This window comes from Blautia sp. SF-50, from assembly GCF_900101315.1.
Lineage (GTDB): Bacteria > Bacillota > Clostridia > Lachnospirales > Lachnospiraceae > Blautia_A > Blautia_A fusiformis.
This window is the reverse complement of sequence record NZ_FMUW01000013.1, coordinates 1-57671: the sequence shown is the minus strand read 5'-3', so window position 1 is coordinate 57671 and position 57671 is coordinate 1. Positions and strand designations below refer to the sequence as shown.

Below are 57671 nucleotides of genomic sequence, written 5' to 3'. Positions count from 1 at the left end.
AGATGACGTACTGCAAAGGAAAGCTCCGGTGTCGGACGAAGTGTCTCAAAGATATAAGCCTTGATCCCGTTTGCTGCCAGGCAAAGTGCTGCTTCCTGGGCAAACTCCGGTGACATATGACGGGAATCATATGCGATAGCAACTCCCTGGGATTTCTTGTCAACCTTGGCAATATAGTTTGCAAGACCCTGGGTTGCTCTTCTTACCACATAAATATTCATACGGTTGGTACCTGCGCCGATGATACCACGCAGGCCTGCCGTACCAAACTCTAGATCCATATAAAAACGCTCTTTGATCTCATTCTCGTCGTCTTTGATCGCTTTCAGTTCTTCTTTTGTCGCCTCATCGAAGTATGGGTTTTCAAGCCACTGATTATAGATTTCTTTATAATCCATGTTCCAAAATACCTCCCTGTTTCTTTATATAAGATACTTAATATTATATAACAATTTTCAGAAAAAGGGAAGTTTTGTTTTTGTCACATTCAGAATCATTACTGCCTGAAGCACTGTTTTGAAAATTCCTCCCACTGTTTTTTCTGATGGATCAGGGTTCTCAGCTTTTCCACATTTTTTCCGGAGATCACAGCCTTGTTATGTGTATAATAATGGTTTGCCAGTTTCCAGTATTTTTCCGGATAACAGAACCGGACTCTCAGGTTCTGCCACTCAGACTCCGAGAGCGGCCGTACGGAATCATATGCAGAAAGCATCTTCTGCGCGAGGTGCAGATCCCAACTGTATTTCTCCAGAATTTTCCGCATAAAGCGGTACAGATCTGCCATCTGCACATCAAAGCTCCAGTGACTGAAATTCGTCACCGCTGTGTTTTTCCCAAGTATCAGCACATTATGCTGATTATATTCGCCATGACAGATACTGCCGCTTTGAAGAGACTGCTGCCGCAGATTTTTATAATCCGTGGTTTCCAGCATAGCTGCCGCTTCTTCTCCTTTTTGCAGAAACCATTCCACGCTTTTCAGATAATCTTTCTCAAAAGAATTGACCGCTCCTTTTTTTCGGATAAAACGGCGTATTTTTTTTATTTCCTGATTATGCCGGATATATTCTTCCTGCAGATTTCTTCCCGCATAATCCATTTCCACAGGAAGCTGCATGATCTTGTGGATCTGTGCCAGAGTCCGGATGCTTTTTAAAATATCGTTTTCGGATCTCGTGTCACATTCCCGTCCCTCAAACCAGATCTGTGCAGTATATGGAACAGAATCTTTGTCCCTGCTTACCAGTACGCCTTCCCTGTTTCTGAGATAGGCGTCCACAAGACAGTTCTGTTCTTTCATTTTTTCAAGAAGCTGCTGCTGCATGGAAAGCTTTTTTTCCGAGCCATGAAATTCTCGGAGTATCACCGGACCTTTTTCTGTCCGGCACAGAAGTGCCCCCCGCACCCTGCCGGAGAATGAAGCCGTAAGCCCATACTGCTCCAGCACGCTCAACCCATAATCATACAAAAAAGTTCCCCCCTGCCTTATTTTACGTTCTATTTTATGCAGGGGGGATTTTTGTTATTCTATTCGGTTTTTATGCTGTCTTTTTCTGCTGTTTCAAGAAGTTTTTCTTTTGTATTAAGGGTTGGATCTTTCAGCACACAGTCAAGAAGTCTTTCGAGCAGTGCTCCCAGTGCCGGTCCGGCCGGATGTCCTGCCTTTATAAGATCCTTTCCGGAAACTGCCAGGGTTTTCAGAGATGTACATTCTCCTCTTTCAAGGATTCCCTGGTAAGCTTCCGTCACACCGCCTAACCGCGCCAGCTTCTCCTCCCTCCTGTAAGTGCTCTGGGATAAAAGATCTGCCTTCTGCACTTTCAGATACAGCGGAAAAAGCTCTTCTCCGATAAGATTCACAGCTCTCCGCACATCCTCGGCGTCCGGAGTGGGACGAAGATCATGATACCGGATCAGACGACAGGTATTTCGGATCGTTACATTATCAAATTTCAGACGGCGCAGGATCTTTCCTGCCAGCTTTTCGCCTACCGGTCCGTGAGTCTTAAAGTGGTCTCTTCCATTCTCATCTGTCTTTTTTACAACCGGCTTGGCAATGTCATGAAGAAGCATGGTGATACGAAGAAGCCTGTCATTCTCGATCTCCGTAAGGCTTTTCAGGATGTGCTCGCCTACGCTGCAGCAGTGATGGGGGGTATTCTGCGCTGTTTCCATACAGGCATCAAATTCCGGAAGAAATTCCCGGGTAAGGCCTGTCTCCCAGGCTGTCCGGAGGTAATCCGGATGATCGGATACCAGAAGCTTTACAAGCTCTGTCTGGATACGTTCTGCACTTACATGTTCCAGATTTCCGGACATTTTTGTAAGGGCAGCCTTCGTATTTTCCTCCACGGTAAATCCAAGCTGTGCGGAAAAACGCACTGCACGGAGCATCCGAAGGGCATCCTCTGTAAAACGTTCTACCGGATCACCAACACAACGGATGATCTTCCTATTGATATCCTCCATTCCGCCAAACAGATCCACCAGTCCATGCTCCGGATGATAAGCCATGGCGTTGATGGTAAAATCTCTTCGCTTCAGATCTTCCTCAAGACTTCTGGTAAAAGTCACGGCATCCGGGTGGCGACCGTCATGATATTCTCCGTCTACACGGTAGGTTGTCACCTCAAAGCCCTCTTTGCCCATCATTACAGTTACTGTTCCATGCTGGATCCCCGTATCTACAGTTCTGTGAAAAAGCTCCTTCACCTGCTCCGGAAGTGCGGAGGTAGTGATATCCCAGTCCCCAGGCACCCGGTCCAGGATGGAATCCCGGACGCAGCCGCCGACTACATAAGCCTCATAGCCGGCTTCATTGAGAATATGCAGGATCTGTTCTGCTTTTTGTGGTATGTTAATCGTCATAATAACTCCTCTTGATGATCGCTGCTGTCCGTTCAAAACACGTTTACATTTCGCTGTATTATCTCCATGTCAGCAGCCGAATAATATTCTGATATGTTTTCCTTAACGCTATTATAACATAGATTCATAAAAACAGCGGAGCATATTTTGCCCCGCCGTTGTTTCTGCAATATGGTTCCTGTTCACTCCGTTCTCAGTAACACGCTTCGCGATGCACAGAATTTATGCTGATCGCATAAATTCGCGCGGTATGTCTCGGGTTTTCTGTGACCTTCGCTCACACAAAACACCTCGCGGGACATTACCAGTGAACAGTAACGCAATATGATCATCCCACTTTTTTGAAGTGGCCTGCTGTGTTTTTTTAGTATGCACGTCCCCAGTAAACCATTTTCTTAGCCGGTTTTCCGCAGCATACGCAAACGTCGCTTAACTGCTCCTGCTCAAACGGCATACATCTGGATGTTGCCTGGAAATCTTCCTTGATCTTGTCTTCACATGCACGATCACCGCACCACATAGCTTTGATGAATCCCGGTTTGCTGTTGATGATCTCACCGAACTCCTCATAATTCTTTGCTACGTAAGTATGTGCCTCTCTGTGTGCACGTGCGCGCTCCAGCATATCATGCTGAATGGTATCCAGAAGCTCTTTTACCTTATCTGCAAGCTCCTCGAAGGATACTGTATATTTCTCACGGGTATCTCTTCTGCAGAGAACTGCCTGACCGTTCTCGATATCCTTCGGTCCACATTCCACACGAAGCGGGATACCACGCATCTCCTGCTCAGCAAACTTGAATCCCGGGCTCTTGTCTGTCGCGTCAACCTTTGCACGGATACCTGCTGCCTTCAGTGCTGCAAGAAGCTCGTCAGCCTTCTCCATAACACCTTCTTTACGCTGCTGGATCGGGATGATCACAGTCTGTACCGGAGCGATCCTCGGAGGAAGAACAAGTCCGCTGTTATCACCGTGAACCATGATGATCGCACCGATCATACGGGTTGTCATTCCCCAGGATGTCTGGTGAACATATTTCAGTGTGTTATCTTTATCTGTGTACTGGATTCCGAATGCTTTGGCAAAGCCATCTCCAAAGTTATGGCTTGTACCGGACTGGAGAGCCTTACCGTCGTGCATCAGAGATTCGATGGTATAAGTAGCCTCAGCACCTGCAAATTTCTCCTTGTCTGTCTTCTGGCCTTTGATGACCGGAATCGCAAGAACTTCCTCGCAGAAGTCTGCATAGATGTTCAGCATCTGGATGGTACGCTGCTCCGCTTCCTCAGCTGTTGCATGAGCAGTATGTCCCTCCTGCCACAGGAACTCTCTGGAACGAAGGAAGGGACGTGTTGTCTTCTCCCAACGGACAACGGAACACCACTGATTATATACCTTTGGAAGATCTCTGTGGGACTGGATCTCTTTCTGGTAGAAATCGCAGAACAGAGTCTCAGAAGTCGGACGCACGCAAAGTCTCTCCTGCAGCGGATCAAGGCCGCCATGAGTCACCCATGCAACCTCCGGAGCAAAACCTTCTACATGATCTTTCTCTTTATCAAGAAGAGACTCCGGGATAAAGATCGGCATGTAAACGTTCTCTACACCGGTTTCTTTAAATCTGCGGTCAAGCTCATGCTGGATATTCTCCCAGATCGCATAACCTGCAGGTTTGATCGCCATACAGCCCTTAACACTTGTATAGCCACAGAGCTCAGCCTTCTTAACAACGTCTGTATACCACTGAGCAAAATCCTCATCCATAGATGTGATGGCCTGTACTAATTTCTTTTCTTTTGCCATGATAAATCTCCTTTTTCTTGTGATCTGTTACATATTGCCGGCTGTCAGACAGCCACAGCAATCCGGAATCCTTCCAGCTCACTCTTCTGTCCCATAAACCGTACACTGTATTTACAATCCCGTTTTACGGACAAAAAAATAAGCCATCCAAATCCCTCACAAGGGACCGAATGACTTCGGCGGTACCACCCCAGTTAACAGCCTGAAAAGCTGTTCTCTCAACACCCGTTAACGCCGGAAACACACGCCACGCTTCAATCACGCAGAGCTCCGAGGCCGGTTCCACAGTTCACGCACAGGATCCTTCCACCAAAGCAGATCCCTCTCTGAGATAATTCCCTGTGTACTATTCTCATCATCGCCGTATCTTTGATATATTTTAGGCGAAAGCCGCCTCAAAGTCAACCCCAAACAAAAAAAATATAACAAGTCTCTCTGCTATAAGTTACTGTTCACTCCGTTCTCAGTAACACGCTTCGCGATGCACAGAATTTATGCTAATCGCATAAATTCGCGCGGTATGTCTCGGGTTTTCTGTGACCTTCGCTCACAAAAAACACCTCGCGGGACATTGACCAGTGAACAGTAACTGCTATGCTCCTATTCCTTCACAGACACAGCCGGCATCTCCAGATACCTGTTCAGATCTTCTGTGAGAATATGGAGCTTAGTTCTGGTATCCTGTTCCTGGTACGTCAGCCGGCCTGCGATCCTGGTGATATAATCCTCTTCTTCGATGATCTCACAGGTCTCAGGAAAATTGATATCATAATACTGTGCAAGATAAGATACCCAGTAATCCACCGGCACATGTCTGTCTGCGGATAACACGGATTCTCTTCTGAGACAGGACTCCCACACTGCCGGTGAGATCAGCCCTTCTCCTGCAGCTTTCTCAGAGACTCCCAGCATGGCTTCAACAGACGCCTCCAGCTTTACTCTGCAATTATCCAGCTTATCGGCATCCCGGATCAGTTTTGCATGGAAAAGTGTTCTTGCATCGTGGATTCCTTCCAGTTTGAAATCACTGTGCTTCCGAATTGCTGCATCGATCAGCTCATCAAATTTATCATCCTCCACGAAACGCCGGATCAGCTTCTCCTCCCCGAAGAGAAGTTCTGCACCGAACACGGCATGATCCATGGTTCCCGGCTCAAAGCTGTGAAATCTACGGATCTGCTCAAAACGGCCAATATCATGAAGCAGACCGATCAGCTCCGCAAGTTCCACATCTTCACCGGAACATTCCATTTTTCTGGCGATCTCTCCTGCGTATTTCATCACTCCATAGGTATGTACGATCTTCAGACAGATCTGTTCATCCTCCCGGTCGTATTCATCCAGATATTTTTCGAATTCCTGTTTTGCATGTGCAATGTCGATCATTCTGCCACACCCCTTCTTCTTTTGTTCATTCTGTAGCTCTGTAAACAGAATGATCACATAGCTTTCCATCACCTCTTCCATGCCGATATCCCGGGCATAATACTCAGATATGATCTGCTCCATGATCTCGCCCACCCGGTTGTTCCCATGGGTTTTAAAATACAGATAATGCTTTTTCTTCCTGCTTTTGGTCACCGATTCCGCAAGGAACTCCGAAACTATTCCCTGGCGCGGCATCCGGCTCAGAAAGGCAGTATCAAAGAATTCCCGGCTCATAAGGATATTTACCAGAATATCGTTTTCACCGCCCGCCTCAATCGCATGCACTGCCTGGGTATCAAAAATACAGATATCGCCCTCGCTGGTAACGATCTTCTTCCCTTCTATGGTCTGACTGCAGCTTCCAGACCAGAGATAACAAAGCTCTATTCTCAGATAACGGTCAAGCTCTTCTCTGTCCATCGTATTTCTTCAAGCTCCTCGTTTACCGGAAAATGACTGTTTCCGCTCTTTTTTTCAATATAACACGTTGTCCCTGTCCGGTAAACCGTTTTTTCCGGTTTCTTCTATTCATACTTTACGATTTCTTTCCGCAGCCGCTTCATGATCCGCTTTTCCAGGCGGGAAATGTAGGATTGCGAAATTCCTAAAAGATCCGCTACCTCCTTCTGTGTTTTCTCGCTTCCTTCCCGGTTTCCGATGCCGAATCGCAGACGGATGATCATCTGTTCCCGCTTTGTCAGTTTGCTGATGGCTTTTCCAAGAAGTGCGATCTCCACCTCATCTTCCAGACGTCTGGAAATCACATCGTCATCCGTTCCCAGGATATCCGAAAGCAGCAGCTCATTTCCATCCCAGTCCACATTCAGCGGCTCATCAATGGAAACCTCCATCTTTGTTTTGCTGTTTCTCCTCAGATACATCAGGATCTCATTTTCGATACATCGTGATGCATAGGTAGCAAGCTTGATATTTTTTACCGGATCAAAGGTATTGATAGCCTTTATGAGCCCTATGGTTCCGATGGAGATCAGATCCTCCACACCTACCCCTGTATTATCAAATTTCTTTGCAATATAAACCACCAGCCGTAGATTATGCTCGATCAGAACCGACTTTCCCTCTTTTTCCTTTTCTGTTCCCAACATTTCGATCACTTCAGCCTCCCGTTCCGCTGACAACGGCGCCGGAAGGATATCATTTCCACCAATATAAAAAACCTCTCCCGGACGATTGAACATAAATTTCCGGATCACCTGAAACGGATAGGATCTTGCAGCTGCTCTGTTCATAACATAAGCCCCCTTCTCAATTTAATAGTCTGGAATTCAAAAGTATCTCGTACTCTTCTCCCAAAGCTGAGGGCTCGGATGTTATAGCAAGCACCGGTTTTCCTACATGTACCACCCTTTCGGGAGTCTGGATCAGAAGTTCATCAAGGATCACTGCCAGCAGCAGTCCTTTTTTTCCATCTGCGGTATGACAGCTCAGAAAATGCGGCTGCAGACTGACAAATCCTGTATTTTCCAGTGCCTCTGGTTTATCTTTAATATCCATCAGTTTTTTCACCTGCTCTTTCGATATCAGGCTTCCCAAAAGTTCCTGTTTGATGATCGATACCGGCTGTTTTTTCACAGGATCCATAAGGAGATTTCCGGTATCATAAAAGCCGTATGTCTGCTGCAGCTTCCCCTGATATTTCAAAGTGACCGGAAAAATATTTCTTCTTCCAAACCGGAAGGTCTCGGTCACACATCCCAGAGTATAAAGTGTGCCATAAATCCCTGCCAGAAAAAGCAGAAATATTTTCACCGTCATGGTTCTTTCCGTTTCCAGTGCCTGATAGATCCCGCCAACCACAAAAGCTGTGAAATACAGAGCCAGAATGGTTTTTACAAGAAGGCCGCCTTTTTTCAGTCGAAAAGCAAACGACGCCATAAAAAAAGCGCAGCCGCCATGGATCAGTACAGCGGCAGGAAAAATGATCTTAAAAGGTACACATACAAGCAGGCAGGATACAAAAGATCCAAAGGCAGCGGATATCACACATCTTCTGCGTTTCCCGTCAAGATACAGAAATTTTCCCACAAGTCTTAAAAGCATGTAATCCATAAGGAAATTCGTCATAAAAACGATATCTATGTATATCCTCTGATACATAAGCTTCCCCCACTGCTGTTTCGTCTGCCATCGATTCTCAACTTTGGTAAGTGTATTTATTATAGGGCAGGCTCTTTGCATATTTTGTCAAATCCGGATGTCGATTCTTCTAACTTATCGGGTCGTTTCTGTCTGTCTCGACATTTATAGATTTTTTCTATGAATCGGCGACAAAAATGTATAAATTTCCGTACAATATTTGTATTTGTTGATTTTCGCACTTTATAGTGCTAAAATATTTTTTATTATATTTCGTAAAGAAATTCTATTATATGAGATACAGGAGGGAATCGAACAATGATCAATATTACCGGACATACCGGGCTTACCGGCCTTCTGGGAAGCCCCGTGGCACACAGCGTATCACCTTTAATGCACAATGAGGCATTCCGTTATCTTGGACTTGATTATGTGTATCTCTGTTTTGATGTAACAGAGGAGACCCTTCCCCAGGCTGTGGAAGGACTGAAAGCCTGTGGGATCAAGGGCTTTAACCTGACCATGCCAAACAAGAATAAGATCGTGGAGCTTCTGGACGAGCTTTCTCCCACTGCCCAGCTGATTGGAGCGGTAAATACCGTACGCAACGACAATGGAAAATTAAAGGGGTTTAATACTGATGGTTATGGATTTACCCAGTCTGCCAGAGATGCCGGCTGTGATGTAAAGGGGCGCACTATCACCGTTATGGGTGTCGGCGGTGCCGGAATGGCGATCTGCGGCCAGTCCGCCCTGGAGGGTGCAAAAAAGATCCATGTTTTTGCACGTCCTACCAGCCGTTACTGGGAACGTGCTGCTGCCATGGCAGAAAAAATGTCTCATATGACAGAATGTGAGATGATCCTTCATGAGATGGATGATCACACTGCGCTGAAGGACGCACTGGAGGAAAGCAATCTCCTCATCAATGCAACTTCTGTGGGAATGGTTCCGGATGTGACAGGCACCGTGATCCCGGACAAGGCTCTGTTCCATCCGGAGCTTACCGTAGCCGATGTTGTATATGAGCCAAGAGAAACAAGACTTCTCAGGGAAGCCCGGGAAGCCGGATGTCCGACCTTTAACGGAATGTACATGCTGCTCCACCAGGGTGTAAAGGCTTTCCACATCTGGACCGGACTGGACATGCCGGTTGAACTCGTCAGAGAGAAATATTTTAAATAAAAAATATCCGGCAATACTGACCGCCTCCGCATCACAGCGTGGTCTCAATATTGCCGGATCAAAAATAAAGGCGGCCCGCCTATCACACGGGTCGCCTTTTATTTATCCGTCAATCATCTGTTTTGTTTATTTCTTCTCTTCCTGAACCTCGATCTTACGGATCGTCTTGTTCTTGATCTCTTCTTTGATGAAGTCAATGAACTCACCAAGCTCTTTCATTCCCTCATCGCCAAGATAGCGGCTTCTTACGGAAACCTTACCCTCTTCTTCCTCTTTTGCACCAACGATAAGCATGTAAGGTACTCTCTCAAGACGTGCCTCACGGATCTTGTATCCCATCTTCTCGGAACGTCCGTCTACAGAGCAGCGGATTCCTGCTTCTCTCATCTGAGCTTCAACCTTCTGTGCATAATCGTTATACTTCTCGGAGATCGGGATCACACGAACCTGCTCAGGGCAGAGCCATGTCGGGAACATTCCTGCGTATTTCTCAATGAGCCATGCCAGTGTTCTCTCATAGCATCCCATGGATGTACGGTGGATGATGTACGGACGCTGTTTGTCGCCATTCTCATCGATATAGTACATATCAAACTGCTCTGCGAGAAGTGCATCCCACTGGATCGTGATCATTGTGTCTTCTTTTCCGTATACGTTCTTTGCGTTGATATCAACCTTCGGTCCGTAGAAAGCAGCCTCGCCCACATCCTCTGTGAATGGAATGTTCAGCTCCTCAAGCATCTGGCGGATATGGCCTTCTGTCTCTTCCCATACCTCCGGCTCACCGATGTACTTCTCTTTGTTTGTCGGATCCCATTTGGAAAGATGATAGGTTACATCTTCCTCAACACCAAGTACCTGCAGACAGTACTGGGCAAGTGCGATACAGTCTTTGAACTCTTTTACCATCTGGTCCGGTCTTACGATCAGATGTCCCTCGGAAATAGTAAACTGACGAACTCGTGTCAGGCCATGCATCTCTCCGGAATCCTCATTACGGAACAGTGTGGAGGTCTCGCCGAGACGGATCGGCAGATCACGGTAGCTGTGCTGCTCTGCTTTGTATACATAGTACTGGAACGGACATGTCATCGGACGAAGTGCATAAACCTCTTTGTCCTTCTCCTCATCACCAAGTACGAACATACCATCTTTGTAATGATCCCAGTGTCCGGAGATCTTGTAAAGATCGCTCTTTGCCATAAGAGGAGTTTTTGTTCTTACGTATCCACGCTTTGTCTCCTCATCCTCGATCCAGCGCTGAAGCTCCTGCATCATGATCACACCGTTTGGCATGATAAGCGGAAGTCCCTGTCCGATCACATCTACAGTTGTGAAGATCTTCATCTCACGGCCAAGCTTGTTATGATCACGTCTCTTTGCTTCTTCCATCTGCTCCAGATGCTCTTTCAGCTCATCCTTTGTAGCATAGGCTGTTCCGTAGATACGTGTAAGCATTGCGTTCTTCTCACTGCCTCTCCAGTATGCGCTGGAAGAAGAAAGAAGTTTGAATGCCTTGATGCCTTTTACACTCATCAGGTGTGGGCCTGCACAGAGGTCTGTCCAGTCTCCCTGTGAATAGAAGGAAATCTCTTCTCCCTCCGGAAGATCCTCGATCAGCTCAACCTTGTATGGCTCATTTTTCTCTTTAAAGTATGCGATGGCATCCTCACGGGATTTTGTAAAACGCTCGATCTTTGCGCCTTTTTTGATGATCTTTTTCATCTCTTTCTCAATGGCGTCAAGATCCTCACGTGAAAATGGATCGTGGTCGAAATCATAGTAGAAGCCTGTATCAATGGATGGTCCGATGGCAACCTTTGCCTCCGGGTATAAGTTCTGTACAGCCTGTGCCATTACGTGAGATGCTGTATGACGGAGAACTGCAAGGCCCTTCTCGTCTTTCGCTGTAAGGATATTCAGCTCACAGTCGCTGTCAAGAACTGTACGAAGATCTACGACCTCTCCGTTTACTTCTCCTGCACATGCAGCACGTGCAAGGCCTTCGCTGATGTCATATGCGATATCGATCACAGCTTTTGCTTCTGCATATTCTTTTTTTGAGCCGTCTTTTAATGTAATGATCATTGTTGTTTCTCCTTTCATTTGAAATGAAGTTTCTATGGTACACAGTATGTGTCTGCTTTTGCAAGAGATTCTGCAATAAAAAAATCCCTCACAGTACATCACATACTGTAAGGGACGAGTTCATTCATTCTCGCGGTTCCACCCTGCTTGCTCTGCTGCCCGGTCATGCCAGGATGCAAAGCCTCTCAATTATGATGATAACGGAATCACCGGACCGGATTGGGGCCACTCGGAGGTAGTCTTCGGCTGTTTCCCGATAAGATGTTTCCAGCACTTCACATCTCTCTCTGTAACGTTTCACAGCTTACTCGTCTCGTCAACGTGTTTTTTATTTCTTTTTCTGTGGTTCATTATAAGCGCAGTATTTTTATTTGTCAACGCATGTTGACAAAATTTTTGAGATTTCTCTTCTCGCACAGATCTACAGATTTCCCATGAGTTTGTCTTTGATAATAGCCAAAATCTCACGGGGAATGTAGATAAAAAGACGCCAGCTTCGATACCTGGAAGGTACCATGGCCACTTCCCGGAATCCACATTTTCTTGCAATGGCTGCTCCTCTCCATACATGAAAATTGTTCGTCACCACGCCTACGGAACAGTCTGTAGTTCCGATCTTTCTGCAGCTGAATTCCAAATTCTCTTTCGTACTGGTAGATTCCTCTTCCCGTATCAATCTGTCCCCGTCTATTCCGTGACCGGTAAGATAACGATACATAGCCTCTGCCTCGGAAATGTTTTCTCCATCGCCTTTTCCTCCAGAGAGCACTGCCTTCGTACCCGGATTTTCTTCAAGATAAAGAAGGGCCCTTCTGGCTCGTTCCAGAAGGGCAAGTGTCATCCGTGTTCCGTCCACATGGGCACCTAACACGATAATGTAATCCAAATTCTTCTTTACGCTCATTATCTTCCGCAGCAGTGTTTGTATTTCTTGCCGCTTCCGCATGGGCACGGATCGTTTCTTCCGACCTTGTGCGGTTTCACAACTGTGCCGGATTTCTTCTGCTCCATGTAGAGGGTTTTCTTTTTCTCTTCTGTGAAGATCTTGTCCCACTGAGGAAGGTTGTAAAGCCAGTCAGCCTTGGCATCTACCATGTTCTTATAGAGTGCCTCTTTATCAAATGCAAGGTTTACCTTGGTATCCTCATCCATAGTCTCGATCGGGTTCGGAACCTTCAGACTGTCATTGATTCCGTCAAGGAAACCAACCATAGTCATAACGTCCTGACCGTATTTCTCAGCAAGCTCTTTTACAGTTCCGGAAACGATCTCATCCGGGTTCTCAAGAAGCTGCTCATAAATATTCTTCTCAATGTTAAAATAATTTGCCCAGAAGCGCTGAAGCTTATTCTTATCTGCATTCTGATTATAAGCAATGGAACGCCACTGCTCAAGAATTGTCATATCGCTCATTGTCTGATCCTCTTTTCCAAAATTTTAGATAAATAAGACGGAGATTTATATTCCGCTTCGCAATTTCTATTTATTATATCATCTTTTGGCGAAGAAATCAAATACATCTGTTTCATATCAGTTTTGAAAGGTAAATTTATTTTATAGCCTACCCATTTTGTGATTTCACATATTTACACATTTCTTATAAATTTAGGAAAGTTATCCACATTGAATGATTACACGGATTCCCTCTCTAAAAAAATGTGCATAAATTTGTGTTTTCCTCTTGGCAGGCATCACCTTCTTTGCTAAAATTAAATCAGTTTAGAACTGCTCTATGTAGCTCCACTTTTATATCTTCCCTGAATCCGTGAAGTTGATTTCTTCACAGGCTCCTTAAATCCTATAATTTCAAGATTTTGCGATACTCTGTTGTTCAATATCATTATTCACCCAACCGGTCTCAGCATCAGATTAAGAACGGTGATATTGTACTCACTTACCTTGGAATGCTTTGCATGGGCAGAATGTTGAGATGCTCCTTACAAACAAAATACAACCGACAGCTCTTGCAAATGGTCTTGTTCCGGTAGATATCGATGTGACACCTATGGATAATTCGAAATCCAAAAAGGAAGGTGTTTCACGAACCTACAAAGAGGTGACGGCTATGCGCCTATGATGGCATATATAGGTACAGAGGGGTACGCCATCAATTTCGAACTCCGTGAAGGAAAACAGCATTGTCAGAAGGGGACGGTTAAATTTCCGCAGGAAACAATAACGCTTTGCCACAAACTGACAGATAAGCCGCTGTTGATTCGCCTTGATTCCGGCAATGACTCCATCGACAATGTTGCTGTTCTGATGGATGCAGGCTGCTTTTTTATTATCAAGCGGAACCTTCGCCGGGAAAACACGGATGATTGGTTTGAAATAGCAAAGCAGTACTGCCAGAATATAAACAGTCCCAGAGATGGAAAAACTGTTTATATAGGCAGTAACTGGAGAACCGTTACCAATAAGCAGTTCAATAAAGAGTTTACACTCCGTACCGGCTACGAGATTACGGAACGAACCATTGATAAATATGGTCAGTTCAATCTGGTTCCCGATGTTGAAGTTGAAACCTGGTGGACAAACCTTGGTGACCCGGATGAGGAAATCATCCGTCTGTATCATGCCCATGGAGAATGTGAGCAGTTTCATAGTGAGGTAAAAACTGACATGGATCTGGAGCGACTTCCATCTGGAAAGTTCACGACCAATGCACTGATACTCGAATTGGGGATGATCGCATATAACATTCTCCGTATGATCGGTCAGGGCACAATTGGAGGACGAACACCTTGTCAGAAGAGGGATGTTAAACGCCGTCGTTTACGCACAGTTATCAGCAGCCTGATCATGATGGCAGGCCATGTAACCATGCATGCACGCCAGTTGATAATCGGCCTTGGAAAAAGCAACGTCTGGCGGCATATATTTTCTGATATCTGTCAGAAATATGCTGTCACAAACGCATAAGTAACAAAGCAATTTTATAGTAGGCTTATTTCGTGTACCTTTTTTTGCCCAATGAGCGCTTGGAGTCACGACATTGGTATTGAAAATAGACAGGGAAGTATATTTTTATCATGGAACCAACTTGCCCTTGGCAGGTTGGTTCACTTAAAGGATGAATTTCACGGATTCAGGAAATTATTTATTCTTATATATGTACATATAGCACGGAGGTGGTTTTATGAAGTATATTCAGGATAATGGGAAAATTAAATTATGTGAAACTGATAATATGGATCATCTTGTGCGGTTAACACAAACGTTGAATGAAAATAATATTCCTTATGAAACCAGATTGAAAAAAGCAACATTTATCAATAATCTTTTTTTCTTGATTTTTTATCATACTTTTGCATCGGGAATTGATCATAAGAATGAAACAACATGTATTTATGTACTAGAAAAGGATTTTGATGCTGCCAAAAAAGCAATAGTAAACTACAGAGAGACTGCGAGAAAAAGTCTGTAAATAAGATTCTTCTATGATAATGAAGGGTGAAAAGTTCTTTCACAGAGCTTTTTACCCTTGCTTTATATATAACAGGTGCAAATCTGCAATGTCAGGAGCAGGCGGATTTTCCGCCTGTCTTAACTGTTTCAGAGTTACTGTTCACTCCCAATGTCATTTACTTAAGGAATTTCCTTGTAAAAAAAGGATTTTGATATGGATCACTTAAAAGAACTCTACCATCTCAGATGGTCACAGGAAACAGCATACCGGGATCTAAAATACCCACTATGTTTAAAAGCATTTCATAGCCAAAAGTATGCTTATATTGTACAGGAAGTATTTGCCAGGGTACCCATAAGCTTTTGTTACCGTTAGCAGTAACTGCCCATGTGCTGTACCGCAAGACCGTGGGAAATTATCCGATCTTTCACAGTGGAAATGATGCACAGATCCATGACATGCTGGAAAATCTCTATATCGAATATCTCGGCCACGCAAAATACAGCTGCACCTTTCTCAACTCCATTCTGGGCCATGCTGCTGCGTTTTCACGAAAATGATATTGAATCCATCCTTACAAAGGACAGCACCGGAAATTCTGTAACGGAAATCCTCAACTACCTGAACCGTCACTACCAGAGCGTTACCTTACGTGAAGCTGCGAAGCATTTTGGCTATAGTACTTCCCACTTCAGTACCCTGATCAAGGAAAGTACCGGACGGACATTTTTACAGATCATCCGAGATATCAAGCTGAACCAGGCATGTCATGCTCTGCGTGAAACCTCTCTCAGCAATCTTGCGATCTGTGAACTTGTAGGGTATGAAAGTCCGGAGCATTTCATGCGTACTTTTAAAAAAACATATGGAATGACTCCCGGTGAATACCGGAAGAAGAACAGGGAATAAAAGATTACAAGATCTTATATATTTTCTGTATAACAGATGCCGTTCCGGGAGATACTTATCATATCCTCCCCTTTAGAATGCAGAGGGCTTCGCGATGGTGCAGGCCCTCTGCGTTTCTCTTTTCACACTGAAGGTCATTTCACACCAAGCTTCTCAAGCGCCTTCGCCGCCTGCTTCAGATTCTCAAACTGGATGGTATGGATACCGGCTTTTCCGGCTCCCTCACAGTTCACGGCACGATCATCCAGAAATACCGATTTCTCCGGTTTCAGGCTGTAACGCTTCAGAAGTGTTTTGTAAATATCCACCTCCGGCTTGATCTGCTGCACATCACAGGAAAATACCACTCCGTCCATATATTTCAGAAAAGACATATCCTGCTTTGTACGATCCAGCATATAAGTTCCGTAGTTGGAAAGGACATAGAGATGATATCCCTGATTTTTGAGATATTTCACCCAGGTTTCCGCATAATCATACAGATGCATACACTCCGGATCACGTCGTACCACCTCACGGATATCTGCTTCATATTCCGGTGCACTTTCCACAAATTTATCTACATACCAGGAATCCTCATGCTGTCCACGGTCCTGTTCCTCCCAGATCGGGTTTCGAAATACTGCATCTGCGATTTTCTGATACTTTTCTTCCGGGAAGTCATAGCTCCGAAGATACTCTTCCCAGTCATAGCCCATCAGCACATTTCCCACATCAAAAATAATATTCTCGATCATACGGTTTTCATCCTCTCTCGGCTTCTTATTTCCCCAGATCCGGTACGCCATCCAGAAAACATACGCTACGATTGGTACCAGAACTGCTGCCGCAAAAGCCCCCCGGAATAAAGCCTGGGCGTTTTCACTGCTTCCCCAGGCAAATGCCATTGGAAGGCAGAATATAAGAAGTAATATGACAACACCTGCAAGTGCCGCGATTCTTTTAAAATTTTTCATTGAACTTCCTTTCACATGATACATCCGCTATTCTATCTGTTATTTTAACTGAATATCTCTTTGAACCAAAAGGGCGCCGGAGAAATTCTTCCCCGGCGCTTCCTGTTGTCATAATCCTGATACTGTAAAAATAATTATCTATAAATGATGTCGTTTCTTCCTGGTCCATTAGAGATCATTGTGATCGGGAATCCAATATGTTTTTCTACGAACTCTACATATTTTCTGCAGTTCTCCGGAAGATCCTCATATTTTTTGATTCCACGGATATCGCATTTCCATCCCGGAAGCTTCTCAATAACCGGTTTTGCTTTCTCAAGCTGCACAGTTGTCGGGAATTCTGTTGTCACCTCTCCGTCGATCTCATAGCCGGTGCAAACCGGGATCTCATCCAGATATCCCAGAACATCCAGTACTGTAAAAGCAACGTCTGTAGCTCCCTGGAGACGGCATCCGTATTTGGATGCAACACAGTCGAACCATCCCATACGTCTCGGACGGCCTGTAGTAGCACCGAACTCACCACCGTCACCGCCACGTTTTCTCAGCTCATCTGCTTCCTCGCCGAAGATTTCAGAAACGAATGCACCTGCTCCAACTGCACTGGAGTAAGCTTTGCATACGGTTACGACCTTCTTGATCTCATATGGAGGCAGGCCTGCACCGATGGCACCATAAGCAGCCAGTGTGGAAGAGGATGTAACCATCGGATAGATTCCGTGATCCGGGTCTTTCAGAGTTCCGAGCTGTCCCTCAAGAAGAACCTGTTTTCCCTCTTTCAGTGCATTCCAGAGATAGAGAGATACGTCGCATACGTATGGCTCAACCATCTTCTTGTATTCCATCAGCTCATTCATGATGTCTTCCGGTTTCAGAAGAGGCTTATGATAGAGATGCTCAAGTGTTACGTTCTTGGTCTCGCAGATACGTACAACCTTCTCTTTCAGTGCTTCCTCATCAAAAAGCTCACTTACCTGGAAGCCGATCTTTGCATATTTGTCAGAATAGAACGGAGCGATTCCGGATTTTGTGGAACCGAAAGCCTTGCCTCCAAGACGCTCCTCTTCATACTGATCGAACAGAATGTGGTAAGACATTACCATCTGTGCTCTGTTGGAGATCAGGATCTTCGGTGCCGGTACTCCACGGCCTACTACTTCGTTGTACTCCTTGAAGAATACCGGAATGTTCAGTGCAACACCGTTTCCGATGACACTGGTCGTATGTCCGTAAAACACACCTGACGGAAGTGTATGAAGTGCGAATTTACCGTAATCATTTACGATGGTGTGGCCCGCATTGGCTCCACCCTGAAATCTTACGATGATATCGGCTTTCTCAGCAAGCATATCTGTGATCTTGCCTTTACCTTCATCTCCCCAGTTTGCTCCTACTACTGCAGTTACCATAACACAGTTCCTCCTTGTGTCTTTCTCTATTATTCGGAACGGCATGTTCTCTGCCTGTAATACACAGAGACACGTCATTCCTGTCTGTGTTCATTTCTTAATGTTTATAACATCTTGGAATTATACGTTGATCTCAACCTTAACGCCAAGCAGATCCTTATGTGCATCCAGAACCGGCTGTACCACATTGGCGATAAATGCCTCTGTCTGCTCTTTGGCACGTCCTGTATATCTGGACGGATCCATGGATTTCTGAAGATCCTCAAGAGTCAGGTTAAATGCCGGATCTGCTGCGATCAGCTCAAGAAGATTGTTATCTTTACCCTCTACCTTCACGTTCTTTCCTGCTTCCATGGAAAGCTCACGGATACGCTCATGAAGTTCCTGACGGTCTCCGCCTGCCTTAACTGCATCCATCATGATATTCTCAGTTGCCATAAATGGAAGCTCAGACATCAATCTCTTCTCGATAACCTTCGGATAAACAACCAGTCCGTCTACAACATTGAGGCAGAGATCCAAGATTCCGTCGATCGCAAGGAATCCTTCCGGAACGCTGAGACGCTTGTTTGCAGAGTCGTCCAGAGTTCTCTCAAACCACTGTGTTGCAGATGTGATCGCCGGGTTCAGTGCATCGATCATCACATATCTGGACAGGGAAGCAATTCTCTCACTTCTCATCGGATTTCTCTTATATGCCATAGCGGAAGATCCGATCTGGGATTTCTCAAATGGCTCCTCTACTTCTTTCAGATGCTGAAGAAGACGGATATCGTTGGACATCTTATGTGCACTTGCAGCGATTCCCGCAAGGATATTCAGCACACGGGTATCAACCTTTCTGGAATAGGTCTGTCCGGAAACCGGATAGCAGGATCTGAATCCCATCTTCTCTGCGATCATCGGATCGATCTTGTCGATGGTCTCCTGATCCCCGTCAAAAAGTTCCAGGAAGCTAGCCTGTGTACCGGTTGTTCCCTTGGAGCCAAGAAGCTTCATAGTGCTTAATACATACTCAAGGTCCTCAAGATCCATCAGGAATTCCTGAGTCCAGAGAGTTGCTCTCTTACCTACGGTTGTCGGCTGTGCCGGCTGGAAATGAGTAAATGCCAGAGTCGGCTGATCCTTATACTGTGCAGCAAACTTGGAAAGCTCAGCGATCACGTTCACAAGTTTCTTGCGGACAAGTTTCAGCGCCTCTGTCATAACGATGATATCCGTATTATCTCCTACATAACAGGAGGTCGCTCCCAGATGGATGATACCTTTTGCCTTCGGGCACTGTACACCAAACGCATACACGTGAGACATTACATCATGGCGAACCTGACGCTCACGCTCCTTAGCCACATCATAGTTGATATCATCCGCATGAGCTTTCATCTCGTCAATCTGCTCCTGGGTGATGTTAAGGCCAAGCTCACGTTCCGTCTCAGCAAGTGCGATCCACAGCTTTCTCCATGTGCGGAATTTCATGTCCGGGGAAAAAATGTACTGCATCTCTTTGCTTGCGTACCGCTCTGACAGCGGGCTTACATATCTGTCTGTATTCATTATTATCCTCCTGATTACATACATCCGGGCCGGAATGGCGAATGATCCGTTATCTGCCCGAATCTGGTTAATTCACGCCTCTTGAAATTATATAACATTGCCTCTTTAAAAGCAACCGTTTGTTACTCCATACCCTGATGGAATTTTCCCAAAAATTCCTTCATTCTGCCATTTTCGGAAGAAAATACCTCCTGCGGCGTTCCCTCCACTGCGATCACACCCTTATCCATAAAGATGATACGGTCGGAAATATCTCTTGCAAAATTCATTTCATGAGTAACGATCACCATGGTGATATGCTCCTGAGCAAGATCCTTGATAACCTTCAGGATCTCACCGGTCAGCTCCGGGTCAAGTGCAGATGTAGGTTCATCAAAAAACAGGATCTTCGGATTCATACAGAGCGCACGGGCAATGGAAACTCGCTGCTGCTGTCCTCCGGAAAGCTGAAAAGGATATGCCTTCTCCTTGTCTGCAAGGCCCATTTTCTTAAGAAGGCTTCTTGCCTGGGCGTAAACCTCATCTTTCTTTCTCTTCTGCACCTTCAAAGGTGCATCCACTATATTTTTCAGTACGGAAAAATGCGGAAACAGATTGAACTGCTGGAACACCAGTCCCACATCACCGTTTTTGATGATCTCGCCGCTGTCCGGCGTCTCAAGTCCTGTGGCACAACGCAGGATGGTTGACTTGCCGGAACCGGAAGGACCGATGATACTTAAAACTTCTCCCTCTTCCACGTCAAGAGAGATATCTTTGAGAACTTCCAGTCCGTCAAAGCTTTTTTTGATATGTTTCATTTCAAATAATTTCATATTTTATACTCTCCATTCCGGTTAGCGGTAGTAATTCATACTTTTCTCAACCTTCTGCATCACAACAGCCACGATCAGGTTGAACACATAATAAAATATCGCAGCGATCACAAATGGCATCATTGTTGTCTGTGCACTTGCGATCTGCTTGGCAATGGTAAACATCTCCGCAACTGCCACAACAAACGCAAGGGAAGTATCCTTGACCAGCGTAATGACCTCATTTGTAATAGACGGCAAAATCCTCTTGATCACCTGTGGAAGGATGATGCGGAAAAATGTCTGCACCTTATTGTATCCAAGGATCTTTGCAGCTTCATACTGTCCCACCGGCATGGATTCAATGCCGCCGCGATAGATTTCTGCAAAGTAAGCTGCATAGTTGATGGCAAATGCGATAAATACAGCGATCAGACTATATCCCATGGAAATACGGATCCCGAAGATAAAATAAGGGCCGAAATATACCACCATCAGCTGCAGCATCAGCGGCGTTCCTCTCATGATGGATATGTACCCGGATACAATGGTACGGATCACTTTGTTTCTGGACATTCTGCCAAAACAGATCAGAAGTCCCAGCGGCAGAGAAAACAGCAAGGTTACAAAAAAGATCTCAATAGAGACCAGCATTCCTCCTGCCAGCTGCTGGAGCATTACACTAAAACTCATTTTTTTCCTCCTAGTTCGGAGTATCAGTCCCATTTATCGGACTGATACCTGTAATTCCTGTAAACAACAGGAAATGAGCGTGTACGGCAGCTCTTTCTGCGCCGAAGCACCCTCATTTCCTTTTTATGCGGAAGCTTCAAAAGCTTCTGCTATGTTTCTTATTTCTACTGCTGTTGGATAGCTTAAAAAAATATCTTCACAGCTTTTACTGTGCCGGATCTGTACCGGATCATTTGGATTCAGAATCGGTTTCTTTCTCTGTGCTGTCTGCACTTTCTTCTGTGTCAGCTTCTGCTGAATCAGAATTCTCTGTCTTATCCTTGTCCTCGCTGATGCAGAGCATGCTCTTATCCAGTTCATACTTATCTGCAAGCTTGTCAACCTCACCGGACTCGTCAAGCTTCTTGACCTCATCCCATACGAGATCCTTCAGTTCATCATTTCCCTTCTTGAATCCGATGCCATACTGCTCGTTCTGGATTGGCTCGTCAAGGATCACATATTTATCCTTGCCTCTCTGGGAAAGCTGATAGTTAGCAACACCGATATCAACAGCAACAGCATCTGCAGCTCCGGAATCAATATTCATAAATGCAGTGTTGTAGTCCGGATTCTCTGTAAGAGATGCAAAGCTGTCCTTCAGTTCCTTATTGTCATCGTTGTTCAATGCGTCCAGTGCAGCGGATGCAGCCTGTACAACTACGTTCTTGCCCTTAAGATCCGCAAGCTTCTCAATTTCAGAATCCTTGGCAACTACGATCACCTGCTCATTGTTGATGTATGGATCACTCCATGTATAGTCATCCTCACGTCCGTTGATAGTAAATCCATTCCATATACAGTCGATCGTTCCGGAGTTCAGCTCCATATCCTTGGAATCCCAGTTGATAGGCTTCTTAACAAGTTCCCAGCCAAGATTATCACATACTTCCTGGGCAAGGTCAAGGTCAAATCCTACATATTCTCCGTTATCATCCTTATATCCGAACGGAGGATATTCAGCATCAAATCCTACAATCAGGGTCTTATCCTCAACACCTGCCTGTACACTCACTCCTGTTACCATCATTCCTATTGTCATCGCTGCCGCCATTACTACTGCAACTGTTCTTTTCTTCATGGTCATTCTCCTTTTTTCGGTTATCTCTTTATCACATGGTCACTCTACCACGCGAAAGCGTATGGTTATAGTAACATACCCAAAAGGAGCTGTCAAGAGCAAACCTTCTGCTCTGCCAGATAATCTTTGTATTTCTTTCTGGCCGTTTTCAGATATGTTCTGGAAATTGGGATTTCCGTCTGTCCGACCACAAAACTGTTCTTCTTAAGTGAAGTTACCTTCTCCATGTTGATACAAAAGCTCGGATGACATCTCAGAAAGCTGCTGTCTGACAGCTGTCCCGAAAAATCCCCCAGCCTGGCTCTGCAGCTGATCTTTTTTCCATCGGTAAGATGAAATGTCACACTGTGAAGACTACTGGATATATATGCCAGATGATCGTGCTGCAGTGTATAAACCTGTTTCCTGTAGCGAAAATACAGCGCTCTTCCGCCTTCACGCCTGCACACCTCCAGGATATGTACCAGAACATGTTCCAGTTCTCCACTTTCAACCGGTTTGACCAGATAGTTATAGGCAAACACTTCAAATGCTTCTTTATAGAATTTTTCATTCTCTGCCACCAGCACAACCGGGATATAATGTCCTTTCAGGCGCATTGTCCGTACAGTTTCCAGACTCCTGCCCTGATCACCATCCAGCCCCAGAAATATCAGATCGCAGATCTTGTGTCCCTCTGCCAGTCCTTTCAGAAGACTCTCTCTGGTCCGATACAGAAGGAGCTCTGCATCAGGGACCAGTGTGGAAAGCTGCCTGTACAGCTTCTGTGCATCCTTTCGTATTTCATCACATATCGCGATCGTCATCACTGCCATTGCCGTGTTTTCCTCCCTCATGCTCTTTCTGATATTAACATTTTATTTTCAAAGAAAGACCTGCGCAATATGTGCTTCTAATTGTGCCTTGTTTTTTTACAAATTATTGCAATTCATGATCTGTTTTCGTATAATAATGTCATATAAGCACCAAAAGGAGTACTACTATGTCTGATTTCAGCAACAAATGCCGGGAATACCTAAAGGATACAGGAGAAAACGTTTATCAGTTATCTGCTTCTTCGGGACTTGACCGTACCTCGCTACAACGTATGATCACAGGGAAACGTCTTCCCGGTATTGATTTTGTGCGCCAGTTCTGCGATTCCCTCCGGATCAATCCTTCCCAGCGCAGGGAACTGATGGAATTATATAAAATAGAAAAAATCGGAAAAGAAATATATTACAACCGCAAATATATACAGGAGCTTCTGGGTGTTATCAGCTCCCAGCAGGTCATTTCCCGGGAGGGTTTTCTCAGGCTTCCATCCTTTCCCTTTTACCGTGGAACTTTTTCTCTTGATGTGGAAAAGAAGGTCCTGAGCCTTTTTGAGGACATCCTGTCTTCCGGTTCTTCTGAAACGATCCGTACCAACCTTCCGGCCAACTGCCGGCTTCTTGTACAGATCTTTTCCCATCTTTATCCCAAATATGAGAAACTGCCACCGGTGATCCAGATCCTGCCGCTTCACCAGAACCCGTCCGCCTCACCGGATTACAACATGAATCTGGAAACCTTTCTCTGCACACTCCTTCCGATCCTGTCAGGTTTTGTGGGCTACCAGCCATATTATTACTATACTCAGACAGGCCGAGAGTTTTCCAGCTATGAACTGTTTCCTTTTTTCTTACTCACTGAAAAAAAGCTGCTGCTGTTATCCTCGGATATGATGACCTGTATTTTTACTGAAAATCCGGAAGCGATCCACGCATATCAACAGGAATTCCGACGGGCTCTTGAGAATTCCAGCCAATTCTTCCTGCAGTCGGATTCTCCGGACAGGATCCTTAATATCTTTGGTTCTATCATGCAGACAAAGATCTCAACAAATTTTGCACTGGAATCTCATCCCTGCCTTGCACTGATGTCCTATGGTCCGGGCTTTATTCAGTCATTGTTTGATAACAGGGATATCGATCTTTCCGATCCGGTCTATACCCAGCTGGCAGCGGTTCTGAACCAGACTTCCTTTTCTTTTACAGAAGCTGCCTTTTCCTGCAATTATTTTACACTGAGCGGGATCCGGAAATTTGCCCGTACCGGACTCCTTGACGGACCTTATTCCTACCATCAGACCCCTCTTCCGAAAGAAGAACGAAAAAAAGCCCTCAAGCATCTTCTTGACACAGATATGGGACATGAAAAATGCAGGATCCTGAAGCCTTCCGTACTTCCTGAAACCGGGATCCATCTGGAAGTTCTGTCTGACTATTCCGTTTTTCTCTGCTTTCTTTCCGAAAAAGATACTTTTCTCTGTATCTATCTGAAAGAAACCAGTATTGGACAGGCCCTGAATGATTACCTCTGTTCCCTGTCTGAGGAAGAATCCGTATATACAAAAAAAGAAGCCCAGCAGATCCTGCTGGGACTTCTTGAACAGCTTTAAGAGCCGGTACTTCTGTGATATTCTCTTGTGAGATCCTCCAGGATCCTGTCGGTTTCTCCGGATGCGATATGCTGCTCCGGGAGACCGGCAAAGCTTTTCAGAGCCTGGTCTGTTTCCTGCCTTACCATTTCATCTGTCTTCAGATCTTCCTGTCGTTTCCTGTATTCTTCTTCACTGTGAACACTGCGGTAGGCCAGAAGATAAACCTTCATCGCTTTCTCTGAATGCTTCTCCTTCCATGCTTTCCAAAAGCAATCCAGCGCTTTATCCATCTGGAACAGGTAACTGTATGCGCATCCCTGATTATGCAGGATCCTTTCACGCATCTCTCCGGTGATTTCTTTCCCGCCATGCTCCAGAAGCTTCTGATAAACACGGAGTGCATTCACATACATCCGATTCTCCATCAGCGCATCACCTTTGCGTTTCTCCCGTATTTCTTCAGGTTCACGTTTTCTGGCTTCAATGCGCCCGTTTAAGGTCTTAAGCTCTTCATAAGCCAGATAATTGATCTCTTTAAATATCGGATACAGTACTTCTTCAAGTCCGGCCTCTCTTCCAATATAAGGTTTCAGCTTGGCCGCAAGCTTCGGAAGCTCCAGTTCTTCCTCCAGCCAGGTACAGAGCTTACTGCTGATCAATGAGCTGTCCACAAGATAAAGATTGTTATAAAGATAATAGCAGAGTTCTTCTATAGAATAGATATTGGTACTGATATTTTCGATATAAAACGGCTTCTCTGCCTTTTTTACCTGACATAAAATATATCCGCTCATGCCTGCTTCCTTTCTTCCTGCTCATCCCATCGTACCAGTTCCCTCCAGATCTTCCCACTGGAAGGATACATTTCGCCAAAGCCCAGATCCTCTACTGTGATCTCACAGTCTCTCGGCGATACGTATTTCAGCGTGAGGGAAAGCCTTGAAGTCCGATTAGGCCGCTTTGGCAGACCCTCAAGTGCCATGGCCACACGTTTCTTCTCGGTTTCTTCCGGAATACTTACCACAAATACCAGTTCACTGGTATCATCCAGGATCAGCTCGCAGGATGCACTGCATTCATACCAGTTGCTGCCGCTTTCGATCAGCGGATAGTAAGCCGGAGAGCCCATCACCCGCATATCCATTCCTACGTCCGCAGCCACCAGCGAATCGCTTAAATAGCGGTAACCTTTGAGTTTTTTATCCTCCAGCCTGTCCTTACCGGCTATGCAGGCTCCCTTTGCAAAAAGATTGTTTCCGTAAAAAACCTTCCGTCCCTGATGACACAGGAGCTTTACAGACTGCTGTGCCCACTGCTGGTCAAATCCTTCTCCCGTGATCTGCACACTGGAGAAGAGCTCTTTGCCGAGAGTCTTACTGATAAAACGGTAAAATTCCACATCACGGATCTCTTCTTCCGGTTCAAGCTTTGTACTGACCGGATCCTCCAGTTTTACAAGCACCGGTCTGGAAGAGCCGTTGATGGTCAGCTTCCGGAAAGTTACCGTATCGCCTGCAAAGGCATACCATCCTACACTTCGATTCCAGGTTTCCCGTTTCTGTCCCAGTGCATAATAATAAAAGCTCTCGCCATAGTCCATAAGCATATATTTCTCACGGGAAAAACCTGCAAGGCTGCAGGCCTTCTGATAATTCCGTACCTGAAGTGTACTAAGCTCCGGCGATGTGATACAAAGGCACCGGGTATTCTTTACGATATCCTGGATTCCCAGAAATTTCAGGATTCCCCTTAGAAAATGTGCCAGAAGCTCTGCCGGCTCTTTTTCCTCTCCTGCCACCTGGATCTTTTCTTCCTTCTGACAGATATCATAAATATTTCCGATCATGATTCCGCCCTTTTCCCTGGCAAAATACTCTGCTTCCAGGCCTACGCAGTAATCACCGTGATCGGTACGATAGCAGATACAGCCCGGAGCTTCGTACTGACTGGCTCCTACCTTCATGGAAAGAGAACGGGCTTCTTCTGCTTTTCTGTCATAATAACAGATCTGTGTGTATTCTTTTCCAATATCAATTCCTATGATCAAGTCACGAATTTCATTCATCTTTCCGGTTCCTTCTCTATGACAAACATTTCATTAACGTACTGTTCCTGCCGGAGATACTGTGCCAGCTTCTCCTTCACTTCCGTGTCTTTCTCCAGTTTCCTTGCACAGAGTATCTGATTGATCAGCTGATATTTGCTGGATGCCTGGTCATTACTCTGGTTCATGGTCAGTATTTTTTCTTCCGTTTTGTGTACACCAGTTTCATCTTCTGTCTGGAAATAATATCGCAGGGTCTCTCCATAAAACAATGTAAATGCTCTGGCAAAAATTCCCTCATAGATATTTTTGAGCGGTTCACTTTTATAGTCCGGTACAGTTCCAAGACCTGTATCCAGGGAATAATACAGTGTGACCGAAGCCTCCGGTGAAGTATGATACTCTACAAAAGTCTTATCATCCAGCTGATACGGTCGCAGGATACTCTGATCCAGATTCCGGAAAAACTCAAATATCATTCCGTCCTTTACACAGGAAGAGAGGATTTTTTCCTCCATTTCCAGATTTTCTTCATCAGAAGTTTTTTCTTCGGAAAGCAGCTTCAGAAGGGCCAGGTCACAGATCCGGTCTCCGGGCCACTCCTTTTCTCTGCGATTTTTCAGATACTCCTTAAGTCCAGGCATCTCCGGCATTTCTTTTACAAACATTCCGTAAGACATCAGAGTCAGATACGCACCGATCACACTCTCTTTTCCGGAATGACGGATATATTCTTTCAGGATATCCGCACCCTCTGACCGGTAATCCCAGTTAAACATCAGAAGAGAAAGGATCCTCTCCTCCAGATTATAGGTATCCATCTCAAACCCACAGGCACTTTTCCAGATATCCAGAAGTTCCTCCACAGGTCCAAACCGGAATTTCATCAGATACATGAGGATCACTTCATCATAGATTCCCTGCCGGTATACATGAGAGGAAAGTGCAATCAGCTCTTCGTCCTCCGCACAGTCACAGCGGATGATCATACGGCTTACCAGCTTCAGAAGAGCACGCTCCTCTACTCCTTCAAATCCAAATGCTTCCACCACGCTCATAGCCTGCGGAAACAGTCCCCTCTGGATCAGGATCTCCAGAAGGGTTTTCCGGTCGACCATGGCATATTCCCGATAATCCATCATCTCCAGACAGGCATCCAGATCTTCTCCCTGCACGTGATCCCGATAATAATCCAGGATCTTTTTGCGGATCAGCCTCTTATATTCATCGGTAAACGCCGGTGAAAGGACCAGTTTCTGAAAAATTCCCAGATTCTTACGACTGATCTCCTGACCCTGACAGTAATACAAAAGCACAGCCGGTTCATCCGCCCCTTTTTCCAACACTGCCGGAACCATCTCACGATCATCAAAAAGTGGTGTCAGATTATAATCTACCGTAGCAGCATAACGTCTCTGTTTTTCATCCTGAAATACAACGGCCGCATCTTCGCTGCAGATCCTTGGGTAAGCGATCCCATGGATACACGGATAGATTTCTTCCTGTTTCATCTGTCTGTGACGGACGATCACACTGCGGACCTTCGGATCATCCGTATACAGCCGGCAGGTAAACATTCTGGAGGCGATCACCTGCGCTTTTTCGCTGTCCGATGGTTCCCGCATGAATTCCTGATAAACAGCGGCATAATTTTCATTCATCCGGCCTTCCCGTAACTTACGGAAAGCAAATTCCTCCATGCTTTCACGATAACTTTCGTATGTCTGTGGATCACGTTCCTTCCCTGCAATGATGCATGCATACAGATAGGCACGCTTGGAATCACCGAGAGTATTGTTGTTATAGGTAAAATACATCAAAAGCGGTTTCGGCAGGACTCTCCGATAAGAAGTATCCAGTGTTTCCACATAATATTCATACAGCCGTGTGATCCGGATCCCGCGGTCCACGGCAGCGGAAAACCACTGAAAATATTCCGGTTTTCTTGGATTTCCCTTCATAATATATTTACAGATAGCTTCCACGGTATCATCCGACGGAAAGGCTTCACATCCCATGGCCATAGCACGGTACAGACTTTCGTTAAAAGCTTTCTCATAACCGGAAAGATATGCCAGGCGCATGACCAGCTCTTCCGTCAGCATCTGTTCTTTTCCTGCAAAAAGGAATACCTGGGCCCAGAACCCATTGATTCGATGCAGCAGAGACATATCTGCACAAATACTGTTCCATGCTTCCAGATACAGAAAAGGACTTGTACATCCCCGCTCAAAAAGTTCCTCCATCAGAAAGATCTTTTTTGACGGAGAAAGCGTATGATCCATTTCAAATACCAGTTTCAGAAGGATAAAGCTGTCTTCCTTCTGCATCTGGAAATTCTGTACCTTGCGGAGGGCCTGTTCCTTATCCCGGTACAGCCCGGTCTGTGTACACAGATACAGATAAATCCCTGCCAGTTCCAGTTCATTGTGATGAAAGGATTTATTCTGATAACGCTCAAGGATTTCTGAAGCCTGGTCATCTTCTCCTTCCAGATGAAGAAGATAGGCTTCCAGAAGCTGATATTCCGGATATTTCAGTCCGTTTTCGCCCATACGGTCAAGCTTCTCATGAGTAGAGGCTGTCCAGGCCTGAAAATCTGTTCTTTTACAGAGATATCCCAGGTATTCCTTCATCAGAGATATCCGGTACTGTTTTTCCAGAAGATCCAGGTTCACGGCACTCTCAGTTCCTCTGGATACAAGAACGTGATATACCAGTTTCTGGTATGGGGTTTTTACAATGATCTCGCCGTACTGATTTCCTTTTCCCAGTTTTTCCTGGCGGATCACATAGTTTATTTCACAGGTACTTCCGATAAAATCCTCTTCTGTGACCACATGCTTGCCTGCCTCCAGAAAATCCCCGTTTACCTCAATATCTGCCCGCAAGTGTCCCCATCCGCTCCTGTGGATATAAAGGGATTCCTGAACAGATTCACTGACATCATAAAAACTCGCCTCTTCTCTGTTCAGACTCAATGTCACCTTTTCCTTGGCACCGGCTGCGATCAGAAATTCCTCCAGATGCTGATAGGTCACCGGCTGCTGTGACATTCCTGCATAAAGAGAACGGATCTTCTCACTCTGATCACTCAGGATCAGGGAAAAATGTCGTTCTGTAAAGATCCGGTAAGCCTCATGGAAATCTTCCTTTGCAATATGCAGAAATTCTTCCAGAGAAGATACCTTTCTGCCTGCACTCTTCACCTCTTCCGTCTGTACCTGTACAGTGAACGGCAGCTTATATTCTCCGATACTGGTAGTAAAACACAGCCAGCCTTCAAAGCTCTCTCCCGGCTTCATTCCCTCTGCATCTACCCCATAAGGCATGCGCACTGTGGTTCCGGAAAAGCGGTCAAATCCGGGCACCAGTCTCCGGTCAGATGAAGTCACAAAGCCACTGATCCTGCGGTTGTCATCGGTACCGAAATAAATCTCATCCTTTGTAGTCTCTCCTGCCTTCAGCGTAGCGAAAATACGGTCCTGTGAAAACAGAAGCTCAGGCTGTTCATAAATAAATTTTCCGTTAAGAAGCTGTTCTATCCTCTTTTTCAAAATATATACTCCTCATCAATATACACTGATTGTTGTCACTCGTATTTTATGATTATACACCAGATCAGAATGTGGCGCAACAGGTGTTCGCCTCTGTCCTTTTTATAAAGTTTCTGTTGGAAAAGCACGAAAAGCACGTCCGGCTCATAAGCTATAAGGAAATCCCCTTTGAGGTGAACCCTTGAAAACCTTTCTGAAACCGCTTTCTTTTGCGGAAGAGCAGTTCTATCTTCTACAGCTCCAAAGGGGCGATCCGGAAGCAAAAAATATCCTTATCGAACACAATCTCCGCCTCGTAGCACATGTTGCAAAAAAATATCAGGGATGTGACGAGGATCAGGATGATCTGATCTCCATAGGCACCATAGGTCTGATCAAAGCCATTTCCACCTTTGATCCCAGCCGGACTTCCAAGCTTTCCACTTATGCTGCACGGTGCATTGACAATGAACTTCTCATGATGTTCCGTGCCCGCAGGAAACGTTCCAGAGAAGTTTCTCTCTATGAACCCATCGGCACAGACCGGGAAGGCAACGAGATCAGCCTTCTCGATATCATTGAAAGTCCACCCGTTGATGTTGTGGATGATTGTTTCAAAAAGGACAGCATTTCCTATCTTCTCCGTTATATCCGGACAGTACTCTCCCCAAAGGAATACCAGGTGATCTGCTGCCGCTACGGTTTGAATGGCCAGGAGCCACTGACCCAGCGAGAGATTGCTGAAAATCTCTCCATCAGCCGCTCCTATGTATCCCGTATCGAAAAGAACGCTCTTCGAAAACTCCGTACTCTTTTTCCTGAAAATCAGTAAAGGGGAGAACGTTCTTTTCGTTCTCCCCTTTACTCTCTTATCCACCCTTTCGGATCATTCACCTCTTCGGAGAATATCAAATACCTCCGGCATCTCAGTCAGTTTCACATAGATCCTCTGCTGAGCATGTGGTGCACTCTCCATAGCTTCGCCCTCTTCATTATAAATGGCTTCCACTGTGACCGGAATATTCCTTCCGTCCGGTTTCATGATTTCGATGGTCTCTCCTACAGAAAACTTGTTTCTCTGTGTCAGTCTTGCCAGACCTCTCTCATCGATCTCTTCTGCAAATCCAAGATATGTGTATTCTCTTACATATGTGTTGCTGTCATAGATCTGGGTATTCTCATCCGGCTTTCCGTAGAAAAATCCGGTGGTAAACTGACGGTAGGTACAGTTTGAGATCTGCTCCTGATACCACGGCATATTTGCATGATATTTTTCCGGACTTTCCACACAGTCGTCAATGGCTTTGCGGTAGGTTCTTGCCACTGTTGCCACATAAAGAGCTGTTTTCATACGTCCTTCGATCTTCAGGCTGTCAATACCGCTTGTAAGGATATCTTCCATATGTTCTACCATACAGAGATCCTTGGAATTAAAAATAAAAGTTCCTCTCTCATTTTCAAATACCGGCATGTATTCTCCCGGACGCTTCTCCTCCACAACAGAATATTTCCATCTGCAGGGATGGGTACAGGCTCCCTGATTGGCATCTCTTCCTGCCATAAAGTTACTGAGAAGACATCTTCCGGAATAGGAAATGCACATGGCACCGTGAATAAACGTTTCAATCTCCATATCCTCCGGAATATGTGCCCGAATCTCCCGGATCTCTTCCAGAGAAAGCTCTCTTGCACTTACCACACGTTTGGCACCAAGGTTATACCAGAAACGGTAAGTCTCATAATTGGTATTATTTGCCTGTGTACTGATGTGACGCTCGATCTCCGGGCAGATTTCCTTTGCATACATAAAGATTCCCGGATCTGCGATGATCAGTGCGTCCGGTCCGATCTCCTTCAGTTCCTGAAGATATTCCCTTACACCCTCAAGATCACGGTTATGCGCCAGGATGTTTACTGTCACATAAACCTTTACACCATGGGAATGGGCAAATGCGATTCCCTCACACATATCTTCTTTTGAAAAATTCTTAGCCTTTGCACGAAGTCCAAAAGCTTCTCCGCCGATGTAAACAGCATCTGCACCATATATGACGGCAACCTTTAAAACCTCAAGGCTGCTCGCCGGAACCAATAGTTCTGGTCGTTTCATAAACCTGTTCTCCTGTTTTTACACTTACAGCCGCTCCGTCTCCAAGAGGAAGCACCGATGTACGAAGCACCGGGCTGTGAGTCAGCTGCCAGAGATATTCTCTCATTCTTTTATAGATTGTACGGTTACGCCGTTCCACAAGATAATGAGATTCAATAATATCCCCTTCCTGCAGCACGTTGTCAGATACCAGCACGCTTCCCTCTTTCATCAGTCTCAGCACGTCAGGAAGCCAGTGGATATACTGGCCCTTGGCTGCGTCCATGAAGATCATATCAAAGGTTCCGGTAAGATTCTTCAGGATTTCTCCGGCATCTCCCTCAAAAAGCGTGATCTGTGACTCTCTTCCTGCGCGCCTGAAATTATCCTTTGCGACAGGAATTCTTTTTTCATAATTCTCTATGGTAACAATTTCCATATCTTCCGGCCCATACTCACACATAAGAAGTGTGGAGAAGCCTACGGCAGTCCCCACCTCCAAAATGCGCTTCGGTTGTTTCAGTGCCAGAAGCATCCTCATAAAGCTCTGCATATCTCTCCGGATGATCGGCACCCGGTCTGCAAGTGCCTTTGTCTCCAACTCCTGCAGAAATGGAGTATTCCCCATATCCAGTGAATTGATATAGGTCTGCATGCGTTCTTCTACGATCACTGGCTGTTCGATCCTTCCTTGCTCTCTTCTCCTGACAGCACTGCAATGATCCTGGTCGGTGTATAAGCTGTACTGAGAAGGTATGTACCTGCTTTGATCTGTCCGTGATATGCGGACATTCTTTCCTGTATGGTAAATGCAAGCGCATCCTTGATAAGACCCTTCTGCTCCAGTGTCTTGCCTACTTTATATGCAGAGGCACCTTCTTTTATGACTACCGTGACCTGCTGTCCCTCTCCCGGGCTCATAGCCTGCTGGTTAAACACATCGTAGCCAAACTGATATGCTGATTTTCCAACCCAGATCAGAAATACGATAATAAAGATATATACAGCGGTTTTAAATACCCCTCCAGCCAGAAAAACGCCGGCCCTGCCAACCTTGTCTCTTGTGTCTGCCATAGTCTTTCCTCCTATAAGTCAGGAATCTGTATGTCGATCCCGTCCACCAGCGTCCTGCATATCCGCTGCATCAGTCTGCACAGCGCAAGCTCTGCGTCGAGATAGGCATTTACTTTCAGGTTCTGTCTCAGACTTGCAGACTCCTGATTGAGCTGTTCCGCAATATGGAACAGCTCATCCTTGTCTGAATGATTCTGCAGTCTGAAATTATCTCCACGGAATCTCATCACTCTGGCTTTCAGCTCAGGATCCGCTTCAAGCTGGGCTGCCTGTTTCTGATATTCCTGATATTCATCGCTTCTGTGCACAGCATCGAGAAGCTTCTCGATCTCCATGCTGATCTCATCCATGAACCTACGCCTCCATAATGATAGGCAGGATCATAGGATTTCTCTTGGTCCGTTTCCACAGATACTCTCCAAGGGCATCCTTGACCTCGGTTTTGATCTTGCCCCAGTCCGTGATATTGTTCTCCAGGCAGGAATCCAGTGCAGTTTCCACAACCTGTCTGGCATGCTCCATAAGATCCTCAGATTCTCTTACATACACAAAACCTCTGGAAACGATATCCGGACCTGCGAGAACTACATTACTGTGGCGCTCCAGTGTCATAACTACGATCATGATTCCATCTTCAGACAGGTGCTGACGGTCACGGAGTACGATATTTCCCACATCGCCAACGCCAAGTCCGTCTACGAAGATCGCACCTGTATGAACGCTTCCTGTCACCTTGGCATCCTGTCCGTCCAACTCCAGAACATTTCCGGAAGAAAGGATAAAAATATTCTCCTTCGGGATTCCCAGATCTTCCACAATGTGTTTCTGTGCAGTCAGATGACGGTACTCACCATGGATTGGAATGGCATATTTCGGTTTTACGAGGGAGTAGATCAGCTTGATCTCCTCCTGGCAGGCATGTCCGGAAACATGGACATCCTGGAAAATAACCTTGGCTCCCTTCATAGACAGTTCGTTGATGACCTTAGAAACTGCCTTTTCATTTCCGGGGATCGGATTGGAGCTGAAAATGATGGTATCGTTAGGCTTGATCGTAATCTTCTTATGGATATTGGCTGCCATACGGGAAAGTGCCGCCATGGACTCACCCTGGCTTCCGGTTGTGATCAGAACCACCTTGTCGTCCGGATAATTCTTCACCTGATCGATCTCGATCAGTGTGTTCTCCGGGATCTGCAGATAGCCAAGCTCTGACGCTACGGAAATAACATTGACCATACTGCGGCCTTCCACAGCAACCTTTCTTCCGAACCGGTATGCAGTGTTAATGATCTGCTGCACACGATCCACGTTGGACGCAAAGGTTGCAATGATGATCCTGGATGTACGGTACTCATTAAAAAGATTATCAAATACATGTCCCACTGTACGCTCGGACATTGTAAATCCCGGTCTCTCTGCATTGGTACTCTCACACATCAGTGCAAGCACACCCTTTTTACCGATCTCTGCAAAACGCTGCAGATCGATGGCATCTCCAAATACCGGTGTATAATCAACTTTAAAGTCTCCTGTGTGTATCACGATTCCCACCGGTGAATAAATAGCAAGTGCGGATGCATCCTGGATACTGTGATTCGTTTTGATAAATTCCACAGCGAAATCCCCAAGATTGATCACCTGCCCGTGTTTTACCTCTTTCAATTTGGTAGAACGCATAAGGTTATGCTCTTTCAGTTTGTTGCGGATCAGTCCCAGTGTCAGCTTGGTAGCATAGATCGGAACATTGATCTCTTTCAACACATACGGAAGAGCTCCGATATGATCCTCATGTCCATGAGTGATCACAAATCCCTTCACCTTGGAAATATTTTCCTTAAGGTATGTTACATCCGGAATGACCAGATCGATTCCCAACATATCGTCCTCAGGGAAAGAAAGACCACAGTCTACAACTACAATACTGTCGCCATACTCAAAAGCGGTAATGTTCATTCCGATCTGCTCCAGACCGCCAAGCGGTATGATCTTAAGCTTGGATGTTGTTCTGCGGCCGGTTTTCCGACCGGATGGCCTACCGCCGGTCTTTGCCGGTTTCTGTGTGTTTCTGCTGTTTTTTACAGCGCCACCGGCTGCTGTTTTCTTTGCTGTTGGCCGGAAAGGCTTATCCTGACGGTTTTTGCTGCCACCACGATACTGTCTTGTTCTTGATCCGGCATTCTTTTGTCTTGCTGCGGTTCTTCTGGCACCGCCTGCGGAAACTTGTACTCTGCTCTCCGCATTTTTGTTGTCATCGTTGTTCTCGCTTTTCAAAAATCGCTCCTCCATTCAAAATTCACGTCATCCAGCATCTGCTGAAAAACTGCATATACAGCCTGAAGTTCGTCATCATCCTCGACCATCTCATAACAGGCTTCTGTGCTTCCCGGAGCTGAAATATCCTTCAGAATATATGCGTCTGCTTCCTCATCCTGTGAATCGGACACCAAAAGATAAGTCACACCCGCAATATTGGTCTGCTCCTCTACGTAAAACTCAGCAGCTGTGCCGTCGTCTGACTGAAATATTATTTTTTCCATATTTAATTCTTCCTTATCCGTTCTTGTCAAGCGGATATTCACAATCCGCATTTGCTACCTGATCCGCTCAAAATATCTATTTGCGTTTCCGATCATTCTTCCACGCCTTCCTGCTGCTCTCTTCTGTGTGCGGCAGCATCCAGATATCCCTGCAGGATAAAGACTGCTGCTACCTGATCCAGATACTGTTTACGGTCTTCCTTATGCACACCGGTCTCCTCCAGAGTACGGTCTGCCGCCATGGTAGTCAGTCTCTCATCCCACATAACAACAGGCAGACCCGTACGTTTCTCCAGCATTTCCTTAAACTCCAGAGATTTCTCGGCCCGCTCTCCTACTGTATTGTTCATATTTTTCGGGTATCCCAGAACGATCTCCGTAACCTGATACTCCGAAATGATCTCTTCAATACGTGCCAGAGTACGACGAAGCTTGTTTTCCTGCTTGCGCCATACGGTTTCCACACCTTGGGCTGTCAGACCAAGGGGATCGCTCACTGCAACCCCAACGGTCTTCGAGCCATAGTCCAGTCCCAGTACTCTCATATTACCGTTCCCAGGACTTATTCTTGATATACTCGGTGAGAAGCTCCTCTACCAGCTCATCACGCTCCACCTTCATGATCATGCTTCTCGCACCCTTGTGGCTTGTGATGTAGGTCGGGTCTCCGGACATAATATATCCTACGATCTGATTCACCGGATTGTAGCCCTTCTCATCCATTGCATTGTACACCAGATCCAGGACTTCTTTTACCTGAAGCTCCTGATCCGGTTTTGTTCTGAAATACTGTGTATTTCCCAGATTATTCTCTGCCATTGTCTCTCACGTCCTTAAAATATATTCTTTTTTATTTTAATATAAATTTACATAAATTACAATCTTAAATTTAACGAGGATTGCGAATACAAACTGTCAACGTTACTGTTCACTCCGTTCTCAGTAACACGCTTCGCAAAATATTACCAGTGAACAAACAACCTTTCAACATACGATCCCGTTCTTCACTCCACGGCTTCACCGGTCATGATATGCTCTTCAAGAAAGCCTTCTGCCTTTACGATTACGATATCATTTACGCCATAAGCTTCCGATTTCGGTACAGCAGTTTTTATATACTCCCGGCTGTGTCCCAGATACCAGGTCCGTCCATCCTTTGTATACTCTTCCTCGATCAGTACCTCCAGGTTTTTGCCAAGCATGGATTTCTCATAATCCCCTGCATGACGATGATGCAGCTCGATCATCTTCTCACTGCGGAAGGATTTCTCCGCCTCTGTCAGCTGTCCGTCCATGGCAGCCGCCTTTGTTCCCTGTCTTCTGGAATATTTGAAGATATGAGTCTCATAAAAACGGATGCTGTCCACAAAATCATAGGATTTCCGGAATTCTTCCTCCGATTCCTGCGGAAAGCCTACGATCACATCCGTTGTCAGTGCCGGATTTCCATACACTTCTCTTAAAAGCTCACAGCGCTCTCTGTATTCCCCGCTTCTATATCTGCGGTTCATCCTCTCCAGGGTCTCATCACAGCCACTCTGCAGGGAAAGATGGAAATGCGGGCATACCTTCGGCAGCGCCGCGATCCCTTCCGCAAATTCTCTTGTAACGATTCCCGGTTCCAGCGATCCCAGACGGATACGCCTGATCCCTTCGATCTCATGCACAGCACGGATCAGAGAAAGCAGTGTCTCTTTTTTCTCCTCCGGGAAATCCACTCCATAGGAGCTTAAATGGATTCCTGTAAGGACCACTTCCTTATACCCTTTTTCCGCAAGTGCACGGACCTCCTTCAGCACACTTTCAATATTCCGGCTTCTGACACGGCCTCTTGCATAGGGAATGATACAGTACGTACAGAACTGATTGCATCCGTCCTGAACCTTGATATATGCCCTTACATGTTCTGCTGTATGATCAATGGAAAGTTTCTCATACTCTTTTGTCTGATTGATCTTGATCACATGGGAACCATGGCCCGGTTTGTTTTCCGCATATTCGGCTAGTGCCTCCACAATATTGATCTTCTGGTTATTTCCCAGAACAAGATCAATGGCTTCGTCTTTTTCCAGTTTCTCGCCACCGGTCTGTACATAACAGCCCGTTGCCACCACGATCGCTTCCGGATTCATTTTTTTTGCTTTGTGGAGCATCTGTCTTGATTTTCTGTCTGCAATATTGGTTACTGTGCAGGTATTGATCACATAAATATCCGCTCCCGGCTCAAAAGGCACAATCTCATATCCCGCCTCCTCCAGAAGCTGCTGCATGGCCTCGATCTCATAGGCATTTACTTTGCAGCCCAGGTTGTGTAATGCAACTTTATTTCCCATTTTTCCTCACTTTTTTTACACTTTAACTAATTATTAAAACAATTTTTATCTCTTTTCACCTTGACTTTTTAGGTACTGACAGGTAAGATGAAAGCTGTAAAACAACAAAAATTTATCAAGGGAGGTTATTATAATGAAAACAGCTAAAATCTCACTGAATTCCATCGATAAGGTGAAAGCATTCGTAAACGAGATCAGCAAATTCGACTGCGATTTTGATTTAGTATCCGGAAGATATGTGATCGATGCAAAATCCATCATGGGTATCTTCAGCCTGGATCTTTCCAAGCCGATCGACCTCAACATCCATGCAGATGGCGCTGCTCTGGATAACGTAATGCAGATTATTTCCAAATATACAATCGACTAATCTATACTGTATATTTGAGAGGAACTGTATCGGATACAGTTCCTCTTTTTTCATGCTTTCAGAATCCTTCTGTTCTCAATGAACTCCCTTTTCCTGATATATCGGTAATTCCAGGGAACCTCTGCAGCGAGGTTCCCTGTTTGTTTTTTCTTATCTAAAAACGGATCACTGAATTTCAATGATCTCTGTGGTATTCAGAGCCGTTTCCATAAGCTCATCGATCTTCTCAGAAAGCTTCTGCTCAGAACGGCGGATCACCTTAAGATTCGGCTTTGTTACAGGATGTTTCGCTACAAAGATGGTACAGCAATCCTCAAACGGCTGAATAGAAGTCTCAAAGGTATCGATCTTTCTGGAAATACGGACGATCTCCTCTTTATCAAAGCCGATCACCGGACGATATACCGGAAGTGTGCAGACCTCATTTGTAGAAGCAAGGCTCTGTAAGGTCTGGCTTGCAACCTGTCCGATACTCTCACCTGTGATAAGTCCGAGACAACGGTCTTTTTTAGCGAAATGCTCGGCAATACGCATCATATATCTTCTCATGATAATAGTAAGCTCATCATGAGGACACTGATCATAAATATAAAGCTGTATATCTGTAAAGTTAACTACATGGAGACGGATCGGTCCGCTGTATTTGGCTACCAGGCGGGCAAGATCCACTACCTTCTGTTTTGCGCGCTCACTGGTGTAGGGCGGTGCATGGAAATATACCGCATCGATCTTGACACCACGTTTTGCGATCATATAGCCGGCAACCGGACTGTCGATCCCACCGGAAAGAAGAAGCATGGCTTTTCCGTTTGTTCCGATGGGCATTCCGCCTGCGCCCGGAATAGTCTGGGAATATACGTAAATCTTGTCACGGATCTCAACAGAAAGATCCAGCTCCGGATGATGAACATCTACACTTGCCTCCGGGAACGCATCCAAGATACGTCCGCCAAGCTCAGCACTGACTTCCATGGAGCTGATCGGATAGGATTTCTTTGCGCGGCGTGTCCAGACCTTGAAGCTTCCGTTAAAGTCCGGATGCCACTGCTTCATATAACCCACAACATCTTCGGCAAGCTTCTCAAAGCCCTGTTCTTCATAGATCATAACCGGGCAGATGCCTACAATACCGAATACATGCTGCAGCGCATCTACAGCCTCATCGTAATCATAGTTCTCCGGGCAGAATACATAAACTCTTCCCTGCTCTTTTTTTACTTCAAAATCTCCCTCGATCTTGGAGAGTGCGATCTCCATCTGATGTACGAGAGCATCTTCAAAACGATAGCGGTTTTTTCCCTTAAGGGCAATTTCCGCATATTTGATCAGAAATGCATGTACTAACATAAAAATCCCTTTCTTCTGTATTCTCTATCGACGTGCATACCTGCGCAGCATCGGAATTGTTTTTCCCAGTGCTTCCAGGCAGTAATCTACCTCTTCAAAGGTATTTTCCTCACAGAAACTGATACGGACGGTACTCTCCACATCCGCTCTTGAAAGTCCCATAGCTGTCAGTGTTGCACTCGGTTTTCTCTTATGACTGGAGCATGCACTTCCTGCGGAAATATATACTCCGAATTCTTCCAGTGTATGGAGCAGGACTTCGCTTCGGACTCCATGAAAAGTCACGCTCATGATGTGCGGTGCCCCTTCTCTTAAAGGCATTCCGTTGATGGTGATGTCTCCAAGCTTTGAAAGTCCCTCTGCCATCCGTTCTTTCAGGTCATAAAGGTGCTGTATTTTTTTATCAAAATCCGTATATACCATCTCTGCGGCAACGCCAAGGCCTGCGATTCCCGGTACATTGTCTGTTCCGGAACGCATACCGTTCTGCTGTCCGCCGCCAAGGATCTGTGGCTGTACTCTTACTTTTTCGTTGATGTAGAGGAAGCCCACACCCTTTGGTCCGTGGATCTTATGGCTGCTTACAGATAAAAGGTCGATTCCCAGTTTTTTCGGGTAAATACGGTACTTTCCGAATGCCTGGATGGCATCTACATGAAAAAGTGCTTTCGGGCTTTTTTCGTGGACGAGCTTTCCGATCTCTTCTACCGGCATCACAGCTCCCACTTCATTGTTCACATACATCACAGACACCAGGATCGTATCCGGGCGCAGAGCCGCTTCCAGTGCATCCAGCCTTACAACGCCCTGATGATCAACAGGAAGAATGGTCACCTCATAGCCCTGTTCCTTCAGATAAGCAAAAGGCTGGGCCACTGCTGCATGCTCTACTGCAGTTGTGATGATATGGTTTCCCATTCGCTTATTGGCTTCCACACCACCGATGATAGCAAGGTTATCCGATTCTGTTCCACCGGAGGTAAAAAGAATCTCTTTTTCATTCACTTTCAGTAATTTTGCAAGGGTCTGGGCACTTCTGCGGACATAATTCTCCGCTTCCATTCCCTTTTTATGCATGGCAGAAGGATTTCCGAAATCTCCTGTCATGGTTTTGCAGACAATATCCTTTACTTCATCGAAGCATCTCGTTGTCGCGGAATTGTCAAAATATGCTTCCATAATCTATTCATCCTCCAGTTGAAACATCAGAACAGAAAGTACTGCGAGTCCCGCGGTTTCTGTCCGTAAGATCCGGTGTCCCAGGGTGATGGGTTTCGCACCGGCTTCCATGGCATCTGCCACTTCCTGCTCTTCAAAACCACCCTCAGGGCCGATAAAGACACCGATGCTTTTTCCCGGTTCGATCGACCGGATCAGTTCTTTCGTCTCTTTCATTCCCTTTGCAAGCTCATAAGGGATCAATAGAACGTCCAGTTCTTTTGCATAGACAAGGGCTTCTTTAAAGGTCATCACAGAATGTACCTCCGGCACCAGCATACGCTTGGACTGTTTTGCCGCACTTTCTGCGATCTGCTGCCAGCGGGATACTTTTTTTTCTGCTTTTTTGTTATCCAGTTTTACCACGCAGCGTCTGGTTGAAACCGGAACTACGGAATATGCTCCAAGCTCTACTGCCTTCTGGATGATCAGCTCCATCTTATCAGCCTTCGGCAGTCCCTGAAAAAGATAAATACGGTTCTGCAGCTCATAATCCGGCTCCTGTACATAGAGGATATGAAGCAGGACTTCATCCTCCCCCGCGTTTTCGATCACACAGTGATATTCTTTTTCCTTGTCGCTGATCCAGAGCTCCTCGTCTTTTTTCATGCGGAGCACATTGACAATATGATTGACATCATTTCCTGTGATACGGATCTCATGTCTGTCCCTGTCGATCTGATGAGGTTCCACAAAAAATCGCTGCATGAGATCAGTCCTTTCTTGCTGTCACAGATACCCACTCGCCCTGATGAGTCACCTCAACAAGCGTCAGTCCGGCGTCTTTTACAGCCTTCACTACGACATCCTCCTTTACATCCAGAATGCCTGATGTAATGTAGTAAGCGCCTTTTTTCATCTGTGCAACGATCACCGGAGTCAACGGTACCAGAACATCTGCCAGGATATTTGCAGTTACGATATCATATTTCTCATATCCGACCTGTTCCTGAACTTCTTTGTCATCGATGATGTTTCCGATCATCATGTCAAAGGATTTCTCCTCGATCTGGTTGGCCTCCTTGTTCTCAGATACTGCCGGAACTGCACAGGGATCAAGGTCTGTACCAACCACATGACCTGCACCAAGCTTCAGTGCAACGATCCCCAGGATTCCACTTCCGGTTCCCACATCAAGGATCTCCATTCCCGGCTTCACAAATTTCTTCAACTGACGGATCACAAGCTGTGTGGTCTCATGCATTCCTGTACCAAAGGCAGTTCCCGGATCAATGTGGAGGATCATCTTGTCCTTATCTTCTGCCTTCACTTCTTCCCAGGACGGTACGATCAGAATATCGTCTACATAGAACTGATGGAAGTACTGTTTCCAGTTATTGATCCAGTCCTTATCCTCTGTCTGGGATTCTGTGATGGTTGCCTCTCCGATATCCACAAAGCTTCTCAGATCCTCCAGTGCAGCCTTCACATCTTTCAGAATTGCCTCGGTATCCGCATCCTCTTCCAGATAGAAGTTCAGATATGCGATCCCGTCATCTGCTGGTCCTTCCGGCATGATATCCACGAACATCTGCGCTTTGTCCTCATCGGTCAGCGGCTGTTTATCCTGGATTTCCACACCTTCAATTCCCACCTCGGCGAGTGTACAGATCACAATATCCTCTGCCTCTGTTTTTGTCTTAAGTGTAAAACGGTTCCATTTCATCTTTTATATCTCCTTATGCTGTATACACATTTACGGATTTTCATTCCAGTCTGTCGCCTGTTTTCTATTGTCCCGAAAACGGGCACTTCTTTTAATATACACGAATACAGAAAAAAAAGAAAGAGGCATTTTGTGCCTCTTTCCTGTTTTCACTTTATTTATTCCTCAAACATTTCCTTAACTTTCTCACGGAAACCTTTTTTCTTCTTTTCGGTTTTTTCGGAAGTCTCGGATGTGCTGTCCTCTGACGGACGGTTTCCACATGCCGCATCAAAAGCTTCCAGAGCTTTCTTTGCTTCCTCATTGAGATTTGTCGGAGTCTGGACTACCAGGGTTACATAGTGGTCACCACGAACGTTCTTGTTACGTAATGACGGAACACCTTTGCCCTTCAGGCGGATTCTTGTATCCGTCTGTGTTCCCGGTTTCACCTCATAGGAAACCTCACCGTCTACCGTATTGATACGCATCTCACCGCCAAGTGCAGCCTGTGCAAATGTGATCGGAGCTGTTGAAAAGATATTCATATCCTGTCTCTGGAAGATCGGATGACGGGCTACATTTACCTCAACCAGCAGATCTCCTCTCGGACCGCCGTTGGTTCCCGGCTCACCTTTTTCACGGATACGGATGCACTGGCCATTGTCGATACCGGCCGGTACAGATACCTGGATCTTCTTTCTGGAAGAGGTATATCCGGTTCCACGGCAGGCGCTGCATTTATCCTTGATCACCTTACCGGTTCCATTACAGTCCGGACAGGTCTGAACATTACGTACCATACCAAACATGGACTGCTGAGTGTAAACGATCTGACCCTGGCCTTTACATTTCGGACATGTGACCGGTGATGTTCCAGGTTTCGCTCCGGTTCCGTGACATGTGGTACACTCATCCTTCAGAACGATCTCCAGCTCTTTCTCGCATCCGAAAACCGCTTCCTCAAAAGTAATGTTCACACGTGCACGAAGGTTGGCACCCTTCATCGGTCCATTGTTGGCCCGTCTGGTTCTGCCTCCGCCGCCGAACAGGTCTCCGAAGATATCTCCGAAGATGTCTCCCATATCCGCACCGTTGAAGTCGAATCCACCAAAGCCGCCGGCACCGCCTCCGCCGCCGTTTTCGAATGCTGCATGACCAAACTGATCATACTGTCTTCTCTTGTCGGCATCACTTAAAACGGAGTAAGCCTCTGTCGCCTCTTTGAATTTCGCTTCAGCCTCTTTATCACCCGGATTTACATCCGGGTGATATTTCTTGGCCAGCTTACGATATGCTTTTTTTAATGTTGCGTCGTCGGCGTTTTTATCCACACCTAAGACTTCATAATAATCTCTTTTATCAGCCATTGTAATTATTTCCTACTTGTCTTAGACTTCCTTGTAATCAGCATCTACAACATCATCGCCGTATCCTGCTTCATTTCCGCCCTGAGCACCAGCGTTTCCGCCCATGTTGCCCATATCCGGTCCAGGACCAGCCTGACCCTGAGCTCCCTGAGTCTGCTCATACATCTTGGAGAACAGTTTCTGAGCGCTCTCCATCATCTTCTCCTGTGCAGCTTTGATATCTGCAACCTGAGAATCAGTAAGCTCCTGAGCATTTGCTGTCTGTGCAAGAAGATCTTTCAGTGCATTGAGGTCAGCCTCAACACTTGCTTTATCGTTTGCGTCAAGCTTGTCGCCAGCTTCCTTCAGAGCATTCTCAACCTGGAATACCATGGAGTCTGCATTGTTTCTTGTGTCGATCGCCTCTTTACGTTTCTTATCCTGAGCCTCGAACTCAGCTGCTTCTTTGACAGCTTTGTCGATATCGGAATCGGACATATTGGAACCAGCTGTGATTGTGATGTGCTGCTCTTTACCTGTTCCAAGGTCTTTAGCGGATACATTAACGATACCGTTGGCATCAATATCAAATGTTACCTCAATCTGCGGAACTCCACGACGTGCTGGCGGGATTCCATCCAGACGGAACTGGCCGAGGGATTTGTTGTCCTTTGCGAACTGACGCTCGCCCTGTACAACGTTGATATCTACAGCTGTCTGGTTATCTGCTGCTGTAGAGAAGATCTGGCTCTTCTTTGTAGGAATTGTAGTATTTCTCTCGATCAGACGAGTTGCGATACCACCCATTGTCTCGATGGACAGTGACAGTGGAGTAACATCCAGAAGAAGGATATCACCGGCACCTGCATCACCTGCAAGTTTACCACCCTGTACGGAAGCACCAAGTGCAACACACTCATCCGGGTTCAGGTTCTTGCTTGGCTCTTTGCCAGTTAACTGTCTTACCTTATCCTGTACAGCCGGGATACGGGAAGAACCACCAACCAGAAGTACCTGGCCAAGCTCGGAAGCTGTGATACCTGCATCAGACAGTGCACGGCGAACCGGCTCTGCAGTCATCTCTACAAGATCATGTGTCAGCTCATCAAATTTAGCTCTTGTAAGGTTCATATCAAAATGCTTCGGTCCCTCAGCTGTAGCTGTGATGAACGGAAGGTTGATGTTTGTTGTTGTTGCGGAAGAAAGCTCTTTCTTAGCTTTCTCAGCTGCCTCTTTCAGTCTCTGAAGAGCCATCTTATCGTTGCTAAGATCTACGCCCTCTGTTCTCTTGAACTCGGAAAGCATGTAATCTGTAACTTTCTTATCAAAGTCATCTCCACCAAGACGGTTGTTACCAGCTGTGGAAAGAACCTCGATAACGCCATCACCAATCTCGATCACAGATACATCAAATGTACCACCGCCAAGGTCGTATACCATGATCTTCTGCTCTTTCTCATTGTCAAGACCATATGCAAGAGCTGCTGCTGTAGGCTCGTTGATGATACGTTTTACATCAAGACCTGCGATCTTACCTGCATCTTTGGTAGCCTGACGCTGAGCATCGTTGAAGTAAGCCGGAACTGTGATAACTGCCTCTGTTACTTTCTCACCAAGATATGCCTCTGCATCCTTTTTCAGTTTCTGAAGGATCATTGCGGAGATCTCCTGTGGAGAATATTTCTTGTCATCGATGGTTACACGGTAATCGGTACCCATCTCTCTTTTGATAGAGGAGATCGTTCTGTCTGCATTTGTAACTGCCTGACGTTTTGCAGGCTCACCTACCAGACGCTCTCCTGTTTTTGTGAATGCTACAACGGATGGTGTTGTTCTTGCGCCTTCTGTATTTGCGATAACTGTCGGCTGTCCACCTTCCATTACGGCTACACAGCTGTTTGTTGTACCTAAGTCAATACCAATAATCTTTCCCATGATTTTTTCCTCCTGTTTTAGTCTGTATCTGTTAAAATAAAGTTTGTTGTCAGTTAGTTCGCAACCTTCACCATACTGTGGCGTACTACGAAATCCTTGTAGGTGTAACCCTTCTGGAATTCTTCCACCACGATGTTCTCTCCAACCTCTTCATCCTCCACATGCATCACTGCATTATGGAAATCCGGGTTGAATTCCTTTCCCACTGCTTCGATCGGCTTCACACCAAGCTCATCCAGTGTTGTGGTAAGCTGCTTGTAGATCATTTTCATTCCATCTGCAAAAGCATCACCTTCCTGTGCCTGTGCAAGACCTCTTTCGAAGTTATCCACAACCGGCAGGATCTTTTCAACGATCTCTTTTGCTCCGATGATGTACATGCTGGATTTTTCTTTTTCCGTTCTTTTACGGAAATTATCAAATTCAGCCATGGTACGCTTCAGGCGATCGGTAAGTTCCTCCACCTTCTGCTCAGATTTATCTTTTTTCTTCTTTCCGAAGAAGGAAGTTTTTGATTTTTCTTCTTTTTTATCCTCTGAGGCAGCTTCTTCGCCTGGAGTATTGTTTTCTTCCTCCGGCAGATCTTCTCCCTCCGGTGTCAGGTTTTCTTCTTCCTGATCTCCGTCAGTTACGGGGATTTCCTTCTCCGCTTCCTGCTCTTCGGATGTTTTCTTTGTTTCCTCCGACACTTTTTTTCTACCGCCTTTCTAAGTTTTCTTCTTTTTCAAAACGTCATCCAGATGATTCTTCAGTTCCTTCAGACTGTCCACTACATTCTCATAATCCATTCGTTTGGGACCGATGATCCCGATGGTTCCGTACATTCCGTCTCCCAGTTCATATCTGGCAGTTACAATGCTACAGTCCTTCATGGTCTGGATCGGCATCTCATCACCGATGTAAACCTGGATTCCTGTATTCTCTCCATCTGACATCTGTTCTTTTACAAGATCGGCAAGTTCATGCTTCTCCTCAAATGCGGAGATCAGCTCCGTTGCCTTCTCTTTATCGGCAAGCTCCGGATACTTGAAGATGTTAGTTGCACCTGAAGTATAGATCTCCATATCTTCCTCTTCCACATGAATGGTGGCTGCCACTGCATCCAGAACCGTTGCCACCACACCGCTGTGGCTGCCTGCCTGTTCCTTCAGTCTGGCGATCATCCCAAGGTTGATATCCTGGATCGGGATCCCATTGAGATTGGTGTTAAGAAGAAGATTCAGTTTCAGGATCGTCTGGTCGTCCATTTCCTCATCCAGATTGATGATCTGGTTCCGGACTGTGTTGTTGTCACTGACAACCACTGCCACAAGCTGAAGCTCGCTCATTCTCGACAGCTGGATGAACTTGATCTTGTTGCCGCTGTACTGTGGAACAGAAACCATGGTGGCATAATTGGTATTGGAGGCAAGAACCTTCGCAACTTTCTTAAGCACCTTATCCATCTTATCTGTCTTCTCAATGATCAGATCCCGTAACTCGGCAACCTCTGCTTCCTTCTCCTTCATCAGCTCATTAACATAAAGTCTGTAGCCTTTATCGGAAGGGATTCTTCCTGCCGAGGTATGAGGCTGGACGATATAGCCCATATCTGTCAGGTCTGACATTTCATTTCGGATCGTTGCGGAACTTACATTGAGATCCGCATACTTGGAAATGGTTCTGGATCCAACCGGTTCTCCGGTCTCCATATAGGTCTTGATGATTGCCTGTAATATTTTTCGTTTGCGCTCATTCAACACCTCTTCCATGAAGCCATCTCCTTTCCTTTTTGTTTTTCCTGACGGATGTTGATTCTTTTTTTATATCTGTTAGCACTCATTTTGGTGGAGTGCTAACATCTACAGTCTTTAAGATATCACCATGTAAAATATTTGTCAATATGTTTTGAAAAAAAGTTCTTATTTTTTCAAAACAAAAAAAGCATCAGTACGATGCTTTTTTGTAATACTGGTCTATGCAGTTCTGTGCCCCGGCAAAAAATTCCGTTTCTGTTTTCTGTCCCAGCACATATTTCTGAAACTCCGTCCCCATGGACGAAACAGCTTCTATGGAATCGGCACACAGTGGTCTTGCCTTCAGCTTATAATCTTTCAGATATTGCCGAATCATTTCAATTCCCTCCAGCTCAAAACTCTTATCCTCGATCACATCCAGTCTTGCCGGACACATTTTTGTCAGCTGTCCGTAATTTTTACTGGCCTCATATCCGGACACATACTGAAGGAACTTCAGAGCTGCTTCTTTATGATCAGAATTTTTATTCAGTACATACTGCCAGGTTGCGATATTGGTCACCTTCTCGTCAAATTCCGGAAATGGTGCCATATGGATCTTATCTTTTCCATATACGCCTGCATTCTGAAAGGTCCTCAACGCACCGGTATACATGAACATACATCCATACTGGCCGTTTATAAATTTTTCATTCAGCTGATCATGCTGGTCGATCAGATTCTCCTCTGATATCATCCCTGTATCCAGCATTCGCTTCATATATCCTGCCGCTTCTCTGGTTTTCGGATCCGTCCAGTCTGTATAATCTCCTCCGAAAAAATTGACATACTCGCTGATACTGTTATATATGTAGGAAATCTCCCATGCATCCCCGTATGCATATTTTCCCGTATTCTGAAGCTTTTTCTGAAGGATCTCAAGATCACTGAGACAGGAGAGTCTGTCCAGACCAGCCTGATCCAGCAATTCCTGGTTCACCCAGAATGCCATGATATCCATTTTGAACGGTACCGAAAAAATATGTCCGTCTGACATGCATATTTCTTTCAGGTATTCCTGCGGAAAATTCGCCGCTGTCTCCTCTGTCATAACCGTATCTTCCAACGGAAGAAGAAATCCCCTATGTTTAAATTCGGATATCATCTCATCATTTACTGTGATCAGATCAACAGAATCATCTCCTGATGTCAGAAGAGTTGCTATTTTGGCCTGGCGGTTGTCCGCATTGGCCGGACATTTTTCAATATGGATCTTTATTCCAAGATCCTTTTCCGCCTGGCTGATAAAAGAATCAAAGCCTTCTGCGCCTGCATCCACATGAAGGATCGTCAGTTCCTGTCTGTTCTCCGGCACAATATCAGATACAGCCTCCTTCTTCTGGACTCCACATCCTGTCACTGCCAGAGCCAGGGCAAATACCCCGCAAAATACCTGTTTTTTCAATCTCTACCACCCTTTTTATCTGGGCCATCTATCCTCTTTTGACATCAACGGCTGGAACGGTGCATGAGGAAGTGTCTGATACCAGTACGCTACACTTGCTACATCATCCTGTCGTTCAAACAGGCCACGGTATCCGACGCCTATCTGCTGGATCGTAACGCGAAGATCCTCTTCAAAGCAGATCGGATCCTGTAAGTGCCATCTGTAAAAGCCTCGCATTGGCGGGCAGTCATCATTGTGATAAAAATTGTGGATCAGTTCGTCATGAGCAGAATAATACGGATATCCCAGATACGGTGTGTTATAATTCTGTTCCACGGTTTTTCCATCCACCTGTTTGGCAAAGCTCCAGGAACCTCCAAAGTAATCTTCCGTTCCTGTTCCGCAGATGGTCGGATACTCCTCATCTCCGTCAATATAAAACTTCATTTCTCCCTCGCCCCACCAGTAACGTTCCAGTGTGGTAAGTGCCATGTAGGTTCCTATATAATGGCCTTTTCCTTTTACTCCATCCAAAATTGTATAATCTTTTGTTTTTTCTGTCAACCGTTCCCTTCTCCACTGCGCATGGAAATAAGCAATATCGTCCGGAAGCTCATCATAGAGACAGTAATCTACCTGATAAAAGAAAGCCGGGATTTTATTTGCATGCTGGTTTTCCAGTGTGATCTTTGCTTTCTTCTTAAACGGCATCGGGAAATAGCAGTTAAAGCCCCTGTTTGGAACAACAGCCACCGGAACAGAATTTACAAAACATTCTCTTCCGAATCCGCAGCAGAAGAAATCACCCAGAGGACTTTCCACGGAAGGAGTTTCCTCGTCATCCCAGTACATACGGATCACAAGATCCCTCAGTACAAAGCAATCTGCCTCTGTAGTCTTGTTGTCGACGGTGATCCAAATATGATTGATCTGTCCCGGTCCTTCCATTTCTGCCAGAGTTACCACAGCTCCCGGCTCAATATCCTTAAGACACGGGCTTCCTTTTCTGGACGGTCCGAGATGACTTGCAGCCATACCGCCTCTGCCTTTTTCTCCATGAGGATTTTCTGCATTAATCGCACGGCTTTTTCCATGCTTTGCAAGTGCGATCCCTCCCAGTCCGCCTGTAAATGCCTGATACATATCTGTTTTCTCCTCTCTTTTGGAAATTAAAAATATTTACGCTTTTACTCCACCTGCCATGATACCATCCATGATCTGTTTCTCAAAAACAGCTACAAAGATAATGATCGGAAGAAGGATGATCCATCCCATGGCGCTGACAAGATCCCACGGAACTCCATACATGTTGTCACGTAACGGAAGCTGTACGATGGAAACAGAAAGTACCTGAATACCATTTGAATAAAACAACGGTGTGAAAAAGTTATTCAGACAGGTAATAAAGTTGATAATGCAAACCGTAGCGATTGCCGGCTTCATCAGCGGCAGAACGATCGTAAACAGTCTCTGTGAAAAAGATGCGCCGTCAATAGCAGCTGCCTCCTCCAGTGAGATCGGGATCTCACCGACAAAGTTTCTGAGGATCAGAACCGTAAACGGTATAACGGTACTGATATAAAGAAGGATAAGTCCCGGATATGTATCATACAGCTTTACCTTCTGCATAAACTCATACAGCGGGCGGGCTGTGACAACCTCAGGGATCAGCATGGTAGCCAGAACAAACGCAAATGCAACAGAAACTCCCTTTGAGTTAAATCTTGAGAAGCCATAGGCAGCCATTGCACACAGCACGGTACTGATCACAAGTGTAATGCCTACGATCAGAACTGTATTTCCGATCTTTGAAAGCAGTCCTACATTCTGTATCAGAAATTTATAGCTTTCCAGTGTGGGATGATCCGGAAGATAATCGATCGGTGTTTTAAACAGTTCTCCTGACGGTGTGATCGAAGAAATAAAGATCCAGTAAACCGGGAACAGGATCAGAAAAGCCACAACTGCAAACAGAACCCATCTTCCAACGGCTACCACTCCATGATAAACATTATATTTTCCTGTATTCTTCACGATAATTCCCCCTAACTGTCAAACTTATTCATAACACGTATATTCAGCCAGCTGAAGATCGCCATTACAACAAACAGCAGCATAGCCAGCGCCGAAGCATATCCTACGTTTAGATTTGTAAATGCTTCTGTTGTGATTCTGTATGCGATCAGCGCAGTATCCTCTCCAGGGCCTCCAGATGTCATGGAATAAACCAGATCGAAGGTTGTCAGTCTCCAGAGTGTGAACGGAATACATAAAGTCAGGACATTTTTTGCGATCAGCGGAAGTGTGATCCGGAAAAAGCTCTGGATCCCGTTTGCACCGTCTACCTTTGCTGCCTCATAGATATCGCCGGAAATAAACTGAAGTCCGGAAAGTACAAGAATTGCAAAGAACGGAAGGTCCTTCCACAGGTCCATTGCAATTACCGCTGCTCTTGCAGTACCTGTATTGATCAGCCAGCTGTTCTGGTAACCCGGTACAAACCAGCGGATAAAATCATTGATCAGACCATAATCATTGTTAAATGCCCATTTTGCAGCCATACCGGCTACTACTGCAGGCATAGCCCACGGGATCAGCACGATGGTCCTCAGAAAACGGCGGCCTTTGAATTTCATATTCAGGATCAGTGCCAGGATAACTCCGAGGATCACATGAAAGATCATGGAAGCAACCACAAATATTGCCGTAAAGCTGATCGATGTGAGCACTTTAGGATCAGAAAATACCTTCAGGTAATTCTTGAAGCCTATAAATTCATTGATACCTGCAAGGATACTGATATTAAAGAAGCTGTTTTTCACAGTCATCAGAATGGGATATACTGTTGTAAAACCTCGAATCAGTACAACCGGCAGGATCAAAAGCCATGGTATCCACTTCATATTTTTTTTGCTTATTGTCATGGAACTTTCCTCCCTGTTCATCAAGCAATGTAAAGCAGACTTTTACCTCTGCTTTACATTGCTGTTTTTTTATATCTTTTACTTATACATATCTACCACATCCTGAGCCTTCTTGCAGAACTCATCAACTGTAATCTCGTCTTTCATACAGGACTGGAAGATTGTTCCCATATCGCTGATAAATTCCATTGTCTGTGCCACCATCGGACGTCCCTGTACATTGCATTCATTTGCATATCTGCTGTACATTTCTTTTGCCGGGTCAGAATCCGGAACTACCTTCTCTGCAACATCCTTTCTTGCAGGATATCTGTCAAATGCTTTATAGGAAGCTTCCATTCCGCCTTCATCAGCCATATACTGGAGGAATTTCACAGCTGCATCTTTATTCTTGGATGCTTTGTTGAGAACATAGCTCCAGGAATCTGTAAAGATCGCACGCTCTCCCTTGCCGCTGAAATCCGGTACCATTTCCATGTGGATCTTATCTGCGCCAAGCATATCTGCCTTTGCATAATCTGTTCCAAGCCCCCACATAAACCAGCATCCGTATTTTCCGTCATTGATCTTCGGATTCATCTGGTCATATTTATCTGCAATCTGTTCGATGGATGTTTCTTTATTAGCAACCAGATCGTGAAGGAACTGAACTGCTTCCTTGTTTTCCTCTTTGGTCCAGTCAAAATAATCGCCGCCGAACATGTTTACAAACTGTGCAAGCTCGTTAAATGCATAGGTTTTCTCCCAGGAACCGCCGTAGCCGAATCTTCCGTCCTTGGAAACAGCCTTCATATACTTCATGAAATCCTCTTTTGTATCAATGGATTTGATTCCGACCTCATCCATGATCTCCTGATTTACCCAGAATGCAAGATATCCTGTATAGCCTGGAACACCGACGATGTTTCCGTCCTTATCTGTGATCATATCCTTTACATATCCCTGGGCAAACTGATCAGCGATATCATCTGTCATTACTGTATCGTTCAGTCCTTCCAGCCATCCGGAATTTTTAAATGCCGCGCTCATCTCATCGTTGATCTCAATGACATCCACGGAAGTATCTCCTGTGGAAAGCATTGTGGTGATCTTCTGCTGACGGGTATCTGTATCTGTAGGTGCCGCAATTACATTAATGTTCAGGCCCGTGGCATCTTCCACATTTGCAAGCCAGTCCTCAAAATCCGGGTCTGTGGTGTTGACGCTGTATAAGGTAAGATCATATTTTTCCTTTGCGGAAACAGTAACCACGTTACCTGCCATACCCACAACCATCGCTGCTGCCAAAACTGCACTCATTACTTTTTTCTTCATATCTTTCTTCCTTTCTGGACATTTTCGTGTTTGTCCACACCTGTTTTTGATGGTTTAAGGATACCAGAGAGCCCCCTCATTCTAAATACAATATTTTATGATTTATTTATATTATTTTTCGTTCTCTTGTATTTTTGTTGTTAATTTTTTATAATCCTTTTATATAATCTATATTTGTAACGGCTTTTTTCACAGCTGGATTCGGTTTCATTAATTTGTTTTTGACATAAAGGAGAATATGTACTATGAAATTCCACAAATGTATCCCACCCATTTTTTCCTCATTTCGCTATAAGCTCCTGCTCGCATTTCTGATCGCAACTATGGTACCTCTGATTTCCCTGACCTTCATCAGCTATCACATTTCCTATAACATTGCCAGAGATCGTATCATCGATTCTGCCGTAATGACTGACAAGCAGCTGGTCTCTCAGCTGAACGACCGCCTCGGTCAGGTTGAAAATGTAGCAGATACCATACAGTTTCAAATGTACTCCCTAAATCAGCCTTCCTCTAATAAGGTAGATGCACTGAAAAAATTCACCACTGTAAAAAACAATATTTCGCTGTATAAATCCACATTCGATTTCTTCCATATATATGTTTTTCTGCAGCCCGATCAGCTCGGTTCAAAAGAAAGCCTGTACTTCTTTTCCACAGATGAGCTTTCTGCATATGGTCTGGATAAAAATATTGTTTCCGGTTCAGGCTTTTCCTCTGTCTGGATACCGGTTTCCAATATGCCTCTGCCTAAAATACTGTCCACAAAAAAATCATCTGCCGATGTGATCCTCTGCGTCCGGGCACTGAAAAATCAGGCCACCGGTATTCTGGAATACGCCTACGGCATTGCTCTGGACACCTCAGAGCTTACCACTTATCTGCAGCCTGCTGCTTTGGATTCCCGCATATACAGCTACATTCTCACAGATCACGGAGAGATTGCAGCAAAAAATACATCCTCACTGAATTTATCCGGAATTTCCAAAGCACAGTTTCAGAAACTCAAAGGAAATGCAGATTCTTCTTTTCACAGCGGCGACAAATATTATAACTGCTGCACCTTAAGCAATGGCTGGCTTCATGTTACCGAAATCCCGGAAAGCTATATTCAGGGCAACACGCACATCCTGATCCGTGCCTTACTGATCACTGTCCTTATTTTCTTGCTCCTTACTGTTATCATCGTTATCCTGTTTTCCGAAAATCTTACCCGGAAGATCACTGCACTTTCCTATGCAATGGAAGCCTTTCAGCTGGGATATGACCCGGAACATCTATCTATCGTTACTGTTCCCCACCCGGATGATCCTTCCAGGTATGATGAGATTGACAGACTGGGCATCACCTTTGAAGATATGCAGCACACAATAGCCGGAAACCTGAAGTCCATTGTAAATCTTTCCGTAAACGAAGAACGTCTGAAATACCAGCTGCTCCAGTCACAGATCAATCCGCATTTTCTTTACAATATCCTGGGATCGATCCGTACCTGCCAGTCCCTTGGAAAGCTTGACATTGCTGATCAGATGATTGCAAATCTGACTGCCTTTTACCGTCTTACCCTGCGTAAATCAAAGGAACTTATTCCTATTAAAGATGAATTGGAAATTGCCCGGCTTTATCTGGAAATGGAAAAGCTCTGTCATAAAGATAATCTGGACTGGGAGATCGAAGCAGAAGATGGAATCGAAAATTTCCTGATCTGCAAGTTTACACTTCAGCCATTTCTCGAAAATTCCATTCTGCACGGGATTTCTTCGGGCACACCAGCTGTTTTCATTTCGATCCATGTTCTTTATGGCGATGATACGGTTGTGATCTCCATTGAGGACAACGGTGCCGGCATGGACTCCGAAACCCTTGCACAGCTGCGCCATGCTATTGAGCATAATGTTATTGATTATGAGAATCATTTTGGAATTTCCAACGTAAGTTCCCGTATTTCCAACCCATTATACGGAAACGGTTCCGTAAGGATCCGCAGCAACCCCGGAAACGGCACATACGTCACCATTGAATTCGAACAGATGGAGGAAGATATCGATGAAAAAAATAATGATCGTAGATGATAATTACTTATCTGCAGAAGGTATCGAAAAAAACATAGACTGGGAAACACTGAATGCAGAGATCATCCATGTCTGCTACAATGGAACCTCTGCTATCGAAGCCATGAAAAAAGAACCGGCAGATCTGATCATTTCTGACATTGAAATGCCTGATCTTGACGGCATTTCCATGAGCCGTCAAGCTCTTGAGATCAATCCTATGGTGAAGATCATCCTGATCAGTGCCTATGATAAATTTGAATATGCAAGACGCGCTCTGCTCCTCGGTGCTCTGGATTATATCGAAAAGCCTCTGGATTATGCCTATCTTATCCAGAAGGTAAAAAACGCTTTTGCACTGATGGAAAAGGAACAGAAAAATCTCCAGCTTCTGAAACAAAGCAGGCCTCTTCTTACGGAAAAATTTTTCCGCGAGATCACACACCTTCCGTCTTCTGAAGCAGCCTACCGACTGAAGCCTTATCTTAAGTATCTGAACCTGGAGCTGAATTATGATTTTTATACAGTTGTTATTCTGGAGCTTGAAAATGCTCCGGATCTAAAAGCTGTTTACGGGATTGAAAAGTTTCAGATGGAGCTTTTCAACCTTCAGGATCTGATAACTGAGGAAACCGCTTCTCTTGATTTTGTGTATCTTCTCCCGGATATGGATGGCTATCTGTGCATTCTGGGACACAGCGGCTGTCAGTCCAACAGCTTCCGCCAGCTTACCAGCGGACTTATTTCCTCAATCGCAGATGCCTGCCAGCCACTGGGACTTTCTCTCAACGCAGGTATTGGAACAATTGTCCAGGATTTTTGGAACCTGAACCATTCTTATAAAAGCGCCGTACATGCACTGGAATACAGATTCTTTTTCCCGCATCAGAATATCTTTGACGGAAGAGAGGCTCTGGGTTCCGATCTGTCTGTTGCAGATTTTTCAGATACAAAGGAGGATGAACTGATCCGGCTTCTCTGCAAAAAGGATACCGCTGCCATAGATCTCTGGTTTCAGAATTTTTCCGACTGGCTCACTCAGAAATTTCGCACAAAGAATTTCGCTTTCATACAGATTTATTCTCTTCTTGGCCGGATCCTGAAATTTTTCTATGAATTAAATCTGGATACGCATGACCTTGAAGCTAAAATTTTGTATGTTTACAACCACATAAATGAGTTTCATAATACGGAAGAGCTATGTCAATGGCTGAAGGATCTGTGCCATCTTTTATGTCGGAAGCTTGATTCCTCCATGAATGATTATCACCAGAAGCTCTGTGAACTGGTGATTTCCTATATCAACGAACACTACACTGACAATACGCTCTGCCTCAATGACATTGCTGCCTCTGCCAATGTAAGCCCAGCTTATTTAAGTGCTCTTTTCAAAAAAAATCAGGGGATCAGTCTCAGTGACTTTATCACATCTCAGCGAATTTCCGCAGCCGCCCGTTATCTGACTACGACTACTATGAGTCTGAAGGAGATCAGCCTGAAATGTGGTTATGCCAATCAATATTATTTCAGCACCAGCTTCAAAAAGAAAATGGGGATCACCCCTTCCGCCTATCGGGAACAGCATACATAACTTCTTCTCTTCTTTATAACAAAGTTACTGTCACAAATGCCAATGCCCTTCTCCGGAATTTTACTTATAATCAATTAATAAAGAGAATCATCATATTTTTTCGAAGGAGGGATCGCTATGAAAAAATGGAAAAAAATCCTGATATCTCTGATGACAGTCTTTGTACTGGCCATACTCCCGGCAGAATCGGCAATTCTGCCTGGCACAGTCTGTGTTACAGAGGCCGCTCCCAGGATCAGTTCTTCCAAGCTTACAGATCCTTATGAGATCCTGACACAAAAAGATGCTTCCGAAATTGCAAATGACACTCTGGATATGGCTGTTCCATATTGGGCTGATCTTCTCAAGGGCTCCGGCATCACCCTGCGCTCCCTGGGCTTTTCAACTACAAAATAAGCTTTTCCTAAAAACAGATCGAGCATACCCGG

The 57671-nt window shown here is 45.3% G+C and carries 52 protein-coding genes, 1 pseudogene and 1 other annotated feature (1 of these 54 running past the window's edge); of the genes and pseudogenes, 11 read left to right on the top strand and 42 right to left on the bottom strand.

Translation table 11 applies throughout. The features are described from left to right. The 7 genes from BLP57_RS09775 to BLP57_RS09745 all read right to left on the bottom strand — a co-directional run. Positions 1 to 398 carry the start of a phospho-sugar mutase gene (locus tag BLP57_RS09775; protein ID WP_015527116.1) on the bottom strand. Its footprint begins 1336 nt before the window's first position, so the window shows 398 of its 1734 coding nt (coding positions 1–398); its start codon is at positions 396 to 398; the stop codon falls past the left edge of the window. Between the two features lie 98 nt (positions 399 to 496). Further along, complete coding sequence (locus tag BLP57_RS09770; protein WP_092071318.1) at positions 497 to 1471, bottom strand: hypothetical protein; 975 nt, start codon at positions 1469 to 1471, stop codon at positions 497 to 499. Positions 1472 to 1530: 59 nt separating this feature from the next. Further along, positions 1531 to 2871 carry a CCA tRNA nucleotidyltransferase gene (locus BLP57_RS09765; protein ID WP_092071315.1) on the bottom strand — a complete coding sequence of 447 codons (1341 nt, stop codon included), beginning with the start codon at positions 2869 to 2871 and terminating at the stop codon, positions 1531 to 1533. A gap of 364 nt (positions 2872 to 3235) precedes the next feature. After that, on the bottom strand, positions 3236 to 4675 hold the full coding sequence (proS, locus tag BLP57_RS09760; protein ID WP_015527114.1) for a proline--tRNA ligase: 1440 nt from the start codon (positions 4673 to 4675) through the stop codon (positions 3236 to 3238). A gap of 158 nt (positions 4676 to 4833) precedes the next feature. Then, positions 4834 to 5043, bottom strand: a binding site (T-box leader). 232 nt (positions 5044 to 5275) lie between these two features. Continuing rightward, the gene (locus tag BLP57_RS18495; protein ID WP_304456038.1) at positions 5276 to 6523 is read right to left on the bottom strand and encodes an HD domain-containing protein; all 1248 of its coding nucleotides are present in this window, start codon (positions 6521 to 6523) and stop codon (positions 5276 to 5278) included. 104 nt (positions 6524 to 6627) lie between these two features. Next, a complete protein-coding gene (gene sigE / locus BLP57_RS09750) occupies positions 6628 to 7353 on the bottom strand; it encodes an RNA polymerase sporulation sigma factor SigE (protein ID WP_015527110.1) in 726 nt (241 codons plus the stop codon). Between the two features lie 16 nt (positions 7354 to 7369). Next, positions 7370 to 8221: a sigma-E processing peptidase SpoIIGA gene (locus BLP57_RS09745; protein ID WP_175442971.1), complete on the bottom strand. Its 852-nt coding sequence runs from the start codon at positions 8219 to 8221 to the stop codon at positions 7370 to 7372. Positions 8222 to 8518: 297 nt separating this feature from the next. On the opposite strand from BLP57_RS09745, the gene BLP57_RS09740 reads away from it, so the two are divergent. Further along, on the top strand, positions 8519 to 9385 hold the full coding sequence (locus BLP57_RS09740; protein WP_021652363.1) for a shikimate dehydrogenase: 867 nt from the start codon (positions 8519 to 8521) through the stop codon (positions 9383 to 9385). 126 nt (positions 9386 to 9511) lie between these two features. On the opposite strand, the gene thrS is transcribed toward BLP57_RS09740, so the two are convergent. The 3 genes from thrS to BLP57_RS09725 form a co-directional block, all read right to left on the bottom strand. After that, positions 9512 to 11473: a threonine--tRNA ligase gene (thrS, locus tag BLP57_RS09735; RefSeq protein WP_092071309.1), complete on the bottom strand. Its 1962-nt coding sequence runs from the start codon at positions 11471 to 11473 to the stop codon at positions 9512 to 9514. 421 nt (positions 11474 to 11894) lie between these two features. Further along, positions 11895 to 12377 (bottom strand): YdcF family protein, encoded by a 483-nt coding sequence (locus tag BLP57_RS09730; RefSeq protein ID WP_092071306.1) that lies wholly within the window; start codon positions 12375 to 12377, stop codon positions 11895 to 11897. Further along, complete coding sequence (locus tag BLP57_RS09725) at positions 12377 to 12886, bottom strand: SEC-C metal-binding domain-containing protein (RefSeq protein WP_021652360.1); 510 nt, start codon at positions 12884 to 12886, stop codon at positions 12377 to 12379. Before BLP57_RS09725 ends, BLP57_RS09730 begins: the two co-directional genes overlap by 1 nt. 431 nt (positions 12887 to 13317) lie before the next feature. Here BLP57_RS09725 and BLP57_RS09720 point away from each other — a divergent pair. From BLP57_RS09720 to BLP57_RS09710, 4 genes and pseudogenes are all read left to right on the top strand, one after another. Next, positions 13318 to 14395: pseudogene (locus BLP57_RS09720) on the top strand (IS1380 family transposase); the annotation flags it as partial. Between the two features lie 217 nt (positions 14396 to 14612). Next, complete coding sequence (locus BLP57_RS09715; protein WP_022426145.1) at positions 14613 to 14900, top strand: hypothetical protein; 288 nt, start codon at positions 14613 to 14615, stop codon at positions 14898 to 14900. A 344-nt stretch (positions 14901 to 15244) separates the two neighbouring features. Then, positions 15245 to 15442, top strand: coding sequence for a hypothetical protein (locus tag BLP57_RS18050; protein ID WP_173741609.1), 198 nt, complete (start codon positions 15245 to 15247; stop codon positions 15440 to 15442). Next, positions 15417 to 15791 carry a helix-turn-helix domain-containing protein gene (locus BLP57_RS09710; RefSeq protein WP_158526420.1) on the top strand — a complete coding sequence of 125 codons (375 nt, stop codon included), beginning with the start codon at positions 15417 to 15419 and terminating at the stop codon, positions 15789 to 15791. Before BLP57_RS18050 ends, BLP57_RS09710 begins: the two co-directional genes overlap by 26 nt. A 134-nt stretch (positions 15792 to 15925) precedes the next feature. Here the strand turns inward: BLP57_RS09710 and BLP57_RS09705 are convergent, their stop codons facing one another. The 7 genes from BLP57_RS09705 to BLP57_RS09675 form a co-directional block, all read right to left on the bottom strand. After that, positions 15926 to 16747 (bottom strand): HAD-IA family hydrolase, encoded by an 822-nt coding sequence (locus BLP57_RS09705; protein WP_092071300.1) that lies wholly within the window; start codon positions 16745 to 16747, stop codon positions 15926 to 15928. A 134-nt stretch (positions 16748 to 16881) separates the two neighbouring features. Continuing rightward, on the bottom strand, positions 16882 to 18156 hold the full coding sequence (locus BLP57_RS09700; RefSeq protein WP_022426147.1) for an adenylosuccinate synthase: 1275 nt from the start codon (positions 18154 to 18156) through the stop codon (positions 16882 to 16884). 120 nt (positions 18157 to 18276) lie between these two features. Further along, on the bottom strand, positions 18277 to 19710 hold the full coding sequence (purB, locus tag BLP57_RS09695; RefSeq protein ID WP_044961987.1) for an adenylosuccinate lyase: 1434 nt from the start codon (positions 19708 to 19710) through the stop codon (positions 18277 to 18279). Positions 19711 to 19832: 122 nt separating this feature from the next. Continuing rightward, the gene (locus BLP57_RS09690) at positions 19833 to 20525 is read right to left on the bottom strand and encodes an amino acid ABC transporter ATP-binding protein (RefSeq protein WP_021652351.1); all 693 of its coding nucleotides are present in this window, start codon (positions 20523 to 20525) and stop codon (positions 19833 to 19835) included. 21 nt (positions 20526 to 20546) lie between these two features. Further along, positions 20547 to 21197: an amino acid ABC transporter permease gene (locus BLP57_RS09685; RefSeq protein WP_022426149.1), complete on the bottom strand. Its 651-nt coding sequence runs from the start codon at positions 21195 to 21197 to the stop codon at positions 20547 to 20549. A gap of 229 nt (positions 21198 to 21426) precedes the next feature. Next, positions 21427 to 22317, bottom strand: coding sequence for an amino acid ABC transporter substrate-binding protein (locus BLP57_RS09680; protein WP_015527098.1), 891 nt, complete (start codon positions 22315 to 22317; stop codon positions 21427 to 21429). 92 nt (positions 22318 to 22409) lie between these two features. Further along, on the bottom strand, positions 22410 to 23132 hold the full coding sequence (locus tag BLP57_RS09675) for a LytR/AlgR family response regulator transcription factor (RefSeq protein WP_175442969.1): 723 nt from the start codon (positions 23130 to 23132) through the stop codon (positions 22410 to 22412). A 167-nt stretch (positions 23133 to 23299) separates the two neighbouring features. Here BLP57_RS09675 and BLP57_RS09670 point away from each other — a divergent pair, with 167 nt between their 5' ends. Then, positions 23300 to 24739, top strand: a complete 1440-nt coding sequence (locus tag BLP57_RS09670; protein WP_092071294.1) for a helix-turn-helix domain-containing protein — start codon at positions 23300 to 23302, stop codon at positions 24737 to 24739. On the opposite strand, the gene BLP57_RS09665 is transcribed toward BLP57_RS09670, so the two are convergent. Genes BLP57_RS09665 through BLP57_RS18255 form a run of 3 tightly spaced genes read right to left on the bottom strand, consistent with a single transcriptional unit; the run spans position 24736 to position 30322 of the window. Further along, positions 24736 to 25515, bottom strand: coding sequence for a hypothetical protein (locus BLP57_RS09665; protein ID WP_059085392.1), 780 nt, complete (start codon positions 25513 to 25515; stop codon positions 24736 to 24738). The genes BLP57_RS09670 and BLP57_RS09665 overlap by 4 nt on opposite strands. Continuing rightward, positions 25512 to 26786: a DUF5716 family protein gene (locus BLP57_RS09660; protein WP_022426152.1), complete on the bottom strand. Its 1275-nt coding sequence runs from the start codon at positions 26784 to 26786 to the stop codon at positions 25512 to 25514. Before BLP57_RS09660 ends, BLP57_RS09665 begins: the two co-directional genes overlap by 4 nt. Beyond that, entirely contained in the window at positions 26783 to 30322 is a 3540-nt protein-coding gene (locus BLP57_RS18255) for a DUF5717 family protein (protein WP_242872597.1), read from the bottom strand. The genes BLP57_RS09660 and BLP57_RS18255 overlap by 4 nt, the downstream gene beginning before the upstream one ends. 181 nt (positions 30323 to 30503) lie before the next feature. Here BLP57_RS18255 and sigK point away from each other — a divergent pair, with 181 nt between their 5' ends. Then, positions 30504 to 31133 carry an RNA polymerase sporulation sigma factor SigK gene (gene sigK, locus BLP57_RS09650; RefSeq protein ID WP_092071291.1) on the top strand — a complete coding sequence of 210 codons (630 nt, stop codon included), beginning with the start codon at positions 30504 to 30506 and terminating at the stop codon, positions 31131 to 31133. 54 nt (positions 31134 to 31187) lie between these two features. Here the strand turns inward: sigK and BLP57_RS09645 are convergent, their stop codons facing one another. The 9 genes from BLP57_RS09645 to mtaB all read right to left on the bottom strand — a co-directional run bounded on the left by BLP57_RS09645 (position 31188) and on the right by mtaB (position 38337). After that, positions 31188 to 32411: a peptidase U32 family protein gene (locus BLP57_RS09645; RefSeq protein WP_092071288.1), complete on the bottom strand. Its 1224-nt coding sequence runs from the start codon at positions 32409 to 32411 to the stop codon at positions 31188 to 31190. Next, positions 32371 to 33063 carry an O-methyltransferase gene (locus BLP57_RS09640; protein WP_092071285.1) on the bottom strand — a complete coding sequence of 231 codons (693 nt, stop codon included), beginning with the start codon at positions 33061 to 33063 and terminating at the stop codon, positions 32371 to 32373. Before BLP57_RS09640 ends, BLP57_RS09645 begins: the two co-directional genes overlap by 41 nt. Next, complete coding sequence (locus tag BLP57_RS09635; RefSeq protein ID WP_015527091.1) at positions 33060 to 33464, bottom strand: endolytic transglycosylase MltG; 405 nt, start codon at positions 33462 to 33464, stop codon at positions 33060 to 33062. The genes BLP57_RS09640 and BLP57_RS09635 overlap by 4 nt, the downstream gene beginning before the upstream one ends. Positions 33465 to 33475: 11 nt before the next feature. After that, complete coding sequence (locus BLP57_RS09630; RefSeq protein WP_015527090.1) at positions 33476 to 33814, bottom strand: YlbF family regulator; 339 nt, start codon at positions 33812 to 33814, stop codon at positions 33476 to 33478. A gap of 4 nt (positions 33815 to 33818) precedes the next feature. Further along, on the bottom strand, positions 33819 to 35453 hold the full coding sequence (locus tag BLP57_RS09625; RefSeq protein ID WP_044962008.1) for a ribonuclease J: 1635 nt from the start codon (positions 35451 to 35453) through the stop codon (positions 33819 to 33821). Positions 35454 to 35734: 281 nt separating this feature from the next. Continuing rightward, positions 35735 to 36004, bottom strand: a complete 270-nt coding sequence (locus BLP57_RS09620) for a DUF1292 domain-containing protein (RefSeq protein WP_059086846.1) — start codon at positions 36002 to 36004, stop codon at positions 35735 to 35737. A 92-nt stretch (positions 36005 to 36096) separates the two neighbouring features. After that, positions 36097 to 36549: a Holliday junction resolvase RuvX gene (gene ruvX / locus BLP57_RS09615; protein ID WP_092071282.1), complete on the bottom strand. Its 453-nt coding sequence runs from the start codon at positions 36547 to 36549 to the stop codon at positions 36097 to 36099. A gap of 1 nt (position 36550) precedes the next feature. Then, the gene (locus BLP57_RS09610) at positions 36551 to 36823 is read right to left on the bottom strand and encodes an IreB family regulatory phosphoprotein (RefSeq protein WP_015527087.1); all 273 of its coding nucleotides are present in this window, start codon (positions 36821 to 36823) and stop codon (positions 36551 to 36553) included. A gap of 185 nt (positions 36824 to 37008) precedes the next feature. Further along, positions 37009 to 38337, bottom strand: coding sequence for a tRNA (N(6)-L-threonylcarbamoyladenosine(37)-C(2))-methylthiotransferase MtaB (gene mtaB, locus BLP57_RS09605; RefSeq protein WP_092071279.1), 1329 nt, complete (start codon positions 38335 to 38337; stop codon positions 37009 to 37011). A gap of 133 nt (positions 38338 to 38470) precedes the next feature. On the opposite strand from mtaB, the gene BLP57_RS09600 reads away from it, so the two are divergent. After that, positions 38471 to 38707 carry an HPr family phosphocarrier protein gene (locus tag BLP57_RS09600; RefSeq protein ID WP_015527084.1) on the top strand — a complete coding sequence of 79 codons (237 nt, stop codon included), beginning with the start codon at positions 38471 to 38473 and terminating at the stop codon, positions 38705 to 38707. A gap of 165 nt (positions 38708 to 38872) precedes the next feature. Here the strand turns inward: BLP57_RS09600 and thiI are convergent, their stop codons facing one another. The 13 genes from thiI to BLP57_RS09535 all read right to left on the bottom strand — a co-directional run bounded on the left by thiI (position 38873) and on the right by BLP57_RS09535 (position 53601). Further along, entirely contained in the window at positions 38873 to 40054 is a 1182-nt protein-coding gene (gene thiI / locus BLP57_RS09595) for a tRNA uracil 4-sulfurtransferase ThiI (RefSeq protein WP_015527083.1), read from the bottom strand. A 24-nt stretch (positions 40055 to 40078) separates the two neighbouring features. Then, positions 40079 to 41233: a cysteine desulfurase family protein gene (locus BLP57_RS09590; RefSeq protein WP_092071277.1), complete on the bottom strand. Its 1155-nt coding sequence runs from the start codon at positions 41231 to 41233 to the stop codon at positions 40079 to 40081. A 3-nt stretch (positions 41234 to 41236) separates the two neighbouring features. Beyond that, positions 41237 to 41980 (bottom strand): 16S rRNA (uracil(1498)-N(3))-methyltransferase, encoded by a 744-nt coding sequence (locus BLP57_RS09585; protein ID WP_092071274.1) that lies wholly within the window; start codon positions 41978 to 41980, stop codon positions 41237 to 41239. 4 nt (positions 41981 to 41984) lie between these two features. Continuing rightward, entirely contained in the window at positions 41985 to 42938 is a 954-nt protein-coding gene (prmA, locus tag BLP57_RS09580) for a 50S ribosomal protein L11 methyltransferase (protein WP_015527080.1), read from the bottom strand. A gap of 158 nt (positions 42939 to 43096) precedes the next feature. Beyond that, positions 43097 to 44287, bottom strand: a complete 1191-nt coding sequence (gene dnaJ / locus BLP57_RS09575) for a molecular chaperone DnaJ (RefSeq protein WP_021652330.1) — start codon at positions 44285 to 44287, stop codon at positions 43097 to 43099. Positions 44288 to 44308: 21 nt separating this feature from the next. Beyond that, positions 44309 to 46201: a molecular chaperone DnaK gene (gene dnaK, locus BLP57_RS09570; RefSeq protein WP_015527076.1), complete on the bottom strand. Its 1893-nt coding sequence runs from the start codon at positions 46199 to 46201 to the stop codon at positions 44309 to 44311. A 53-nt stretch (positions 46202 to 46254) separates the two neighbouring features. Continuing rightward, on the bottom strand, positions 46255 to 46890 hold the full coding sequence (gene grpE / locus BLP57_RS09565; protein WP_059085388.1) for a nucleotide exchange factor GrpE: 636 nt from the start codon (positions 46888 to 46890) through the stop codon (positions 46255 to 46257). An 18-nt stretch (positions 46891 to 46908) separates the two neighbouring features. Continuing rightward, positions 46909 to 47952 carry a heat-inducible transcriptional repressor HrcA gene (gene hrcA / locus BLP57_RS09560; RefSeq protein WP_092071271.1) on the bottom strand — a complete coding sequence of 348 codons (1044 nt, stop codon included), beginning with the start codon at positions 47950 to 47952 and terminating at the stop codon, positions 46909 to 46911. A 175-nt stretch (positions 47953 to 48127) separates the two neighbouring features. Further along, positions 48128 to 49381: an ABC transporter substrate-binding protein gene (locus tag BLP57_RS09555; protein ID WP_242872596.1), complete on the bottom strand. Its 1254-nt coding sequence runs from the start codon at positions 49379 to 49381 to the stop codon at positions 48128 to 48130. A gap of 15 nt (positions 49382 to 49396) precedes the next feature. After that, the gene (locus tag BLP57_RS09550) at positions 49397 to 50506 is read right to left on the bottom strand and encodes a glycoside hydrolase family 172 protein (protein ID WP_021976674.1); all 1110 of its coding nucleotides are present in this window, start codon (positions 50504 to 50506) and stop codon (positions 49397 to 49399) included. Positions 50507 to 50542: 36 nt separating this feature from the next. Next, complete coding sequence (locus BLP57_RS09545; RefSeq protein ID WP_021652326.1) at positions 50543 to 51397, bottom strand: carbohydrate ABC transporter permease; 855 nt, start codon at positions 51395 to 51397, stop codon at positions 50543 to 50545. 11 nt (positions 51398 to 51408) lie between these two features. Further along, complete coding sequence (locus tag BLP57_RS09540; protein WP_044961978.1) at positions 51409 to 52287, bottom strand: carbohydrate ABC transporter permease; 879 nt, start codon at positions 52285 to 52287, stop codon at positions 51409 to 51411. 78 nt (positions 52288 to 52365) lie between these two features. Further along, complete coding sequence (locus BLP57_RS09535) at positions 52366 to 53601, bottom strand: ABC transporter substrate-binding protein (RefSeq protein WP_092071267.1); 1236 nt, start codon at positions 53599 to 53601, stop codon at positions 52366 to 52368. A gap of 245 nt (positions 53602 to 53846) precedes the next feature. Here BLP57_RS09535 and BLP57_RS09530 point away from each other — a divergent pair, with 245 nt between their 5' ends. The 3 genes from BLP57_RS09530 to BLP57_RS09525 all read left to right on the top strand — a co-directional run bounded on the left by BLP57_RS09530 (position 53847) and on the right by BLP57_RS09525 (position 57639). Next, complete coding sequence (locus BLP57_RS09530; RefSeq protein WP_242872595.1) at positions 53847 to 55673, top strand: sensor histidine kinase; 1827 nt, start codon at positions 53847 to 53849, stop codon at positions 55671 to 55673. Continuing rightward, complete coding sequence (locus BLP57_RS17645; RefSeq protein ID WP_021652321.1) at positions 55648 to 57243, top strand: response regulator; 1596 nt, start codon at positions 55648 to 55650, stop codon at positions 57241 to 57243. Before BLP57_RS09530 ends, BLP57_RS17645 begins: the two co-directional genes overlap by 26 nt. A gap of 117 nt (positions 57244 to 57360) precedes the next feature. Continuing rightward, positions 57361 to 57639, top strand: a complete 279-nt coding sequence (locus BLP57_RS09525; protein WP_092071262.1) for a hypothetical protein — start codon at positions 57361 to 57363, stop codon at positions 57637 to 57639. Positions 57640 to 57671 lie beyond the last annotated feature (32 nt).

Excerpts from the sequence above, each read along its gene's own strand:
- BLP57_RS09635 (WP_015527091.1), bottom strand. The coding sequence starts at position 33,464 with ATGGCAGACACAAGAGACAAGGTTGGCAGGGCCGGCGTTTTTCTGGCT.
- BLP57_RS09665 (WP_059085392.1), bottom strand. The coding sequence starts at position 25,515 with ATGAGCGGATATATTTTATGTCAGGTAAAAAAGGCAGAGAAGCCGTTT.
- hrcA (WP_092071271.1), bottom strand. The coding sequence starts at position 47,952 with ATGGAAGAGGTGTTGAATGAGCGCAAACGAAAAATATTACAGGCAATC.
- BLP57_RS09690 (WP_021652351.1), bottom strand. The coding sequence starts at position 20,525 with ATGAAATTATTTGAAATGAAACATATCAAAAAAAGCTTTGACGGACTG.
- BLP57_RS09585 (WP_092071274.1), bottom strand. The coding sequence starts at position 41,980 with ATGCAGCGATTTTTTGTGGAACCTCATCAGATCGACAGGGACAGACAT.
- BLP57_RS18495 (WP_304456038.1), bottom strand. The coding sequence starts at position 6,523 with ATGGACAGAGAAGAGCTTGACCGTTATCTGAGAATAGAGCTTTGTTAT.
- sigE (WP_015527110.1), bottom strand. The coding sequence starts at position 7,353 with ATGAACAGAGCAGCTGCAAGATCCTATCCGTTTCAGGTGATCCGGAAA.
- BLP57_RS17645 (WP_021652321.1), top strand. The coding sequence starts at position 55,648 with ATGAAAAAAATAATGATCGTAGATGATAATTACTTATCTGCAGAAGGT.
- purB (WP_044961987.1), bottom strand. The coding sequence starts at position 19,710 with ATGAATACAGACAGATATGTAAGCCCGCTGTCAGAGCGGTACGCAAGC.
- BLP57_RS09740 (WP_021652363.1), top strand. The coding sequence starts at position 8,519 with ATGATCAATATTACCGGACATACCGGGCTTACCGGCCTTCTGGGAAGC.
- BLP57_RS09725 (WP_021652360.1), bottom strand. The coding sequence starts at position 12,886 with ATGAGCGATATGACAATTCTTGAGCAGTGGCGTTCCATTGCTTATAAT.
- dnaJ (WP_021652330.1), bottom strand. The coding sequence starts at position 44,287 with ATGGCTGATAAAAGAGATTATTATGAAGTCTTAGGTGTGGATAAAAAC.
- BLP57_RS09535 (WP_092071267.1), bottom strand. The coding sequence starts at position 53,601 with ATGAAGAAAAAAGTAATGAGTGCAGTTTTGGCAGCAGCGATGGTTGTG.
- BLP57_RS09550 (WP_021976674.1), bottom strand. The coding sequence starts at position 50,506 with ATGTATCAGGCATTTACAGGCGGACTGGGAGGGATCGCACTTGCAAAG.
- mtaB (WP_092071279.1), bottom strand. The coding sequence starts at position 38,337 with ATGGGAAATAAAGTTGCATTACACAACCTGGGCTGCAAAGTAAATGCC.
- BLP57_RS09530 (WP_242872595.1), top strand. The coding sequence starts at position 53,847 with ATGAAATTCCACAAATGTATCCCACCCATTTTTTCCTCATTTCGCTAT.
- thiI (WP_015527083.1), bottom strand. The coding sequence starts at position 40,054 with ATGTTAGTACATGCATTTCTGATCAAATATGCGGAAATTGCCCTTAAG.
- BLP57_RS09710 (WP_158526420.1), top strand. The coding sequence starts at position 15,417 with ATGCTGCTGCGTTTTCACGAAAATGATATTGAATCCATCCTTACAAAG.
- BLP57_RS09680 (WP_015527098.1), bottom strand. The coding sequence starts at position 22,317 with ATGAAGAAAAGAACAGTTGCAGTAGTAATGGCGGCAGCGATGACAATA.
- BLP57_RS09620 (WP_059086846.1), bottom strand. The coding sequence starts at position 36,004 with ATGGAAAAAATAATATTTCAGTCAGACGACGGCACAGCTGCTGAGTTT.
- BLP57_RS09645 (WP_092071288.1), bottom strand. The coding sequence starts at position 32,411 with ATGAAACGACCAGAACTATTGGTTCCGGCGAGCAGCCTTGAGGTTTTA.
- BLP57_RS09600 (WP_015527084.1), top strand. The coding sequence starts at position 38,471 with ATGAAAACAGCTAAAATCTCACTGAATTCCATCGATAAGGTGAAAGCA.
- BLP57_RS09685 (WP_022426149.1), bottom strand. The coding sequence starts at position 21,197 with ATGAGTTTTAGTGTAATGCTCCAGCAGCTGGCAGGAGGAATGCTGGTC.
- BLP57_RS09700 (WP_022426147.1), bottom strand. The coding sequence starts at position 18,156 with ATGGTAACTGCAGTAGTAGGAGCAAACTGGGGAGATGAAGGTAAAGGC.
- BLP57_RS09705 (WP_092071300.1), bottom strand. The coding sequence starts at position 16,747 with ATGAAAAATTTTAAAAGAATCGCGGCACTTGCAGGTGTTGTCATATTA.
- ruvX (WP_092071282.1), bottom strand. The coding sequence starts at position 36,549 with ATGAGAGTACTGGGACTGGACTATGGCTCGAAGACCGTTGGGGTTGCA.
- BLP57_RS09765 (WP_092071315.1), bottom strand. The coding sequence starts at position 2,871 with ATGACGATTAACATACCACAAAAAGCAGAACAGATCCTGCATATTCTC.
- BLP57_RS09715 (WP_022426145.1), top strand. The coding sequence starts at position 14,613 with ATGAAGTATATTCAGGATAATGGGAAAATTAAATTATGTGAAACTGAT.
- BLP57_RS09630 (WP_015527090.1), bottom strand. The coding sequence starts at position 33,814 with ATGGATGAGATCAGCATGGAGATCGAGAAGCTTCTCGATGCTGTGCAC.
- proS (WP_015527114.1), bottom strand. The coding sequence starts at position 4,675 with ATGGCAAAAGAAAAGAAATTAGTACAGGCCATCACATCTATGGATGAG.
- BLP57_RS09590 (WP_092071277.1), bottom strand. The coding sequence starts at position 41,233 with ATGGAAGCATATTTTGACAATTCCGCGACAACGAGATGCTTCGATGAA.
- BLP57_RS09540 (WP_044961978.1), bottom strand. The coding sequence starts at position 52,287 with ATGACAATAAGCAAAAAAAATATGAAGTGGATACCATGGCTTTTGATC.
- prmA (WP_015527080.1), bottom strand. The coding sequence starts at position 42,938 with ATGAAATGGAACCGTTTTACACTTAAGACAAAAACAGAGGCAGAGGAT.
- BLP57_RS09745 (WP_175442971.1), bottom strand. The coding sequence starts at position 8,221 with ATGTATCAGAGGATATACATAGATATCGTTTTTATGACGAATTTCCTT.
- BLP57_RS09525 (WP_092071262.1), top strand. The coding sequence starts at position 57,361 with ATGAAAAAATGGAAAAAAATCCTGATATCTCTGATGACAGTCTTTGTA.
- BLP57_RS09670 (WP_092071294.1), top strand. The coding sequence starts at position 23,300 with ATGTCTGATTTCAGCAACAAATGCCGGGAATACCTAAAGGATACAGGA.
- BLP57_RS09730 (WP_092071306.1), bottom strand. The coding sequence starts at position 12,377 with ATGAGCGTAAAGAAGAATTTGGATTACATTATCGTGTTAGGTGCCCAT.
- BLP57_RS09675 (WP_175442969.1), bottom strand. The coding sequence starts at position 23,132 with ATGGCAGTGATGACGATCGCGATATGTGATGAAATACGAAAGGATGCA.
- dnaK (WP_015527076.1), bottom strand. The coding sequence starts at position 46,201 with ATGGGAAAGATTATTGGTATTGACTTAGGTACAACAAACAGCTGTGTA.
- BLP57_RS09660 (WP_022426152.1), bottom strand. The coding sequence starts at position 26,786 with ATGAATGAAATTCGTGACTTGATCATAGGAATTGATATTGGAAAAGAA.
- thrS (WP_092071309.1), bottom strand. The coding sequence starts at position 11,473 with ATGATCATTACATTAAAAGACGGCTCAAAAAAAGAATATGCAGAAGCA.
- BLP57_RS09610 (WP_015527087.1), bottom strand. The coding sequence starts at position 36,823 with ATGGCAGAGAATAATCTGGGAAATACACAGTATTTCAGAACAAAACCG.